47 protein-coding genes are annotated in these 49,618 nt (G+C 38.2%); 14 read left to right on the forward strand and 33 right to left on the reverse strand.

All coding sequences use genetic code 11. The features are described from left to right. Positions 1–139: 139 nt before the first annotated feature. From TP70_RS07575 to cidR, 9 genes are all read right to left on the reverse strand, one after another. A complete protein-coding gene (locus tag TP70_RS07575) occupies positions 140–1,054 on the reverse strand; it encodes a hypothetical protein (protein ID WP_240626947.1) in 915 nt (304 codons plus the stop codon). Positions 1,055–1,164: 110 nt separating this feature from the next. Further along, positions 1,165–2,205, reverse strand: a complete 1,041-nt coding sequence (locus TP70_RS07580) for a ferrated catecholamine ABC transporter substrate-binding lipoprotein SstD (RefSeq protein ID WP_044360727.1) — start codon at positions 2,203–2,205, stop codon at positions 1,165–1,167. Next, positions 2,205–3,026: an iron ABC transporter ATP-binding protein gene (locus TP70_RS07585; protein ID WP_044360728.1), complete on the reverse strand. Its 822-nt coding sequence runs from the start codon at positions 3,024–3,026 to the stop codon at positions 2,205–2,207. Before TP70_RS07585 ends, TP70_RS07580 begins: the two co-directional genes overlap by 1 nt. Then, on the reverse strand, positions 3,023–3,919 hold the full coding sequence (locus TP70_RS07590) for an iron chelate uptake ABC transporter family permease subunit (protein ID WP_411914113.1): 897 nt from the start codon (positions 3,917–3,919) through the stop codon (positions 3,023–3,025). The genes TP70_RS07585 and TP70_RS07590 overlap by 4 nt, the downstream gene beginning before the upstream one ends. Positions 3,920–3,971: 52 nt before the next feature. Further along, complete coding sequence (locus tag TP70_RS07595) at positions 3,972–4,940, reverse strand: ABC transporter permease (protein WP_044360732.1); 969 nt, start codon at positions 4,938–4,940, stop codon at positions 3,972–3,974. A 216-nt stretch (positions 4,941–5,156) separates the two neighbouring features. Next, positions 5,157–5,324: a hypothetical protein gene (locus tag TP70_RS12255; RefSeq protein WP_156962266.1), complete on the reverse strand. Its 168-nt coding sequence runs from the start codon at positions 5,322–5,324 to the stop codon at positions 5,157–5,159. 732 nt (positions 5,325–6,056) lie between these two features. Continuing rightward, positions 6,057–6,743 carry an LrgB family protein gene (locus TP70_RS07600; protein WP_044360734.1) on the reverse strand — a complete coding sequence of 229 codons (687 nt, stop codon included), beginning with the start codon at positions 6,741–6,743 and terminating at the stop codon, positions 6,057–6,059. Continuing rightward, positions 6,740–7,132 (reverse strand): CidA/LrgA family protein, encoded by a 393-nt coding sequence (locus tag TP70_RS07605; RefSeq protein WP_044360736.1) that lies wholly within the window; start codon positions 7,130–7,132, stop codon positions 6,740–6,742. The genes TP70_RS07600 and TP70_RS07605 overlap by 4 nt, the downstream gene beginning before the upstream one ends. Before the next feature lie 93 nt (positions 7,133–7,225). Next, entirely contained in the window at positions 7,226–8,140 is a 915-nt protein-coding gene (gene cidR, locus TP70_RS07610) for a cidABC operon transcriptional activator CidR (RefSeq protein ID WP_044360737.1), read from the reverse strand. An 89-nt stretch (positions 8,141–8,229) separates the two neighbouring features. Here cidR and TP70_RS12950 point away from each other — a divergent pair, with 89 nt between their 5' ends. Beyond that, positions 8,230–8,757 carry a DUF488 domain-containing protein gene (locus TP70_RS12950; RefSeq protein ID WP_142382263.1) on the forward strand — a complete coding sequence of 176 codons (528 nt, stop codon included), beginning with the start codon at positions 8,230–8,232 and terminating at the stop codon, positions 8,755–8,757. On the opposite strand, the gene TP70_RS07615 is transcribed toward TP70_RS12950, so the two are convergent. After that, on the reverse strand, positions 8,640–9,062 hold the full coding sequence (locus tag TP70_RS07615; protein ID WP_044360738.1) for a universal stress protein: 423 nt from the start codon (positions 9,060–9,062) through the stop codon (positions 8,640–8,642). The two genes, TP70_RS12950 and TP70_RS07615, sit on opposite strands and share 118 nt — an antisense overlap. A gap of 231 nt (positions 9,063–9,293) precedes the next feature. Here TP70_RS07615 and TP70_RS07620 point away from each other — a divergent pair, with 231 nt between their 5' ends. Beyond that, complete coding sequence (locus tag TP70_RS07620) at positions 9,294–10,538, forward strand: aminoacyltransferase (protein ID WP_044360739.1); 1,245 nt, start codon at positions 9,294–9,296, stop codon at positions 10,536–10,538. 59 nt (positions 10,539–10,597) lie between these two features. On the opposite strand, the gene TP70_RS07625 is transcribed toward TP70_RS07620, so the two are convergent. The 4 genes from TP70_RS07625 to TP70_RS07640 form a co-directional block, all read right to left on the reverse strand. Beyond that, entirely contained in the window at positions 10,598–11,542 is a 945-nt protein-coding gene (locus TP70_RS07625; protein ID WP_044360740.1) for a cation diffusion facilitator family transporter, read from the reverse strand. Between the two features lie 150 nt (positions 11,543–11,692). After that, positions 11,693–12,868 carry an ABC transporter permease gene (locus tag TP70_RS07630; protein WP_044360741.1) on the reverse strand — a complete coding sequence of 392 codons (1,176 nt, stop codon included), beginning with the start codon at positions 12,866–12,868 and terminating at the stop codon, positions 11,693–11,695. Then, positions 12,861–13,547, reverse strand: a complete 687-nt coding sequence (locus TP70_RS07635) for an ABC transporter ATP-binding protein (protein ID WP_044360742.1) — start codon at positions 13,545–13,547, stop codon at positions 12,861–12,863. The genes TP70_RS07630 and TP70_RS07635 overlap by 8 nt, the downstream gene beginning before the upstream one ends. Then, entirely contained in the window at positions 13,544–14,605 is a 1,062-nt protein-coding gene (locus TP70_RS07640) for an efflux RND transporter periplasmic adaptor subunit (RefSeq protein ID WP_044360744.1), read from the reverse strand. The genes TP70_RS07635 and TP70_RS07640 overlap by 4 nt, the downstream gene beginning before the upstream one ends. Positions 14,606–14,808: 203 nt before the next feature. Between TP70_RS07640 and TP70_RS07645 the strand changes: the two genes are divergently transcribed. Both TP70_RS07645 and TP70_RS07655 read left to right on the forward strand, forming a co-directional pair. Next, positions 14,809–15,420, forward strand: coding sequence for a YIP1 family protein (locus TP70_RS07645; RefSeq protein ID WP_044360746.1), 612 nt, complete (start codon positions 14,809–14,811; stop codon positions 15,418–15,420). Positions 15,421–16,078: 658 nt separating this feature from the next. Then, positions 16,079–16,810 (forward strand): M48 family metallopeptidase, encoded by a 732-nt coding sequence (locus TP70_RS07655; RefSeq protein WP_044360749.1) that lies wholly within the window; start codon positions 16,079–16,081, stop codon positions 16,808–16,810. 297 nt (positions 16,811–17,107) lie between these two features. On the opposite strand, the gene TP70_RS07660 is transcribed toward TP70_RS07655, so the two are convergent. Then, entirely contained in the window at positions 17,108–17,560 is a 453-nt protein-coding gene (locus TP70_RS07660; protein WP_052502893.1) for a DUF1648 domain-containing protein, read from the reverse strand. Next, entirely contained in the window at positions 17,547–18,410 is an 864-nt protein-coding gene (locus TP70_RS07665) for a fructosamine kinase family protein (RefSeq protein WP_044360750.1), read from the reverse strand. The genes TP70_RS07660 and TP70_RS07665 overlap by 14 nt, the downstream gene beginning before the upstream one ends. A 136-nt stretch (positions 18,411–18,546) precedes the next feature. Between TP70_RS07665 and TP70_RS07670 the strand changes: the two genes are divergently transcribed. Beyond that, a complete protein-coding gene (locus TP70_RS07670) occupies positions 18,547–19,209 on the forward strand; it encodes an NAD(P)H-dependent oxidoreductase (protein ID WP_044360752.1) in 663 nt (220 codons plus the stop codon). A 52-nt stretch (positions 19,210–19,261) separates the two neighbouring features. Here TP70_RS07670 and lip read toward each other — a convergent pair whose 3' ends face one another. Beyond that, the gene (gene lip / locus TP70_RS07675; RefSeq protein WP_044360754.1) at positions 19,262–20,986 is read right to left on the reverse strand and encodes a YSIRK-targeted triacylglycerol lipase; all 1,725 of its coding nucleotides are present in this window, start codon (positions 20,984–20,986) and stop codon (positions 19,262–19,264) included. 226 nt (positions 20,987–21,212) lie between these two features. Between lip and TP70_RS07680 the strand changes: the two genes are divergently transcribed. The 4 genes from TP70_RS07680 to TP70_RS07695 all read left to right on the forward strand — a co-directional run bounded on the left by TP70_RS07680 (position 21,213) and on the right by TP70_RS07695 (position 25,694). Further along, positions 21,213–21,398, forward strand: coding sequence for a VraH family peptide resistance protein (locus TP70_RS07680; RefSeq protein WP_044360755.1), 186 nt, complete (start codon positions 21,213–21,215; stop codon positions 21,396–21,398). Between the two features lie 176 nt (positions 21,399–21,574). Next, positions 21,575–23,032 (forward strand): N-acetylglucosamine-specific PTS transporter subunit IIBC, encoded by a 1,458-nt coding sequence (gene nagE, locus TP70_RS07685; protein ID WP_044360756.1) that lies wholly within the window; start codon positions 21,575–21,577, stop codon positions 23,030–23,032. A gap of 137 nt (positions 23,033–23,169) precedes the next feature. Continuing rightward, positions 23,170–24,033, forward strand: a complete 864-nt coding sequence (gene galU, locus TP70_RS07690) for a UTP--glucose-1-phosphate uridylyltransferase GalU (RefSeq protein ID WP_044360757.1) — start codon at positions 23,170–23,172, stop codon at positions 24,031–24,033. Between the two features lie 17 nt (positions 24,034–24,050). Further along, positions 24,051–25,694: a phospho-sugar mutase gene (locus TP70_RS07695; protein WP_044360758.1), complete on the forward strand. Its 1,644-nt coding sequence runs from the start codon at positions 24,051–24,053 to the stop codon at positions 25,692–25,694. Positions 25,695–25,719: 25 nt separating this feature from the next. Here TP70_RS07695 and TP70_RS12015 read toward each other — a convergent pair whose 3' ends face one another. The 4 genes from TP70_RS12015 to TP70_RS07715 form a co-directional block, all read right to left on the reverse strand. After that, positions 25,720–27,915 carry a bifunctional glycosyltransferase/CDP-glycerol:glycerophosphate glycerophosphotransferase gene (locus TP70_RS12015; RefSeq protein ID WP_084207676.1) on the reverse strand — a complete coding sequence of 732 codons (2,196 nt, stop codon included), beginning with the start codon at positions 27,913–27,915 and terminating at the stop codon, positions 25,720–25,722. 187 nt (positions 27,916–28,102) lie between these two features. Continuing rightward, a complete protein-coding gene (locus tag TP70_RS07705) occupies positions 28,103–30,607 on the reverse strand; it encodes a glycosyltransferase (RefSeq protein ID WP_044360759.1) in 2,505 nt (834 codons plus the stop codon). 27 nt (positions 30,608–30,634) lie between these two features. After that, the gene (locus tag TP70_RS07710; RefSeq protein WP_044360760.1) at positions 30,635–31,558 is read right to left on the reverse strand and encodes an NAD-dependent epimerase/dehydratase family protein; all 924 of its coding nucleotides are present in this window, start codon (positions 31,556–31,558) and stop codon (positions 30,635–30,637) included. A 383-nt stretch (positions 31,559–31,941) separates the two neighbouring features. Further along, entirely contained in the window at positions 31,942–32,580 is a 639-nt protein-coding gene (locus tag TP70_RS07715; RefSeq protein WP_044360762.1) for an NAD(P)-dependent oxidoreductase, read from the reverse strand. Between the two features lie 172 nt (positions 32,581–32,752). On the opposite strand from TP70_RS07715, the gene TP70_RS07720 reads away from it, so the two are divergent. Next, positions 32,753–33,196 carry an Rrf2 family transcriptional regulator gene (locus TP70_RS07720; RefSeq protein WP_044360764.1) on the forward strand — a complete coding sequence of 148 codons (444 nt, stop codon included), beginning with the start codon at positions 32,753–32,755 and terminating at the stop codon, positions 33,194–33,196. 56 nt (positions 33,197–33,252) lie between these two features. On the opposite strand, the gene TP70_RS07725 is transcribed toward TP70_RS07720, so the two are convergent. Both TP70_RS07725 and TP70_RS07730 read right to left on the reverse strand, forming a co-directional pair. Further along, positions 33,253–33,984 carry an epoxyqueuosine reductase QueH gene (locus TP70_RS07725; RefSeq protein WP_044360765.1) on the reverse strand — a complete coding sequence of 244 codons (732 nt, stop codon included), beginning with the start codon at positions 33,982–33,984 and terminating at the stop codon, positions 33,253–33,255. Positions 33,985–34,116: 132 nt separating this feature from the next. Further along, positions 34,117–34,335 carry a YozE family protein gene (locus tag TP70_RS07730; RefSeq protein WP_044360766.1) on the reverse strand — a complete coding sequence of 73 codons (219 nt, stop codon included), beginning with the start codon at positions 34,333–34,335 and terminating at the stop codon, positions 34,117–34,119. Positions 34,336–34,509: 174 nt separating this feature from the next. Here TP70_RS07730 and TP70_RS07735 point away from each other — a divergent pair, with 174 nt between their 5' ends. Beyond that, positions 34,510–35,025, forward strand: coding sequence for a hypothetical protein (locus TP70_RS07735; RefSeq protein ID WP_044360767.1), 516 nt, complete (start codon positions 34,510–34,512; stop codon positions 35,023–35,025). Positions 35,026–35,072: 47 nt separating this feature from the next. Here the strand turns inward: TP70_RS07735 and TP70_RS07740 are convergent, their stop codons facing one another. Next, positions 35,073–35,423 (reverse strand): DUF2200 domain-containing protein, encoded by a 351-nt coding sequence (locus tag TP70_RS07740; RefSeq protein ID WP_044360768.1) that lies wholly within the window; start codon positions 35,421–35,423, stop codon positions 35,073–35,075. A 104-nt stretch (positions 35,424–35,527) separates the two neighbouring features. Then, positions 35,528–38,548, reverse strand: coding sequence for a YhgE/Pip domain-containing protein (locus tag TP70_RS07745; protein WP_044360769.1), 3,021 nt, complete (start codon positions 38,546–38,548; stop codon positions 35,528–35,530). A gap of 256 nt (positions 38,549–38,804) precedes the next feature. Here TP70_RS07745 and TP70_RS07750 point away from each other — a divergent pair, with 256 nt between their 5' ends. Next, positions 38,805–40,829: an amidase domain-containing protein gene (locus TP70_RS07750; protein ID WP_044360770.1), complete on the forward strand. Its 2,025-nt coding sequence runs from the start codon at positions 38,805–38,807 to the stop codon at positions 40,827–40,829. 80 nt (positions 40,830–40,909) lie between these two features. On the opposite strand, the gene TP70_RS11825 is transcribed toward TP70_RS07750, so the two are convergent. The 4 genes from TP70_RS11825 to TP70_RS07770 all read right to left on the reverse strand — a co-directional run bounded on the left by TP70_RS11825 (position 40,910) and on the right by TP70_RS07770 (position 44,776). Then, positions 40,910–41,803, reverse strand: a complete 894-nt coding sequence (locus TP70_RS11825; protein WP_052502894.1) for a hypothetical protein — start codon at positions 41,801–41,803, stop codon at positions 40,910–40,912. A 130-nt stretch (positions 41,804–41,933) separates the two neighbouring features. Then, the gene (locus TP70_RS07760) at positions 41,934–42,653 is read right to left on the reverse strand and encodes a MerR family transcriptional regulator (protein ID WP_044360771.1); all 720 of its coding nucleotides are present in this window, start codon (positions 42,651–42,653) and stop codon (positions 41,934–41,936) included. Positions 42,654–42,682: 29 nt separating this feature from the next. Further along, positions 42,683–43,648 (reverse strand): alpha/beta fold hydrolase, encoded by a 966-nt coding sequence (locus TP70_RS07765; RefSeq protein ID WP_044360783.1) that lies wholly within the window; start codon positions 43,646–43,648, stop codon positions 42,683–42,685. A 201-nt stretch (positions 43,649–43,849) separates the two neighbouring features. Next, positions 43,850–44,776, reverse strand: a complete 927-nt coding sequence (locus tag TP70_RS07770; RefSeq protein ID WP_044360772.1) for an ABC transporter substrate-binding protein — start codon at positions 44,774–44,776, stop codon at positions 43,850–43,852. A gap of 243 nt (positions 44,777–45,019) precedes the next feature. Between TP70_RS07770 and TP70_RS07775 the strand changes: the two genes are divergently transcribed. Beyond that, on the forward strand, positions 45,020–45,370 hold the full coding sequence (locus TP70_RS07775) for a zinc ribbon domain-containing protein YjdM (protein ID WP_044360773.1): 351 nt from the start codon (positions 45,020–45,022) through the stop codon (positions 45,368–45,370). Positions 45,371–45,435: 65 nt separating this feature from the next. Here the strand turns inward: TP70_RS07775 and dhaM are convergent, their stop codons facing one another. The 3 genes from dhaM to dhaK are packed head-to-tail and all read right to left on the reverse strand — an operon-like array spanning position 45,436 to position 47,353. Then, on the reverse strand, positions 45,436–45,795 hold the full coding sequence (gene dhaM, locus TP70_RS07780; protein WP_044360774.1) for a dihydroxyacetone kinase phosphoryl donor subunit DhaM: 360 nt from the start codon (positions 45,793–45,795) through the stop codon (positions 45,436–45,438). Position 45,796: 1 nt separating this feature from the next. Further along, positions 45,797–46,372, reverse strand: coding sequence for a dihydroxyacetone kinase subunit DhaL (dhaL, locus tag TP70_RS07785; RefSeq protein WP_044360775.1), 576 nt, complete (start codon positions 46,370–46,372; stop codon positions 45,797–45,799). A 12-nt stretch (positions 46,373–46,384) separates the two neighbouring features. Next, the gene (gene dhaK / locus TP70_RS07790) at positions 46,385–47,353 is read right to left on the reverse strand and encodes a dihydroxyacetone kinase subunit DhaK (RefSeq protein WP_044360776.1); all 969 of its coding nucleotides are present in this window, start codon (positions 47,351–47,353) and stop codon (positions 46,385–46,387) included. Positions 47,354–47,851: 498 nt separating this feature from the next. Between dhaK and TP70_RS07800 the strand changes: the two genes are divergently transcribed. Further along, the gene (locus TP70_RS07800) at positions 47,852–48,634 is read left to right on the forward strand and encodes a YiiX/YebB-like N1pC/P60 family cysteine hydrolase (protein ID WP_240626984.1); all 783 of its coding nucleotides are present in this window, start codon (positions 47,852–47,854) and stop codon (positions 48,632–48,634) included. 121 nt (positions 48,635–48,755) lie between these two features. Here the strand turns inward: TP70_RS07800 and deoB are convergent. Further along, a partial coding sequence (deoB, locus tag TP70_RS07805) for a phosphopentomutase (RefSeq protein ID WP_044360778.1) occupies positions 48,756–49,618 on the reverse strand: 863 nt, incomplete at its 5' end.

Below are 49,618 nucleotides of genomic sequence, written 5' to 3' on the forward strand. Positions count from 1 at the left end.
GAGTACAGGCTCACATTGCCTTAACTCCTCCTATGACACCATCATAGTGGGAGTTAATTATTTAGTTAATGGTCTTTTTTTTAAGTGTCCTTGACATGGGGTCCACTTTACACTTAGTCTTAGTTTTCATGCTTTTTATTTAGAACTTTTCCCAATATTTACGGAACATATGTGAAACGGCAACATGTAAAGGTGCTTGTATCAGGCGATACATCCCCCATGGCATGCTCGGTACAAAGTCATGCAAACCAATCATACATTGTGTCGTATCTTTACCGAGTCGTCGTATTTCAAAACGTGGTTGGCGTGCACTTGCACCGACTAACAAGCCACCTGTAATATCCATAATCACACCTGTCGTACGTTCACTGTGCTTAGCATGTTGCATCTTAATCAATGGTATGTTGAACGGCTTTAATACAATGGTAAAGTATTCACCATCGTATACGCCATTAACAAGACGCCCGTGCAATGTTTTTAAAAAGCGACCATACAACGACAGTGCTCCTTCCATTGTAATGCCTTTAGGAATATTCAGCGATTGAATAGAACGTACAGAATGCACGTCTTGTGCCACGTGTGCTAACACATGTTTCCCACGTTGCCAACGCGTTGTTTGGCGTTTTTCATACGATACGGATATGCCATATGCGTTAAATGTTTCCATCAATATAGATGATGGTTTTGCTTGAATAACGAGCACCTGTGCAACATTTGATTGTTGAAGCGCCACGGCGATGTTTTCATATACTAATTGTGCACGATCATGTTCGTTTGCTTGTGTCAATGCCGTGTAAGAACGTATCGGCTCGCCAATAATCGCAACAAAGTCCATCTGTGCCATTGCTTGTTGCACATCTGCCAAGTCAAATAAGTCGATTGTTTGAGATATGCCTGTTGTCGTTTGTGTGACACCTGGTGCGACTTGAACATACACTTCATGTCCTTCTGCTATTAATGTCTCGACATAACGTTTCGTATAAGGTTGACCATCTGTTAAGATTAAAGCTTTTACCATTTGTCTCCCACTCTCATCTTCTTCAATTACCCACATTATAACAAATTTGACATCATTGCTCTCTTCATATACTTAACGCATATAAGATAGCCATCAAATGAATAACAAAAAGGCAAGAACAATGATGCTCTCGCCTTTTTTGAATCTTACTTATCTAATTTTAAACCTTTTTCAAGTTCGTCAATTTGTTTCATTGTTGTTGTTACAGAACCAGATGCAAAGTACCATAACTTCGGATCTACTTCTACAACTTCACCTTTTTTAATTGCATTAACGTCTTTAATTACATCGTTACCAAGTACTTGTTTCGCAGTTGATTTACCACCAATTGCTTGTCCGCGGTCCATCGCAAAGATAATATCTGGGTTTTTCTCACTCACATATTCATTTGTAACGTTTTGACCATGACCACTTGATTTTACGTTGTCATCAGCTGGTTTGAAGCCTAATGTATCGTATACAAAGCTACCGAAACGATCTCCAGCACCGTATGTTGATAATTCGCCTTCATTTACTAATAAGTACATTGCTTTTTTGTCTAAGTCTTTTGTTTTTGCTTTCATATCAGCAATTTTTTTGTCCATGTCTTCGTTAAGCTTTTTCACATCGTCAGCTTTGTCATAGATTTTACCAAGTGTTTCAGCGTTCATTTTCATTGAATCTACGTAGTTATCGTAGTTTGCACCCATGTATACAATAGCTGCTTTAGGGGCTGCTTTTTTCAATTCATCCATCACTTGTTGGTTAGCTGTACGTGCTGATAAATAAATGACATCTGGTTTTACTTTCGCAACAGCGTCGTAGTTTACTTCTTTCAAGCTACCTGTATTTTCATATTTGTCTGCTTTGTATTCTGATAAGAAATCAGGTAATGATGAACCATCTTCACCTTTAGGTAATGCTGCAACTTTGCTTTCTAAACCAAGTTCTTTCATTGTGTCTAATGTACCGTAGTCGAATACAACCGCTTTTTTAGGGTTCACTGGTACTTTAACTGTATCTTTGTATTCTTTGTCTTCGCTACCGTCTTTTGCTTCACCTGCAAGTGTAAAGTTGTTTTTCACTTCAACTGTTTTTGGTTCGCCGCTGTCTTTGCTTTCTGACTTTTTATCGCTGTCACTGCTGTTACCACAAGCTGCTAATACTAGCATCATTGCTAAAACGACTAATAATCCTAACTTTTTCATTATTTTCCTCCTGTTGCTCCAGTAAATGTTTTATTTTGAATCTGATGATACATACAAGGTATTTCATCAAAGTAAATACATATTTGTTGCCCACGAATCGTTTCGATTTTAACATCCATTTCATAAAGCTCTCTCAACACGGTCGAATTAATGACATCTCGTTTGTCTGACGCTTTGACGAGTTTACCGTCTTTCAACGCCACAATGTCATCTGAATAGACAGACGCAAAGTTAATATCATGTAACACCACGATAATCGTTTTGTTATGAAAAGCAGCTAACTCACGTAATGTTTGCATAATTTGAACGGAATGTTTCATATCCAAGTTATTCAACGGTTCATCGAGCAAAATATAATCCGTGTCTTGGGCAATCGTCATCGCAATATAAGCACGTTGGCGTTGACCACCAGACAATGTTTTTAAATAACGGTGACGAATATCGTCAAGCTTGAGCAGTGAAATCGCTTCATTGACTTTCTCTTTGTCTTCCTTTTTCAAATAGCCTTTAGAATAAGGGAAGCGTCCAAAGTTCACAAGTTGTTCTACTGTGATATTTAATTCTGTATGATTCGTTTGTTTCAAAATAGACAGTTGCTTCGCTAAGTCGCTACTATTGTAGTCTTCTATGCGTCGCCCTTCGATTTGAATATCGCCTGAATCATAATCGTTCAACCGACTAATTGCTGACAACAAGGTACTTTTCCCTGCGCCATTCGGTCCGATGAGTGAGGTAAGTCGTCCCTTTTGAACATCAACATTGATATCCGTCAAAATCTGTTTGTTATCAATTGATTGGTTTAACCCGCGAATACGGATCATGCTGTCGTCCTCCTTCTCATCAATAAGTAAATAAAGTAAATACCACCAATTAAGTTAATCAAGATACTCACTTGTGTCGTTGCTTCAAAGAGATTCTCTACGATCCACTGTGCTAAAAATAAACTGATCCAGCTAATACACATCGTTGCTGGCAACATATATTTGTGTTCAAATGTTTTCATCAACTCATGTGCCAAGTTCACCGTCAATAAACCTAAAAATGTAATCGGTCCAACTAACGACGTCGCAATGGCTACCATTAACGCAACAACAATCAGTAAAAAGCGCGTTAATTGATTGTAATGAATACCCAGGTTGATTGCTTGTGCACGACCTAGCAACAAGACATCCATATACGGCATCATCCATATTGTAATGACAAGTAAAATGACGAGTATCACACCACATATTGTGACTAATCGTGGGTTCGATGCGTCAAAGTTTGCAAACATTGCACTTTGTACAACTAAGAAATCTTCCGGATTAATCAGTAGTTCTAAAAAGCCTGTAAGACTTCTGAAAAACGTCCCGAGTATGACACCGATTAATAAGATAAAATACACCGAAAACTGACCAACTCTGAAAATCCCTTCAAATAGCAATAATGCAAAAACAATCATCGCCACGAGAGATATTGTAAAGTTTAAGTAAAAGTTTGTGATGAATATAGAACTTGTCCCAAATACAAACAATATCAACACTTTACTGAACAGATACACGGCATCTAAGCCCATAATGGATGGTGTTAATAAGCGGTTCACTGTAATCGCTTGGAATACGACAGTCGAAGCCGCAATCGCTGCCCCTACGAGTATGATTAATATGAACTTTCTTAATCGACTCATGATTTGATATTCAAAAATCTCAAAATCAATACCGATTAAAAGATACATCGCAGCTAAAATAATCGTTACGCCACCTAAGATGAGTAACTTTTGTAAAGGTTTATTGGACATAATGACGTCGCCCCCTTACTAGCATGACGATAAAGATTAATGTTCCGAAGACACCAATCGTTAAGCCAATATTAATCTCGTATGGATACACAATTACACGTCCTAAAATATCTGAGAACATCACGAAAATCGCACCGAGTAACGCTGTATGTGGCAACGCATGTTTCAAGTGATCACCACGGAAAATGGACACGATGTTAGGCACAATTAAACCTAAGAACGGCAATGTCCCAACCGTTACGACAACAAGCGCTGTAATCGTCGCTGTAATAAACAAGCCAATGTTCATAATCAGTTCGTAGTTCAGACCTAAGTTTTTACTAAAGTCTCGTCCCATGCCGGCAATGGTAAATTGATTGGCAAAAATGTATGTCAATATCAAAAGCGGAACACTTAAATACAAAATCTCGTAACGTCCACTTGTGATAATGGCAAAGTTACCATTTAACCAGTTGCCTAAACTTTGAACAGCGTTCGTACGTAATGCAAGAAACGTTGAGAAGCTTGAAACAATGCCACCCAACATAATCCCGATTAATGGTACGAAAATCACGTCTTTGAACTTGATACGCTGAATCATTTGAACAAACAGAAATGTTCCAGCAAGACTACAAGCAACTGCAAAAACAAGTTTTACAAGGATGTGCTGTGATGGGAAGAAGAGCAATGAGATAAGAATCCCAAGTTTCGCCCATTCCATCGTCCCAGCTGTTGTCGGGCTGACGAACTTGTTTTGCATCATTTGTTGCATAATCAAACCTGCAAGTGCTAACGTACTTCCCGATATTAAAATGCTGACCGTCCTTGGTATACGACTTGCGAACAAAATATTAAGCTGATGCTCATCGAGTGAAAAGAGTGCATGAATTGGCACACTACTCACACCAATAAACAAAGAACACACAGTCAGAACACAGAGTACTGCAAACAACACATAACCATTCATTAAATAACGCATCACTCTGTCTCCTTTTTAAAAAAGCAATGATAACGACAATGCAATTGAAAATCATTATCAATAAAATTTTAGCACCTTTAGTTGCAATTATCAATTGAATTTTATATATATTTTTTGAAAAATATCGTTTACTTTTAACATAGAAAAAGCGTGACATTAGACATATTGATGCATAACATCATTGTGTCCCATCTCACGCTTTACACTCGTATGGTATTAGCCTCGTCCTAAAAATAGCAGCATTACAAATAATGTCGTTAACACGGCAGCTACAATCATCGTGTTCGTTGCTTTATTGCCTTGCTGTTCTTTAATTAGTGTACGAATGGCAATTACCCAACTGACTACTACTGCAATCGCCAATAGAATCATCCACACACTCATATTGACAACACACCTCCGTTAGCGTCATTTTGCACGCTTATCTTACCATAAAACTGCATAAAGCGGTGTAACAAATACCTAGATATAAGTAAGTTAAAAAATAAAGATAGCTTGAATACAATGCGTTCACGATGAATAATATAACCCCAAGTTAGTACCTCTACTTAATTAATCTGTTTATGAAATTCCAAATTTTTCCATGTACTATATTTAACAAAATTCATTACATACAATATGTTATGCTGTTTACAAATAGGGCTTTACGAGAATGACTAAATGACTGCTACAACTTCTATGTTAACAGTACTTTTTACATAGCTTTGCAGAAAATATATCTAACGGTATCACTGCATATTTAGAACAAAATGAATTGAATCATCAAGTAGCTGATATTATAGCAAGCGTATTTATTGGGGGCTTTAATTCATGAAACGAAAAAGAAAGGTTTACTTAATACTATTAATCGTTACTGCACTATGTTATTTTATTTTGCCAGAAATAACAGGTAATTATCATATTGCCACTAGAACATTCGGCATAATTCCTTTTACTTTCTTTGTCTTATTTATATTAAGTTCCGATAAAGAAGATTGAATTTTACCATTCAGAAAGAGGGTCGTAGAGAGGGACAAAAAGTTTTCGTCGTCCCGCTCTCTTCATTTTTCACAAAACAAAAACGCCACGGCAACTTGGGGGATTGCCATGACGTTGATACTTGGGTTGGTTATAGGGTTAATAAAATAACATCAATAATACTGGAAGCATGATGGAACTCAATACAGCTGATAAAATCATACCAATCGAGCTAAATGCGCCTGACTCTAAATCCATCTCTAGGGCTCGGGCAGTCCCAAAGGCATGAGAGGCGTTACCAAAAGTCATACCACGCGCAATGGCTGACTCGAAACGCGTCATACGGATTAATAAGGCACCTAGCATACTTCCTAGTAATCCTGTTGCGATGATAAACATGATCGTCATCGTGTCTTCACCGCCAAGTTGATGTGATACTTGGACACCGACTGCCGCTGTAATAGAGCGGGGTAACAATGTCACAATTTCATCACGGTGATAACCGAGCAGTTTAAGAGAGAAGAAAATCAGGGAAAAATTCAACACAACTGCTGTTATCACACTCATAAAGATAATTTTAAAGTTTTTAACAATCTTATGTCTGTTTACATACAATGGATATGCCAGGCATACCACGGTAGAGCTCAGCAAATGATTAATCCATTTACCGCCAACCATGTAGGTATGATAGTCTATATGGAATAGAAGGAGTATTGCTATCACACCGAGAGACGCTACCAATGCGGGGTTCAATATTGGCGTTTTGAACTTGTTGTATAGCTGTTTCGCAATGATATACATTACAATAGTGAGCGCAATCATTGTAATGGTCTGCAAAGTTGTCATATATGTCTATGTGATCCTTTATGGAATACTTTGCCCATCACCATTTTTTCAGCCACTAATCCTGAAGTTAATGCGACGAGCAATGTACCAACGACAACTAATGCGAAAAAGACAACAAAGTTCATATCTATCTCGGTAATGACATCCATCACACCTATCACAGATGGAACGAAGAAAAAGACCATTGTTGCGAGTAGGAAGTTTGCACCATCTTTGACCCATGTTACACGAACAATTTTAAGTTGCAATAACGTATAGAACAAAATCAGTCCTACAATGCTACCTGCTAACGGAACATGGAAAAATGATTGAATCCAGCTACCTAAGCGCGTGATACCGTAAATCAGGGAAATTTGCCATATCACATTTAAGTACTTCATCGCTGTCATCCTACTCACCTCTCTTCGTTTCGATAGCTATATTATAGCTTCTATCGACTCATTATAAAAATACAGCTTTTTCATATAACCTATTACTTTTAGTTATAGGTCGTCTGTATTTGTGGCTTTTGTTAAAGGTAGATGAATATTGACATAGTCTAAAAACGTCTCCGTCGCATGATTAAGCGGCGTATCTTTCTTCCAGATTACCCCCATCTCCCAATGCAATGTTTCATCTTGCAATTCAATCACACGAATATCCTCATTTTGGCGAATAATACGACCAATCGTCTCCGGCAAAATGCTAATCCCCATCTTCGCCGTCAGTAAATGTTCAATAAAATGCCATTGTGAAATACGTGACACAATATTTGGTACAAAACCGGCTTTGCGTGACGCTTCAATAATGCGGTCATTCAAGTAAAAATCTTCATTGAATAAAATAAAGTCCTCATTTTGCAATTCTAATAGCGAGATTTTCTCTTTATGTGCCAAGCGATGTGAGTGATGCATAATGACTTCAAAGCGCTCATCATACAGCGGAAATGCATCAAAGCGTGTGCTATCCACCGGTAACGACGTCACACCTAAGTTAATGTCACCATTATGTATTTGTGCTTCGATCGTCTTGCCCCCATTTTCAATCAAACTGAACGTCACATTTGGGTATTGCTGATGAAAAAGGCCTAAAACTTTCGTAAAACGTGCCATATCCATAATCGCCGATAAGCCAATCGTAATATGTCCCGTTTCAACACCGACGATGCTTTGTATCTCATTCGGTAAATTGCGATACAGCAATAAAATTTCTGCTGCCTTATCATAAAAGACGCGCCCAACGTCAGTTAAGCTCAATTGCCGTTTCGTACGATCAAAAAGCGGTTCACCCAACTCGGCTTCTAGTTCTTTAATTGCTTTACTAATCGTTGGTTGTGCAATATATAGCGTCTGTGCAGCACGCGTCATACCGCCTTGTTTTACAACTTCTACAAAATATGTCATTTGTTTAATATCCATCTCGTCCACCTCACTTGAGACTATTGTATATCAATTATCCTATAATAAAAGTATGATACACATTATTTTTTAGATATGGAGGCTTTTAAATGGCACTAAAACTTGCGCGTATTTATGATAAACAGCAACCAGATGGCTTACGTATTCTAGTCGATCGTGTATGGCCGCGCGGGGTGTCCAAAGCTGATGCGCAGCTGAATATATGGCTGAAAGAAGTGGGACCCACAACCGCATTGCGAAAATGGTTTCATCATGAGCCACAAAGATTTGAGACATTTAAAGAGGCGTACATCGCAGAATTACAACAGAATACGACACAGCATGCAGCGTATCAACAACTGGCACACATTGTACAAACAGCTGAACAAGACGTTATTCTTCTTTATGCAGCAAAAGATACAACATATAACCATGTTGTTATTTTACGGCTGTTTAGAAAAAGACATGATAAAAGCGCAGTAATCCCTTCAACGACGAAGGTCTTACTGCGCTTTCTTGATTATTTAACGATTAATACTGGAATATTAACGCGTTTTGCAATTTTATGTGTCACGTGTCCAAGCACGTGCTTAATGTCCATTTCAGAACGTTTGTTACTCATAACAACCACATCATAGCCGCCTTCTTCAATTTCAGCGACGATTTCTTTTGTTGCTGAGCCAGTCGCAAATTTCACTTCATAAGATAAGTTCAATTCATCTAGCTTATCTAAGAATGGTTGCAGTTCTTCTTCTTTTTCTTTCACAACGTCATCAAAATGTTTACCTTGATAACGCACATAGTTTGCAAGCTCTGTTTCAGAAACGACGTTAAAAACGACAATTTCACTTTTTTCGTCCGCTTGTGATAGCTTAACAAGTTGTTCTGGTACATTGTTAAAGCTGTTGCCGAAATCATATGGTACGAGAATTTTATTATACATAGCAATGCCTCCTCAATTGTTACGTGCTCTATATGATGGCGCTAACCATTGAATCTTATTGCCTATCTCTATCACCTATATTTTAACATTTTTGAAACGCTTTCACAAATTTACCTATTTCATAAATATATTTAAAATTATGCCTCACAACCTATTCAACGCCTTAAAAATACTTTACAATATAATAGTAATTCAATGATTTAACGTTTTATTTTCAAAGGGGTGTATAAATTGTATTTTACCGAACTGAGCGAACAAGAATATGTTGATTTTATTCAACAACACTTTGTTCACTTTACACAAGACATCGAACATTACCGTTATCGTCAACAGCACGGAAATAGAGGTTACCTGCTTGGTGTCAAAGATGACAATGAACAAGTAATTGCGGCGGGATTATTCTCCAGTGCGTCTGTTTTCCGTTTTTTTAATTATGTTTACAGCCATAGAGGACCTGTCATGGATTATCAGAATGTAGCACTTGTTAAATATTTTTTCGAATCGTTAACACGTTATTTTCGCCGTCGCCGTTGTATTTTTATTCAAGTCGATCCCTATATCCAATTAACTGATCGTGATCATAGCGGGAAGGTCATCAAAACATATGACCAGAACGATTGGATTGCCCAAATGGAAAACTTAGGCTATAAACTTCAGCACTATCAACAAGGCGTGAGTTCTTACAGTCAAGCTCGCTGGTTATCAGTACTCCCGCTATCAGGTAAAACCGAACATGATTTGTTAAAGGCGATGGATTACAACACATCTCGTAGTATTAAAAAATCACAAGAGATGGGTGTGAAAGTTCGTGACTTGACACGCGATGAAATGGATCACTTCTATGCTTTATACCAAATGGCAGAAGTAAAGCACAACTTTTCAATGTTTGACAAATCCTATATGTATCAATATTTAGATATGTATCCTTCGACAAGCATGATGAAGTTAGCATACATTGATTTAGAAGAACACATGGCAGGGTTACAAGTCGAGTTAGAAGAAGCTGAACAACGTCGCGCTACTTTACAACAAGGGGTAGATGAAGCACCGAAGTCTAAAAAGCGTCGTAATCTCCTTAAAGATCAAGAAGTTATTTGTGAGAGTATTAAAAAGCGTCTTGCAGAAGCACAAGCATTACAAGCTAAACACGGCAATATGCTAGATCTCGCAAGTGCGATCTTTCTTGAGAATCAAAATGAGCTTGTCTATATGTTTAGTGGTTCAAACCCTGAGTTTAACCGTTACATGGGCAACTATACATTGCAGTGGGAAATGATTCGCCACGCATTGAATAATGGCTTGTCACGCTATAATTTTTACGGCGTTTCAGGCGTATTTACACGTGATGCACAAGACTATGGCGTGCTTGATTTCAAAAAAGGATTCGGCGGTTACGTTGAAGAATTAGTGGGTGACTTTATTAAACCCGTATACCCACTACTTTATCGCTTATTCAAACTAAAAACTGGTAGATAGCACACAAAAGGCAGGGACCGGAAAACCGATAAAACGGTGTCCCAATTCCTGCCTTTTTTCTATTGTGTTGCTCTTACATGCTCAAAATATTGTGCATCTAAATGATTCACATCAAGATGTTCAATTTGTAATGTCGTATGCGATAAGTGATACTTTTCTTTTAATAGCCGCTCAAGTCGATTGATCGTTTGATACGCCACTTCACTATCTCGACTTTCTAACACAACATGCGCACTGAGTGAATGATGCTCTGTTGTAATCGACCATAAATGAAACTCGTGGACGTCTAATACACCATCAACCGATGTCATCGCTTCGATAATTTCATCAATATCCATTCCTTCAGGTACAGCTTCCATTAGAATACGCCATGTATTGCGCATAATTTTGTAGCCGCCACGCATGATGACGACCGCAATAATCATACTTAAAATGGGGTCAATCAACTGAATATCCGTTAAATGAATTAAAATCACGGCAACAATGACACCTACTGAGTTTAATAAGTCTCCCATAAAATGCCACAATGCACTTTGAATGTTAATATTATTTTCCGTTTTGAGTGAACGCACAAGAATGATGGTCAGTACGATATTTACGATTAAGCCAATGGTTGCCACCCCGAGCATTAAACCACTATCAATGTCTTTCGGGTAAATAATGCGTAAAATCGCCTCGTAAAAAATCCATAACGAAATGAGTACGAGTGCTAAACCGTTGAGAAAGGCGGCCAATATTTCTAGACGCAAAAATCCAAACGTATAGCGTGCTGTTGGTGGGCGACTCGCAAAGTAAATTGCAATCATCGACAAGCCGAGTGCGGCGACATCACTCAACATGTGAAAGGAATCTGACAGTAGCGCTAAGGAATTCGATACGAGTCCTCCAACAAACTCTACAATCGTAAATATGAGCGTCAGTATTAATGAGAGCCATAATGTCGATTTCGAGTGTGTCTGCTGCTTGCGATGCTCCACATGATGAAAATATTCATGCCTTGCCATATCATCATCTCCTCTATTATTTTCAACTATACTACAATCGTCATCAAAAGGGAGATGTGATGCGTACAATTATGTGTCAAAGTGCTTTATCAAAAGAAAAGAGTGAACAGATATATGACGTATGACATCCTGTTCACTCTTACACTCATTTTATTTAATAATATCAATTAATTCTTTCTTAGATGCGGCACGGGCTGGAATCCACCCGAATACGACACCGATAAAGGTTGAAACCCCAACAGCGAGTAAAATAGAGCCTATGCTGACGGCACTTGTAATGTATTTTGGTGTGAGCGCGTCTACTAATGATGCAATTAAAATACCGAGAATAAGTCCGATGATTCCACCGATAAGACAGAGAATGACACTTTCGATAAGGAACTGAAACTCGATGTGACGACTCTTCGCACCGAAAGCTCGACGAATCGCAATTTCTTCTGTACGTTCTGCTACGGAGATGTACATCACGTTCATTACACCGATACCTGCGATAAAGAGTGAGATACCTGCGACAGCTGCAACGAAGTATGTGATTGAATCAAAAATTTGACCGACACTCTTCATTAACGCTTCTAAGTCCGTATATTGATATTCACCAAATCCTACTGCTGAACCATTTTTATTCAGTTTATCCGCAACATCATTGGCAATTTTCTTTTTATTTTGCTTTTCATCAAATAAAATTTCTAATTTCGGCGCACTTGGTTTCAAATGTGGCAAGTAATGTTCGACCGTTTTTGAAGGAATGTTGACGACATTTTGAATTTGTGCGTTATTTGCAATTCCTACCACTTCAAATCCCATGCCATCAATATAGATTGTTTTACCGATTGGATCGCCTTTAAATAACTCATCCGCAACGGTTTTTGATACCGTCGCAACACGGCTTTCCATTGTATTGTCATCTTCTGTAAAACCGCCCCCTTGCTCAGGACTTTCTAAAGATTTCTTTTTCACAACGGAAATTTCTGTTTCTTTTTTCTGTGTACTTGCTTTAGAAGACAAACCAAATGTATCGTCTTCCTTTATACGTGCATCTTTTACGCCCTTCACTTGGCGTGCAAGCTCAATATCGCCATCTGTAAAAGGATCTCTGTTCGGTGCATTCGCATCTTTTGCATAAAAATCAATAAGTGCTGCCCCTTTTGATGCACCGGCATTGCTGAATTCATCATTCGCTGTCTTTTTGAAACCATTACCAAGTGACATAATCGTGATAACCGCTGCAATACCGATAATAATCCCAATCATCGTAAAAATATTGCGTCGTTTATTTTTCATAATCGATAAAAGTGAGACATGAATGATATTCGCAAAGTTATTCATGTTGGTTCACCTCTTCTCGTTGAATCCGACCGTCTAAAATATGAATAACACGGTCTGCTTGTGCCGCCACTTTTGGATCGTGTGTGACGACAATCATCGTTGTGCCTCGTTCTTTGTTCAGTTGTAAAAATAAGTCCATAATATCTTGAGACGTTTTAGAGTCCAACGCACCCGTAGGCTCATCGGCAATGATAAACTTCGGTTTGTTTACAATTGCACGCGCAATCGCCACACGTTGCTGTTGCCCCCCAGACAATTTGTTCGGAACGAGACTTTCTTTGTCATAAAGTCCGACTTGATGCAAAATATCGATTACACGTTGCTTACGCTCACGTACACCGAGTCCTGCATATAAAAGTGGAATACTTACATTCTCCATAATCGTATTGTTTTGAATGAGTTTAAAGTTCTGAAATACGAACCCAACTGTTTCATTCCGAATTTCCGCCAACGCATTGTCTGATTTCGTCTTGTAGTTCGCACCGCCGAAAAAATAGTCGCCATCGTAACCTCTGTCGATAAATCCTAGAATATTAATTAACGTACTTTTACCTGAACCAGACGGTCCCATAATCGCAACAAATTCTCCCGCTTCAATGCGCAAGTTAATATCCTTCAATATATGATTGGTTTCGTTACCGTTTTTAAAGTGACGATTGACATCTACAAGTTCTATCATTCAGACACCTCAACTTTTTGACCATCTTTCACTTTATTATCTGGCTTTTTGATGAGTTTATCGCCTTTTTTCACACCTGTTTTCACAATAAGTGTGCCGTCCATTTCATCATATGTGACTTTCACTTTATGTGCTTTTCCTTTGTTGTCTACTACATAAACGTGGTCATCTTTCGTTAAAACATCTTTCGGCAATTTCAATGTATCTTGTGGAATTTCCGCTTCTACTGAATAACCATTGCGTACTTTGAAATCTAAGTTTCCGACCATCACTTCATATTTAGACGTTTCATTTGCATTGCCACCTGATGGACTGTTCTGAATCGGGTTACTTGTTGTTAATGATGTGTTGCCTTCTTCACCTGAGGCACCACCTAATTGCGCACCCACACCACCTGCACTACTTGCTTGTGACATCTCATTTTGTTCGTAACTTGTCGGCAATTGGCTAATTTTAATGATTTTACCAGTGCCTTTCTTACCTGTACTGTTGACTTTAACATTCACTTTATCGCCAACTTTAATTTTCTCTAAGTCATATTCAGATACAGTCGTTTTAATTTCTGGCTCATCTGAAATCAATTGTAAAATCGGTTCGCCATCGCCGACATTTGTTGTGTTTTTAAGCGATACTGTACCCGGGAATGTTGCATACACACTGTTGTTCACTTGCCCATCGTAACGATTCAACTGTTGCCATGCTTTATTAATCTCATTTTGATTACCATTCGCTTGTGCTTGATTCACTTGATCAACCAATGACTGACGTTGTGTGCCATCAATCGCGTAGTTAATGAGCGGTGTTCCTTGTTGCACGTATTGCCCATCTTCTACTTGCACACTGACAAAGTCGCCAAGTTGCGTATTATTTTGATATGTTTTAATCGTTTGCGGTGAGACCTTTCCAGACACCTGGATAGCTTTGTCTGCCTTAACTTCATATGTATCATATCCATCCTTCTGCGGTTTGTCGTCACTGAATGCTTTCACCGCCAAAGCAATGCCTAATAACAGCACAATGCCGACAACCGATAAAATAATAAGCGTACGCTTTTTCAACTGAATAACCTCCTAATAATTGTTTCAAACTTTTATTACTATTGTTCCAAAAACCCCAACATATAAATAGGTACCTCCCAAACAATAGACACTTTCCCTCTATTTAGTTATAACGTACATTTGTATACGATTACAAATAGTTTCAGAAAAAATTTTCGAGTAATGCTATAATAAAATTATTCTTTTAAAGGAGTGTATAATTAATGGAATATTCTAAACCGCTACATATTGAGAGTTTTGCGCAACAACGCTTTGAACCTAAAATAGGCTTAAAAATGCTTATTTTCTTAGTACTCGTAATAGCAACTTTGTTTGTTACTTCTATGGCGACTGACTTTTCAGCGTTAATCGAAGAAAGTGATGCAATTCAAGGCGCAGATGCGGAACAAATTGCTACTTTTACAAAATATGGCATGATAATTGGGGTCTTTTTCGGCGCACTCATTTCAGTAGGCTTTACGTTTCTCTTACTTTTTGTTATTGATAAAATTTTCAAGTCAGAAACACGTCCAAAGAGTATTTTTGCTGCTACCTTATTACGCGCAATTGTAATCTATGCAATTGGTCTCGTCGTAGCAATCATACAATGGATTGTTGGACTTGATCCAACACAAGTGAGTATTACGTCACTGAATATATTCGATACTGGTAATGACACACTTGCTATCATTGATATTACAAAATTCATCTCAGCATGGTTATTAGGTGTGACACTTCACTCAACTATGCACCTTAACAAGCGTTGGTCATGGATTTTTACAGCGATTTACCTTGTACTATTTGTCGTACTTCCATTGATTTTTTCACTTATTTAACCAAATCAGCCCTAAGACATGTTTTCGAATCGTCTTAGGGCATTTTTGTTACTTGCGTGCACGAATCAATCACTTTACAAACAGTGTAATAATACGATATTAGATCACAACATATTACATACAGAAACTTATTGTAATATCACACTTCTCACTGCGTATCTTAACACCTAGGCACTGAAACTAAACAGTTAGGCAATATTGATAACAACCCTTTAGCCATTTGATAACATGAATTTGTACTTAAATCGTTTATATAAAGAGTGACACTCTGAATTGTTTTATATTTTTGAAAAAGGGCATTTAAAAGAAAGCTCTTTCATTAGCAGGAGAAACGATTCTAGAAGTTAAAGGTCTTATTTATAATCAGAATGTTGTTATATAGTTGGAAATACCAATAAAAAAGAGGTGGATTTATTATGATGATACACCTAAGTAGCATTTTAGCTGGTATAAGTGTTTTTATTTCTGTTCTTTCTAGCTCGCTTATTGTAAAAAATTCGAATCTTAGTATTGCATGGAAGATAGTGGTATCTTCGGTGCTTACTGTAGTATTATTTTTAACAATAAATGGAATATTAAGTTTTATATTCCTTGATTAATTTAAAGAGCTGGGACATAATTCCTAGCTCTTTTTTACGAAGAAGGAGGTAGTTTATTTATGAGAGTTTTATTAGCTGTTATAGTCTACATTCTAGTCATTTTCATCAGAATAAATATCATAAAGACGCCCTATATAGACGAAAATACTAAAAGTTTAATATTTATTTTTGCTACTTTATTAATCCCGACTTTTATAATTCGTCCGATTTTTAATAGCAATGTTAAGGACTTAGAACCGCTGAACTATAAAGAACTAGAAGATACAATAAAACTTCCAAAAGGTACCACTCTATATACTAAAAAATCGTTATTTAACAATGGTATATATGTAAAAGGAAATCTAACTAAAAATAGTATAGTGATTGATCCCGTATTAATAGATAAATTGAAAATTGAAGAACTACGCTTTTTAATTTATCATGAGCTTGCGCATATCAAAAACAATGATATAACTAAGAACCAATTTTTATTTGCTTTGAGCTATGGGGTAACCCCTATTATTTTAATTCTAATCTCAAGATTTATTGATTTTAAAACGATGAGCCACTTAATAGCATATATAATCATCTCTGTAGTGATTTATTTAATTGTTATACTCTTGTATTTTCTTCATAAAAGAAAGAGAGAACTCGCATGTGATCGCTATGGCAGCTCTTATACAAGCAGTGAAGCCGGCACTCATGCCCTCATCGCTTTACAACAACTGGAGATATTGAAAGATACCAAATTAGTTTTGTTTTCTGATCATCCAAATTTGCATAAAAGAATTGAAAACCTTCAAAATGAATAAGGTCCTAGAAGACATTGATAGGAGCGTGCATATATGTTTTTAGTCGAGTTGAAATGTAATAATTACAATAAGAAATTGACGAAGCAAGATGAGATAATGATTAAAACCAAAGTATCTGAGTTAAAAGGTATCACGAATTTACAAAGCTGGGCAACCTTGCAAAAAATTTATTGTAAAGACTGTGCTACCACTAAATAAAATCATTTTTCTACTCACCACATCAATCTTTAAACACTAAAATGAGCAGTGCAAAAATCTAAGCAATAGATCGTTTCACTGCTAATTTTTCCTTTTTCATTACTTGCGTGCAAATATAATACGTTTCACAAGTAGTCCAAGTATATAGATGAGTAGCACAACTAACACACCTATCATGAGTTTTGGCGGGATATATGATTTGCCTTGTGCTAAATAGTAAATATTTGTGATAAGCAATAGCCAAGCGCCGACTTGAACAAGTATCATCGTCATTGCCAGTTCATTCGCATGTGCTTTAGTAGATAGGTCATTTTTGCCTTTTATGTTGCGTTCAAGTTGGGGGATATAATGTATCACTAACGTAATCAGCCCCCAAATGAGCATAAATATGAGTGGCAAACACCATAAGAAAGACTTCGCACCGTACTGGTCTGGTATCCCTTGATAGTCATAATGCGTGCCTACTTGATTCGGTATTTGACCGTAAACAGTCATTAAATAAATAACCATGCCGAGCCACAAAATAGGTATGAATAAGTTAAGTTTTTTCATTTATAATATCTCCCATCTTTTCTCTCACTGATGCTAAATAGACGGTTCCAAACTTTACAAGATGGACGAGTAACAAATACAACTCATAAAATTGAATGCGGTAAAATGCACCTGCTTGGAGGGGATATGTTTGATGATACGCTTCATAAAAATCGGCTGAGAACCCTCCAAATACTTTTGTTGCACCGAGGTCGAACTCACGATCGCCATACAATGGTGCGGGATCGAAAAGTGCAGGCGTCCCATCTATTAAAAACATATAATTTCCTGCCCATAAATCACCATGCAATAGCGATGGTTCACTATTATGTTGACGCAAAGTGACATCCATTCGCTTATACACTTGTTCAAATTGTTTAGCATCATGTTCTGCCCACAACCCTTCTGCTTCAATACGCTGAACAAGCGGCTTGATACGTTGATTCAGAAATAAATCACGCCATGACGTCTGCCATTGATTATCGAAAGACATTGTACTGCCTTGATAAGGTATTTCAAATCCAAACTGACCAATCGGACTCATCACTTGATGTAATTGTGCTACGAGTTGGCCTAACGCTCGCTGACTTCCTGATCCCCCTTCTTCTAAATAACTTAAAAGTAAGTAGGCGTCTCCTGCAATACAACCATTCGCAATCACGCTCGGTGCCGTAATACCTGCTTGCTCGAATGCTTGTAAACCTGCTATTTCCGCTTTATAAAAATCTGCTGGACGCTGTGGCTGTACGAGTAAAAAATATGTTTCTTCTGCCGTCTCAACGCGAAATGCCTGATTTACGTCTCCACCACGCACAGGTGTGACTGTTGTAATCCCCTCAATTGGCAATTGTTCATACCATTGTTGTTTCATAGTATCCTCCCCTTTAGACTTGTCTCTTTACTCTCATACCCTCATCTATCTCCACCAATCAGATTGGTTTTAAAGTATAATGTGATTCGCTATACTAATGATATTACAAGATTATCAAGTAAAGGAGTGCTCCATGATGACTGACAAACGTCAACAATTATTAGACACGTTCAACTATCGCTTCGCTTCAAAACGTTTTGATCCGAACAAAAAAATTGATGACAAAGACTTTGAGACAATTTTAGAAACAGGTCGTTTATCACCAAGTTCACTCGGCTTAGAACCTTGGAAATTCCTCGTTGTACAAGATACTGAATTGCGCCAAGCACTTAAACCTATTAGCTGGGGCGCACAAGGGCAGCTTGATACAGCAAGTCACTTTGTGATTCTTTTGGCGCGTAAAAATGTGCGTCCAGAATCTCCTTATTTCCAATACCATATTCGTGAAATCCGACATATGTCAGACGAAATGGTGTCTGCGATGATTGAAAAAACAACAAACTTCCAACGTGACAACCTTAAAGTTTACGAAGACGATCGCGCTTTGTGGGATTGGGCAAGTAAACAAACCTATATCCCACTCGGTAACATGATGACTGCCGCAGCTTTTTTAGGCATTGATTCTTGTCCGATTGAAGGCTTCCAATATGAAAACGTGGCTAAGGTGCTTGCCGATAAAGGTTACCTTGATACAGACGAATTCTGGCCATCTGTCATGGTTGCATTCGGCTATCGTGACGCAGAACCGACACGTGAAAAAACACGCCGTCCTGCTGAAGACGTTGTTCAATGGATTTAAACTCAAACACCCATTCACACTGGTACACGCCAGTCTGTGAATGGGTGTTGTCTTATTTTTCTGCTTCAATACGCATTAAATAGTCGATGAGTTCATCATAAAAATCAGTTAACTGCTCTGCATTATGAGTCGCGTCTAACGTATCATTACCGATAAAGTCGCTATGATCCCATCCGGTCATCGTCGGCATCACTTGCCATACGCCTTTTTGGAGCGGCGTGTCGGCTGTTACATCTACATGTGCTTCACCTGTCGGATATTGTGCGGATACAACAGATACTAAACCGTCATTTGGACGCCATATTTCATCCATCACACCACCAATTAAATTTCCAGTTAGCACATGCGCAAATGCCATACCAAAATCTATCATATGCTTACCACTCAATGTTTTATGCGTCGCTTGTCCATTGAATGTTTTGTAATAAATATTTGGATTCACAGACGTTTGTGCGTTAAATTTTTCTGCACCTGTCGTCGTTAGGTCATACAATGCGGTATCTTCAGAATCCCACAATTGGCTTTGTGCGACACGTTTGCCGTAATCAATCAGTGACTCCCCTTCTCGCTGTTTGAATCCCCAATGATGCATGCCTAAATCTAATGTACCGAGATGATTTCCGAACGTACGTGTTAAGCCATACAACAAATGACGGATAAATGGTGTATTACCGAGTTGGTCTGCCGCATGTGTCCCATTATGTGGCGTCGCAATCGTTGTAATCGACGTAATCATGCCATCTTGTCCACCTTGATATAGCGGACTCAACGTCCCACCGTGCTGTTGTTGATATAGACGTTCTTCATCATTCCCGTTGCGTAAATAATGTTCCAATAAGCGAATCGTTTGTCCGCCCATACTATGTCCAATCAAGTGAATCGGTTTCCCTGGTTGCCAGTCAGGATAAATGCCTTTATATGTCTTACCATAACGTTCATGTCCATACTTTTCTGCATGTGCTGCGCCATAATCCGCACGCCCACCGACAATGTAATGATACAAATCTACAACACGTTCATGGTTGCTTGCGATTGCGCTCACACTTGCCTCGTACATCTCGTACCCTTTATTACGTATATAGTCCTGTAAATTCGCCTTAGTACCGCCCCAATAGTTCATACCTTTCGGCGCCACATCTCCAACCATGCCCATAAATCCATGCACAAACACAAACGGATGTTGGTTGAGTGGTTGTTCTGGATTCGCTGTTTCAACAGGATTATCCGCTTTTCGTAAAGTATGTGCCGTTACCGACTCTTTATCGCCTGTTTCTGCATTAGGCGCATCCGTCACAACAGGTGCCGCTTCCTTACCATGTGTCACTGGTACAACCGTTGTTTTGTCCGTCGGTGCAAGAACTGGCGTAGGCTTAACATCCGTTACCTTGACGCTTTCCTCTGGCGTAACAATTGGGTGCCTATTATCATTTTGTATAGCGCTATCCTTTTCAACTTCTAACGACCTTTCTTTTGGTTTAGCTTGTTGTTGATTCGCTTCAAGCACATCATCATTCACGCTTGCATGCTGATCCACTACTATCTGCTTCTGCGCTTCTTCTAACGTAGCACGATTATCTACTTGTGATGCTGTTTCATTGAATGCCTTAGCTTGTTCAACACTGTCTGCTACTTCTGTTTGTTGAATTGCATGCTCAGACTGTACCATGTCTGCTTCTGCATCACCCGTTCCCAACATAAAGAAACATGTTGCAACAACAACCGACGTTGCACCGTATAAAGACTTACGAATAGAAAATACTTGCCTATGATTTGTCATCTGATCATCTCCTAACCAATATGTAAAAACGCTTACAAAAAATATAGCAAATTTCAACGTCCAACGTATCTATTTTTCCTAACTGTCGTGTTTCAATGCCTAACTGTTTGATGTTTAGACAAGCTATTCATTGACAGTATCCACCGCAAGACGGATGACTTATTGCATATTGTTATCTATACTTAAGTTAAAGCATTACCATTCTCATTAATAAGGAGTGATTACAATGCGTGTAAAAGATGTCATCATAGGTGCTTATAACGACCTATTAAACATGAAAATCAACTTGAAGAACGTTGCCATTACGGCAATCATCACTTTCTTCGCCAGTTCGATTATGACGCCATTTCTTGGTATTCCAGTCGGTCTACTCTTCTCAGGATGGCTTATTGAAAATAAACTCAATGACTAATACAATAAAACCTACATCAGCAGGATTTTTAAATATCGTGATGATGTAGGTTTTATTTAATGTTATAAATTTTGGAAACACTTCCAAATTCATATTCAATCGTGCAAAACATTATTATATAATAGTACACGCAACGATGTCCTTCATAAAATTTTTTATAAAGAGAGGTAATTTGTATGCTCAATTATTTACAACGCATTGGTCGCTCATTAATGCTACCAGTTGCCGTGTTACCAGCTGCTGCGATCCTTGTCGCAATTGCGAATATTATCGCTGCCACAGCAGGACAAAATGCCGCTTATACATTTTTCTTTAGTGCAGGTATGGGCGTCCTAGAAAATCTTGGCTTGTTGTTTGCCATTGGTGTCGCTATCGGTATGGCAAAGAAAAATGACGGCGCAACAGCACTTGCCGCAATTGTCGGCTTTTTAGTCGTTGATAAGTTGCTAGACCCAGAAAATGTGGCTGTCTACTTAGGCATTTCCGAAAAAGCGGTTAACGCTGGCTTTACTAATATCGGCTTTGGGAATGTCTTCGTTGGTATCGCAGTCGGCTTAATTGCCGCCTCTTGCTACAACAAGTTCTCATCTGTAGAACTACCAGACGCTTTTGCCTTTTTCAGTGGTAAACGTCTTGTACCAATCATGACTGCTTTATTCTCAGTGATTTTTGCTTTTATTCTGTTGTTTATTTGGCCTTTCGTCTACAGCGCACTTGTTATGTTCGGTAAAAGTATTATCGACTTAGGCGCAATCGGTGCAGGTATTTACGGTGTTGCCAACCGTTTGTTGATTCCACTCGGCTTACACCATGCATTAAACGCCGTATTCTGGTTTGATATTGCGGGTATCAATGACGTCGCAAACTTCCAATCACAGACAGGTACAAAAGGTATTACTGGCCGCTATATGGCAGGGTTCTTCCCAATTATGATGTTCGGTATTCCCGCTGCTGCACTTGCGATGTACCATACTGCACAAACAAAATACCAAAAACAAGTTGGCAGTATTATGTTTGCCGGTGCTATCTCAGCGTTTATCGTAGGTATTACAGAGCCTATCGAATTCGTTTTTATGTTTGTTGCGCCATTATTGTATGTTGTGCACGCCATTTTGACAGGATTGTCACTGTTCATTGCAGCGCTTTTCCATTGGACAGCCGGCTTTGCATTCAGCGCTGGCCTTATTGATTTCGTATTATCATTGATTAATCCATTCGCGAATCATCCATTAATGTTGATTGTTCAAGGACTTGTGTTCTTCGTGCTATACTACAGCATTTTCCGTTTTCTGATCGTTAAGTTTAACTTGAACACGCCGGGTCGTGGTAGTAACATTCCAACAGCACAAACAACTGATTCAGACTCTAATGCAGCGCCATCAACAAGCAAATATACACAAACAGCTGCTACGATTATTGAAGGACTTGGCGGTAAAGACAACATTACTTCACTTACAAACTGTGCAACACGCTTACGTCTAGAACTTGTTGACAACACGAAAATGGACGAAGCAAAAATCAAATCTGCAGGTGCTGCTGGTGCACTTAAAAGTGGGCAACACGCTGCACAAATTATTATTGGTACGCACGTGCAACAAGTTGCTGACGAAATGGAACGTCAGTTGGAAGCATAACTTATAGACCCTTCTTATTTTGGTACAATAACAATAAACAATATGATGTGGTATGATATACATGATGAACAGCAATGATTATATAGACAATCATACGAATCATTCATTAAGAAAGTTTTAAAAGAAAGGTGAACAAAGTGACTATACGAAAAGCAATTATCCCTGCAGCAGGTTTAGGTACACGTTTTTTACCTGCCACGAAAGCGATGCCTAAAGAAATGTTGCCAATATTAGACAAACCGACAATTCAATATATTGTCGAAGAAGCTGCAAGAGCAGGCATCGAAGACATTATTATTGTGACAGGTAAACATAAACGTGCGATTGAAGATCACTTCGATACACAAAAAGAATTAGAAACAACATTATTTGAAAAAGGCAAGTTAGAGTTGCTCGATAAAGTCCAATATCCAACAGACCTTGCAAATATTTTTTATGTCAGACAGAAAGAACAAAATGGACTTGGCGATGCGATTTATACAGCAAAACAATTCATCGGTAATGAACCTTTTGCCGTGCTTCTCGGCGATGATATTGTCGAATCGGACACACCCGCAATTCAACAATTAATGACACAATATGAAAAAACTGGAAAATCTGTCATTGGTGTACAAACCGTACCAGAATCTGAAACACATCGTTACGGTATTATTGCGCCACAATCTCAAGATGACCGCTTATATGACGTTGAAAAATTCGTTGAAAAACCTGCACAAGGTACAGCGCCATCAAACCTTGCTATTATGGGCAGATATGTGCTATCGCCAAAAATCTTTGACTATTTAGCAACACAAACAGAAGGTAGCGGTGGCGAAATTCAATTGACGGATGCGATTGAACGTTTAAATCAAGACGACAAAGTGTACGCATATGACTTTGAAGGCAAGCGTTACGATGTCGGCGAAAAAATTGGTTTCGTGAAAACAACGATAGAATATGCTTTAAAAAATGAAGAAATGCAAGACGAAATTAAACGTTACATTCAATCACTGAATTTATAAGTAAGGAGGTGGCGATTTTGAGAGCCCAATGGGAAGCAAAACTCACGGAAAGTCTCGTTGAACCTTTTTATCGCAAGCAAACTGAATCAGAAATTGAAGAAGGCTTTTCAGACGTCTTAGCTTTTGGTACAGCTGGCATTCGTAGTACATTTGGTATCGGACCCGGTCGTTTGAATAAATTTACGATTCAAAAATTTGCGTTAGGCTTTGCACACTACTTGAAACAACTGACTGCAAACCCTACCGTCGTGATTCACTTTGACACACGTCATTTATCTCAAGACTTCGCGCGTGAAATTGCCAAAGTACTCGGCACTAATGGCGTAAAAGTGATATTGCCAGACACATTCAAATCAACACCTGAACTTTCATTTGCAGTGCGTCATTTACAAACAACTGCTGGCATTATGATTACAGCAAGTCATAACCCTAAAAACTATAACGGCATTAAAGTATATGATTCAGACGGCGGGCAACTATTAACAGCACCCTCTCTGACTTTAAGTAACTATATAGATGTTGTGCAAGATCCATTAAACATCCAAACGGAAACACTCGAAACGTTGCAACAACAAAAGATGATTCAACCGTTAGACCAAGCAACAGCACTGGCATATCAACATGCCGTTAAAACACTCGTCGGTAAGATTGATACCGCATCAACTAAGACCGTACTCACAAGTTTACATGGGACAAGCTTACCTTTACTATCTAACATTCTGACTGACCTTGCTTATACGAACTACGTGATTGAACAAGCGCAGTCAACACCCGATGGCGATTTCCCAACAGTGGCAATTGCTAACCCGGAAATGCCTGATGTTTTTGACCGCAGCAAACAACTTGCTGACAAAGAGGATGCACAATTAATTATCGCAACTGATCCGGACGCTGATAGATTAGGTATTGTCGAAAGATATGATGATGGTACAACACGCTATTTTAACGGTAATGAAATTGGCTTGCTGTTACTCAAATTACGATATGATGAACAATCAACTAAACAGCAGCCTTATATGATTAAATCTGTCGTTACTGGTGCATTGAGTGAAAAGATTGCACAATCACTTAATATTAAAGTGATCAACGTGTTAACAGGCTTTAAATACATTTCAGATCAACTGAAACAAATGGCGACACAAGACGAGCAACTCGTATTAGCATATGAAGAAAGCCATGGCTACTTAGTGGAAGACTTCTCTCGAGACAAAGACGCAATACAAATTGCAGCCTTGATGATTAAGTACAAAGAACAACTCGCTCAAGAGAACAAAACATTGAAAGACGTATTAATAGACATTTATCAAACATATGGCCATTATCAAGATCGCACCCTCTCACCAACATTTGTAGGTGCAGAAGGACGACATAAAATCAATCAAATGATGGACCATTTTATGCAACTCACATCTATTGAAGTTGCCAATTTAACGCCTATATCAATTGAAAACTATGAACGTCAAGAAGTGTTACACATTCAAAGTGGCGAAAAAGAAAAAATCAACTTACCACAAACTGCACTCATTAAATTTATTTTTGAAGAAGGCTTTATTGCTGTTAGACCATCAGGCACTGAACCTAAAATGAAATTGTATTTTTCTTTAAATGTGGATGACTTAGATAATGTCATTAACGCATTTTGTACACAATTTGATTTATAACGACAAAAATACCGATCCCAACATTTTACTGTTGCGATCGGTATTTTTTTGCCTTCTGTTGAACTTTTTGATGAATCAATTCACCAATATATTCAGACGCCTTCCCATTGTCTATTGAACAAAAACGTTGATAAAAAGCTTCTATTTTATCCTCATAATCGCGCGCGATCGTATCTAAATTTTGTAATCCTTTTAATAAGTCATCAGACGTTTCATAAACTGGGCCTGGCAAATCTTGATGATAATCAATATAAAAGCCGCGTAAATCTTTGTCATACTTCTCAATATCATATGCATAAAAAAGCTGTGGTCGTTTCAACACACCAAAATCAAACATTACTGATGAATAGTCTGTCACTAACACATCACTGATTAAGTACAACTCTGATACATCTTTATAATTTGATACATCATACACAAAACCGTCCATTCCAGACAAGTCCATTGGATCATCAATAAAATAATGCATGCGTAATAAAACAACATAGTCATCGCCTAACATCTGCTTAAACTTCTTCAAATCAAGTTGCAAGTCAAATTGATTCACCTCTGTTTCAATGAATTCATCATCACGCCACGTCGGTGCATATAAAATCACTTTTTTATGTTGAGGGATACCTATTTGTTGTCGGATAGCGTCGTGAAAACCTTGGTCATCTTGGCGTGTCACTAAAATATCATTTCTCGGGTAACCAATTTCCAATATTTGATCTGGATTCATCCAAAATGCAGATTGAAAAATCTCTGTAGAATACGGATTAGGTGATACAAGGTAATCCCATCGGCGTGTTGCCCAATAAAAATGATACTTATAATCTGCAGTCGTCGTATTTGGGATACGTACCTTTTGCATGTCATTTGCTAATCGTTTCAACGGTGTACCATGCCACGTTTGAATATAGCATTGATTCTTTTTTTTCTTCATATATATAGGTAAACGTGCATTTGACACCCAGATATGTGCTTGTTTAAAAATATCAAAATAAGCAGGACTTCCCTTTTTTATTTTATGGCAATCGTCAGGTAACGTCGGATCATTTACATCTTGGAAAATCCAATAATATTCATACTGCGGATAACGTGCTTTCATATACTCATAAATATATTTCGGGCTATCATTGTAAGTTTTACCGCCAAATGATTCAAAGACAATTTTTTTATTATCGACCGCACGTTCAGAATTAAACAACATATATTTCGCATATGGGCGTCTTGAGCGATTAAATATAAAATCTTTAATAAATCGCATACGATAGCGTGCTTTATTAACTAAACGTGCTGCTGATACGCTTTTTTTATTAAGTAAGGCTATTTCAAGTTTAATGAAAAGGTTCTTCTCATGTTTCATCACTGGTTTGAGATAACGTGTCACTGCACTTAACCGACTACCATATTGATGATAACGTTGATCAATATCATACAATCCCGGTTCAAACGCTTGACGCACAAATGCTTGCATCACTTTTAAAACATACTGATACATTTGTGGATGATTTTTTGTGCGCGCACGTGCATCATCGAATGCTTTCACATAGTCATTGAAATGTACGTCTAGAGACTGCTTGGTAAGTTGTGTTGCCTTGAAAGGGTCATAGACTTCTCCACGATAATAAAACGGAACACCTGACAATGCGACAAAGCTTGTACTATGTAACGAATAGTCTATAAGCAAAGACAGGTCGGCATAGACATTTAAATCTGTATTTAATGTTAAATCGTTATCCCGAATCGTCGATGTTTTAAATACAATATTACATACACTTTGCTGCTCTAAAAGTATCGTTGGTCTTTGAGATAGTTTCCCCTGACGCACGCCCAACGCGCCTGAATCATAAGATGTTTGAGGCTCTGTTGAAAAGTCATGTATAGGTGCAATGAGTGCATCTTGATCACCTAAATGTGCTAAATAAACATCCACTGCATAAGGTGTCAATGTATCATCCGCATCTAAAAACATAAAGTATGGTGTCTGAACGTGTTCCATTCCTACATTACGTGCATAACTATGCCCATGATTTACATCTAAATCAATGCATTGATACGTTCTTTGATGCTGTGCTAAAAGTGTCGTTATCATCGTTTTAGATGTATCCGTTGAACCATCATTCACGAGTAACAACTCAAAGTTTTGATTTGTTTGTTGAATCACTGACATGATACATGCTTCAATATGACTTACCATATTATAAAAAGGTATCACAATGGTTAGTTGATTTTTCATACATAAACCTCTCTCTGAAATAACGCACAAATAATCCAGTAAAATGATGACATTTTAACAGTGTCACGCATCATTATACGTCCGTTCTAATTATATTTAATACACTTAAAATTATAGAGATATACGCCGTTTTTGTATACTAAAAAGGCGGAACGGCATGTGCCATCCCACCTAGATAGAGATTGATTTACTGTAACAATCGATAAAATTGTTTTAATGCTTGTTCATTGTGCTGATGTACATCAAACTTTTGATAGCTTGGCGCTTCACCATTCATAAACTGTAAAATACCTGCGCCTACACGTTCAGGTGTGTTGTTTACTAACATACCGTATTTACCTGAATCTAACACATAACGGTTAGCAGGAATATCTGATGCCAGTACATTCGTTCCAATCGTCAATGCTTCTAACAATACCATTGATTGGCCTTCATAGTGTGATGACAGTACAAATAAGTCACATTGTTTCATAATGTTAAATGGATTGCCTTTTTGGCCTACGAGATAGACATTATTCTCCAAATGCAATGATTTAATTAAATTTTGCAGCTCTTTTCTCAACGGCCCTTCTCCTAAGATGTATAGCTTAGCTTCTGGGTTTTGTTGTACAACAGCTTTAAAGCCAGTAATTAAAATATCAAACCCTTTTTCTGGAGATAGACGCCCCATTGCCATCACTTTGAAGTCTTTATCATTAAATTCGATGCCTTTAATTTGATCATTCTTTAAAATAGTCAACATTTTTGTATCATGTTCGATAAAGAAATCACTTTCATCATCTATTAGTGTTTCAATACGTTTTATATTGATCGTATTCATAACGGAAACAAACTTTTTTCGCGTAGTAGGCGTGCTTAAATTGCGCATGTTTAATCTACATGTTTCCTCAGAGACACTGACAAGGTAATCGAACTTCGGATACATTGTCATGACACCTTTTAAGTTAAGATAATGTGGCTTTTTTCCATTCACTGTTCGATTCATATCGCTTTGAATATCACTATGCAATAAGATTAATTTCTTCTTAGAGACTGTACCAAGTAATATCTTGGGCCAAAACATAGCATAACCACTAAAATCAACGACATAGTCAAATACTGCATTGCCAAATATTTTCCTAAATTCTCTCTCAAACATTAATTTTGGATATAAAAACTTTTCTAATTTAGGTTGAATGCCTCGATTCCCAATAAATGTATTCTGATATATTTCTGTTGTAGTTGCTAACAAAGGATCGTTTCTCAAAATAATTCTTATATTTTTATTCAGTTGCTGTAACTTGCCCAAGACGTCGGCATTTATTATTCGTCGATCCAACACAATTGTAACGTCATATTTATCATAATCTAAGTTTTCTAATAAATTAACCACTGATGTTGTAATGCCATTATTTTTCATACCGCCAGGATGAATAAGTATACGTTCTTTCGTCTTCGGTTCTTCAATCTTTTGAGAATGAAACATCGCTTGAACAACCTTCTCTGTCACATGACCATCCTCATGTGCAACATATGCCTTTTTGAACGTTTCATAATTTTTGTGATACGCAAGCGCATTATTCTCAGCTTTTTTAACTTGTACGATTAAATCCTCTAAATCATCAGCAGATGGCCCTGGTAACGCATCAAAATCAATGTAAAGACCTCTATTGCTTTTATATGCTTCATAATCCGGTGCATAAAAGATAATTGGATTATCCGTCACTAAATAATCAAAGAAAATACTTGAGTAATCGGTTACTAATAAATCGACAACACTTAATAATTCGTTCGTATCAAATGTATCCGGAATTAAGTAAGGTAATATTTTTTGATGTTCTAAAGCAAGCTCATACACAAACGGATGTACCTTCACTAATACTTGATAGTTTGTGTGCGCTTTAAGTTCCATAATCATTTGATAGATGCTTTCGATACTATCTTCCGGTTGGTGCACGTCTTGTCCACGCCAAGTTGGTGCAAACAAGAGCACTTTTTGATCTCCAATATGAATACCTTGAGATTTTAAGTCTTTTAAAACCGTCTCACGTTGACTATTAATCGTTAAATCAATACGTGGATAACCGATTTCCATTAACTGTCCATTATAAAGACCTTCTAGCGCAAAAGCTTTTTTAAAGATAGATGTCGTATGCGCATTCGGACTCACTAAAATATCTGAACTCAAAAAGTTTTTGATAACGTTTTGAGAGCCTAATAAATTATCTTCAACATCCAATCCCATCGCTTTAATCGGTGTCCCATGCCATGTGTTGACATAAATCTGATCTTCTTTTTTCGTGAAATATTCAGGAAATGTTGCATTATTCAAGAGGTATTTAGCTGTCGTTAAAACATGTAAATATTCATCGCTTTCTTTGACAATAAATCGCACGTTATCATGCTGCCCGTATTGATTTTCAAATACCATTTTCATTTTTTCAGATTCCACAACCCAAAAATGTGTAAAATCTTGATATTGTACATGATTTATGAGATATAAAAACACTGCATACGGACTATCAGCCAAACTTTTCCCATCGTATGATTGATATAAAATATATGTTGGTACGGTAGGATTTTTTTTATAATAGGCTGCATATTTTGTAACTTTATTTACATAAGCACTTCTCAATCTTGCTTTTAAGGGTCCTGAAACAAAATTGTATTTTCTTTTAACTTGATTCAATAAAACCTTAGCTATTTTTTTCAATCAGGACACCTCATTTTTACATATTCTTTAACTATTTAAGTATTCTTCTAAACCACTATTAATCGTATATTGTGGTTTGTAACCAATATTCTCAAGTTGCGTAATATCAGCAACAGAGTGTTTCACATCACCTTTTCTTGCTTCATCAAATTGATATTCAATCGTCTTATGATAGCTCGTTTCAAAAGCATGGAAAATATCTTTCAATGACGTTTGGTGCCCTGTTCCAACATTCAAGACTTCACCGTTTGTCTCATCGCTTTCGACCACGCGTGAAATCGCATTAACAAGGTCTTTAACATAAACAAAATCTCGTGTTTGCGTGCCATCACCAAAAAATGTAAACGTCTCATCATTTTCAAATTTGCGTTTCATAATTGAGATAACACCTGAGTATTGTGAATTTGGATCTTGTTTTGGTCCATACACATTAAAAAAGCGTAATGCAGTTGTCGGTAAATGATAGAGATGATGATACATCTTCGTATATTGTTCTCCTGCATATTTTTGCACCGCATATGGCGATTCCGGCTGCACCATACTATCCGTTGTTTTTGGCAATTGTGGATCGTTCCCATAAACAGCCGCAGAAGACGCAAAGATAAACTTTTTCAAACTTGAATTATGCTTGCGATTCACTTCTAATAAGTTAACTGTTGCATCAATGTTCACTTCGTTTGAACGGATAGGATTATTCACAGTATCGACAACACTTACCACTGCTGCAAGATGTACAACAATGTCAAACTGATATGCTTTTATAAGCGATTCAACCTTATCCACATGACAAACATCTACATTAAAAAAATGGTCATCATCTATAAATGGAATATTTTCTCTATAACCACTCGCTAAGTTATCTAGAACAAACACTTCATGACCATTTTTATCATAATAATTTGCAATGTGTGAGCCAATAAAACCTGCTCCACCAGTTATTAATAGTTTCATACGATTTCAATCCTTTAAATATATATTTTAAAATAACGTACAATAGTATAGTAATGATAGTAATATCATATCACTCAATGAAATGCGATACAATTAGTTTCACCCCAAGACTGTCAAGCACAGAGACCATTTGAACCGCTATAATTAATACTGTTTTTATCATTTACTATCCTTAATATAATCACGTTAAACACATTCAATTCAGAAACGCTATATATTTTTTGTAGAGCCCAAAAATTTATTAAAACGTATTTTACTTCAAACATCTGCTACCATTTCTATTTACTTGAAACAACGCCTTATTTCCTCGCACACAAAAAAGCCACTTATGTGCTATCTTCAAATAGTACATAAGCAGCCAATATATAATTTATGCGTATCTTTTACTCAGCTTCTCCAACAACTGTAAATCTTGTATTCACAAACTGACCTTGTTCCGCTTCATCAACAATCGCAATCGCATAGTCTGCATAACTGATGTAGCTGTCACCTTTTGCATTCACAATCACATGATCTTTACCGAGTTGGTAAGTACCTGTGCGTTTACCTTCTGCATTAAAATCAGCAGCAGGGCTTACGAATGTCCATGTCACATCTGTTGTAGCTTCCAATGCTTCTAAGTTACGTGTTTGACCATTTGCAGTTGGTTTGAACAAGTCTGGGAAATCTGGTGTATCAACTAAGCGTGTTGTTTTCGCTTCGTCTACGTACAAGCTACCTGCACCACCGACTACAATAATTCTTACATCTGTGCCTTTAACCGCATCAATCAATGCGTTTCCCGCATCAACGTGCGCTTGCTCTTCCCCCATCGGTGCACCAAATGCATTGATCACAACGTCAAAACCTTTCAAGTCATCTTGTGTTAAGTCTAAAACGTTTTTCTCAATCACTGCGACATTTGAATTTGTGACTTTCGCTTTATCACGTACAATTGCTGTCACTTCATGTCCTCTTTCTAAAGCTTCTGTCATCACTAATTGACCGACTTTGCCACTTGCACCAATAATACCAATTTTCATTTGAATTGCCTCCTTAAAATTTAACCTGTAATCGTTTTGTTAACATGTAATTATTATAGTTACAGGTCGTAAGTTTGTCAACAACAAAAGTATTTATTCTTTATCTTTTTTGCGTTATACTGTGCTTGTAACTAAAAAGATTACATGTATCACATATAAAAGGAGGGCTGTCATGTCTATTAGTAGTAGGTTTTCTATCGGCATTCATATTTTGACTTTAATCGAAACGACGAAAGATGAAGTAAGTTCATCAGAATATATCGCAGGAAGTGTAAATGCCAATCCAGCGATGATACGCAAAATAATGGGGATGTTAAAAAAAGCAGGTCTGATTGATGTACGTCCCGGTGTGGCTGGTGCGCAACTAGCCAAAGACCTAACAGAAATCACTTTGTTGGATGTCTACAAAGCAGTGCATGCAGTGAAAGATGATGCGTTGTTTAACATGCATGACAATCCAAATCCTGATTGCAACGTAGGCCGCAACATTCAAGCAACAATTGAACCAATTTTTCATATGGCACAACATGCTTTAGAACAAGTATTAGCCAATGTCACGATTGACGCGATTGTTAAAGATGTTGAAGCGCGCACAGCTGCAGAAAAAATAGGATAATAACAAAAGAGAGAGACACTACCTTTTCCACATTTTGAAAAAGCAGTGTCTCTCTTTTATTTTGCTTGTTCAGCAAGTGCATCTAAAAATGCTTTTGCTTGCTGATTTACTTCTTTAAAGTCAATACCTTGTTGTTGTGCTGCAAACACACAGCCACAGTAACATTGACGGAAAATATTATAATCATTACACATCGTAATCGAACGTTCATAGCCTTTATTCTTTTTAAAGTCACTCGGCAAATAGTTCACATCGTAAAGTTGTTGCACATCAAGACCAATCTCATTAATCAACTGTGCATTTTTCTTCGGAGATAATGTAATCGCACTACCGAAGTAATCATAACCGAGTTCTACTGCCGCTTCTGCCACCATCTCTAAACGCATACCAAAACATGCAGAGCAACGTTCGCCACCTTCTGGCGCATCGGTCAAACCACGTGTTTTTGCCATTTTCATAAATTCATGTGGCTTATACGGTGCTTCAATATATTTCACATGAGCCCCTGTACGTTCATTGAAGTCTTTCACAAACTGTTCTTGCACACGCGCACGTCGTAAGTATTCATTTTTCGGATGAATATTCGGATTGGCAAAATAGATAGCTACATCGGCATGCTCCGTTAAAAACTCTAAAGTATAGGTACTGCAAGGTGCACAACAACTATGTAATAAAATGCTCGGACGCTCCTCATTGCGTGTCCAGTTCACAATCATTTTGCGTAGCACTTTATCGTAGTTAATTTTTTGGTTTTTCATTTTCTCTAATATAACGTCTGCTTGAATCATTTTATCCCTACCTAATGATGATTTCTATACACTATTACGGGAATAGCTATAAATACGACGCCTCCCAACTTGAGTAGTAGGAGACGCCTTGTACAGGTGACACACGTTCACTAATGTGATTATGCTGGGTCGTCACTTAGCGCCACCAAATTGCATATAGATTGCAATCGCTCGTTTAATGACTGCTAAATTCAATTGACCATGACGAGAGCCTTCACGAAACCACGCTAATATTTCATCGGACGTATGAAGCTCCTTAGGAAATTTAGAATCTACATGAATGCGTCTCGCCAAATCACCTAATGGGGTATCATCACCAATGTAAATTTGCATATATTCATAAAAGCTCAAGTTAATCTTCACCTCTTTTACGAGCTATTCATATTATATCATAATCTACAAATGCGCCTCGTCTCTTTTTTGACACATCCCAAACGTTATCTGAACGGTCGTACGAGTTATGCTTGTATTTCACCGACAAGACGCTATACTATGAGTAAACGACACGATAAAGAGGTATACAACATGCAAAAATTAATCAACATCCTAGTCATTCTCTTCATTATTATCGGCATGGTCTTTTTCGGTGCGAAAGCTATCAGCAGTGATCATCATGCACCACAAGAAACACAATCTAAAAACGATGCTAACAAAGAAAAAAGTGACAAAGAGAAAAAAGAAAAGAAGCAAACTGCGAAAAAGAAAAAAGCTGAATCTGAAAATAAAGAGGCACCTGTTTATGATGAAAGTCTTTCACAAGAAGCAACATTGCCAACGGAACAGACTGAAATTATAGAAGCTGAGGAAACGCCGGTTGAAAATGTCCAACAACCAGACACAACTTATACACCACCTGTTCAACAGGCACCTGCTTATACACCACCGCAAAGCTATGTTCCACAACAAGCGCCAAGTAACCAGCAGATAAATTCATCAGAGCAATCTAACAATGCTTCTAACAATCAATATGGACAACAGTCCAATGATGCATCAGCACAATCATTACAAAATGGCGACCAAACAAATAATTTCAACCAATAATTCAAAAACCCTATCGGACGTATTTGCGCCAATAGGGTTTTGTTATGTTAATCATTACGGAATATTTTCTCCAGTGTCTTACCTTTTGCTAGTTCGTCAATCATCTTATCTAAATAACGAATTTCTTGCATAAGTGGTGCTTCAATTTCTTCTACACGTACACCACAAATAACACCTTTAATTTTTTGACGGTTCGGATTCATCTCGGGTGCGTGATCAAAGAAATCTTGAAATGTCGTTTGTGCTTCTAAATGTTCTGTTATCTGTTCTGCTGTATAACCTGTCAGCCATTGAATGATGGCGTCTACTTCTTCTTGTGTACGCCCTTTCTTCTCCGCTTTCTTAACATAGTGCGGATAAACACTCGCTAAAGGCATCGTATAAATTTTATGTGTCATGCTCAATACCTCCCAAACGCAGTATATCATTTTATATGTAATAGTAGAAAACGCCACCTACTAAGGAAATAGTAGATAGCGTCAACATTTTTATATCATCCGATTTACTCAAAGATATTACTTTTTTCTGCTCTTTCAGCAAGTCGATGTACGATTGGGTTTAAATATGGCTTGCCGAGAATACCAATTAAGAAAAAGATAACACCAAATAAACCGAGCATGGATAGTTTGTGTATTAAAATTTCTGGTACAGGTCCACCAACCGCTTCACGTAAGGCATCGATACTGTATGAGAACGGTAAAAACGGGTGTAACTTTTGGAAAAACTGTGGTGTTACTTCAATTGGGAATGTCCCACCACCGCCGGCAATTTGAAGCACTAGTATAATAATGGCAAGTGCTTTACCCGGGTTTCCTAATACAGATACGAGTGTATAAACGATAATCGTGAAAATCATCGCCGAGAAAAGACTAATGGCAATAAACAACGGTACAGATTCAACCGATGCTTTCAAAATCACAATATCGCCGACTGATACGATAAATGACTGAATCAAACTCATCATCATGAAGATCCCCATTTTTCCTAAATATGTTTCTCGAATTGTTAGGTAAGGTTTTAAATCTTCATGTTTATTGTGTACGCTAAGCAAACTAACGAGTAACAATGTCCCTACCCAAATTGCTAGCGCTGTATAGAACGGCGTACTGGCTGAACCGTAGTCTTTCACAGGGAAAATGTTATGCTGATCAATCTCAATCGGTTTCGCAATAACTCCTGCTTGTTTTCTCAGATCATTACGTAACAAGTCGATAATATCTTCTATCGTGTTATCCTCATCTAATTGATTAAAAACCTTCTCTGCTTTGACTAAATCTTGCTCAACTTTTGGCAAGTCATTACGTGCAAAGTCCGCTAAGTTGCTTAATGCACGTTTGGCTTTTGGCTGATTCTCATCTAGCAGCGCATTTAACGTATCATACTTCTCAAATGCTTCTGGTAACTTCGCATTGACAGTATTCGTCGCTTTCGCAATATTCGCTTCTAATTCTGGTAAGTCATTGCGTACAAAATCAGCAGCACGTGCAACACTACGCTTAAACTCTGGATAATACGTCTGCGCAATAGACATCGCATGATTGTATTTCGCCTCAATCGTCGGTAAAACATCTCGCAACTGCGTTAAGCGTTCGTTCGCATCCGACAAAATCACTTGCCCATTACGCACGATATCTTTTGTCGTCTGCAATTTGTCTTGCACCGTGTCAATCGTTGCAGCACCATTGTCCAACGCTGCACCAACGCGTTTTGAAACATCCAACAGTGCATTCGCAATGTCGTTTTTCACCGTTGTGCTTGTACCCTTCAAACGTTGTTGTAACGCGTCCAATGCGTCAATCACATCTTGTGCTTCCGCTTTACCTGTGTTGCCAGATGCTATCGCGTCCTGCAAAGCATTCAATCGCTTCGTCATCGCTTTAATCTCTGCTTGTGTCTGTTTAAGTTGTTCTTGTTGTGCCGTTAAGTCGACACCTTCCGATTGCTCAATCTCAGCTAACCAGTCACGATAATCACGTAATGTCTTACTCGTATGATTCATACGTGCAATCAAATGTGACAACGGTTGTGTAAACGTATCAGGTTGGTTACTGCTCAAAATACCAAAACTGATATTCTTCGCCGCATCCAAATCCTGCTGTGTCCCCTCAAGCTGTGATGCCATCATGTCATTCACGCCTTGTAGTGCATTGCCATAGTCTTTACCCATCGTTGTCGCTTCATCTGCTGTGATGACTTGGCCGTCTGGTAAAGGCGTCATATTACTATCCATCTGTGTACTCAATGGTACAACTTTATATTGTAATCCTTGTGTACTTTGAGGCGTCACTTGTACGTTACTTTGATTTTGATTTAATCCATTTTGTAACGCTTGATTAACCCCTTGTTGTGCCTGATTTTGAACGTTGTTTTGATTTGCATTACCATTCAATTGTGGCACATTCGCCCCATTTATAAGGTTACCATTTTGACTTAAATTCGGTTGTGTCGGCTGAGATGGTTGTGTATTCGCTTGATCTTGATATTGCGTTAAGTTATCCGCAAAACCTTGATTGATGTCTTGTGCTTGTTGAATGCCTTGTTCATAAATATTGATGCGTTGCTCAATCGTTGGTATCACTTGACTTGCTGTATCAAGTGTTTGGAGCCCTTTTTCTGTGCCTGCAATTGCTGTATCGACCCCTTGATTAATTTGTGGAAAATGATCCGGCACGCCACTCGCCACTTGTAATGCACGCTCAATTTCCGGCATATAGTCATTCAGTTTCAATATGAGTTTCGCGCGTTCATTAATAGCAGGAATACTTGCATTCAACTGATTAAGTTTCTCTGCAGCAGTCACCGCTTCATCTTTGTAACTACCTAAATGACGAAATCTATCGGCATAATTATCAATCGTTCCTTGGTTTTCATCAATATAAATAATTGCTTTGCGGAATTTTTCAATTTTCGGTAAAGCTTTGTAAGCTGCATCAACACCATCACGTATTTTATTATACGTCGGCAATTGTTTTTCAATTTCAATACCTAAGCGATTGGCCTCTTCTAACAATACTTTCGTGACAGCTTTATCAAAACTTTCATTCGCCTTTTTCACAATTTCACTTGTACCCGCATCCGTCATCTTAGGTGCTATCGCATTAAGCTTTTGGTTCACTTTGTACGTAACTTTTGCTTGTTGTGGATCTTTTCTCAATGTACCTGTAATTTGATGCGAAAACTGCTTAGGAATATACATCGCTGCATAATACTTTCCTTTATATAACCCTTTGTCCGCTTTTTCTCGGCTCACGAACTGCCAATCGAAATGATCATCTTTGTGTAACGTCTCTTCTATTTTATTTCCAACATTAATCTTTTTGTCACGCACCATATCCCCTTCATCTTCATTCACAACGGCAATTTTAATATTACCTGTGTTGGAATAAGGGTCCCATGTTGCTTCAAGGTTGAACCATGCGTAAAATGAAGGCAAAATAGCAAGACCTGCTAACAGTATGAGTGCGCCCGGTGCTTTACCTATCCTTTTGAGATCTGTTAAAAAAAGCTTAAACGCCTGTTTCATTTTTTCCACCTCAATCTATAAAACCTTTACAATATATCCTTCAACTTTATTAGTTATTTTTGGTTGACACATATCAACTAACTATGTAACCTAACTAGTATACAATTTCACATCCAATTTGTACACTCGGAGCCATTCTTTATTGTACATAGATTAATTACCCCAAATGCATAAGGGGCGAGGCTAACGAAAGTTATTGAGAAAAGGCACTTTCTGCCCGCTCCCACATTTTCGAAATAAATCAGGAGGCACAAACATGAAAGGAAAAGTAATACTCACTGGCTTATTGACGACAGCACTTGTTGCATCTCCTACAACAAGTACTTTTGCCGAAGCTGCCAGTCAAAAAGCACAAACAGCACTCGAACAAGACTTAACAACACAATCAGACGATGCACGTATAGATGACGCTTCAAACATCACATCAACAGAAGATGACACGGCGACGGACAACGAGAAACCCGTATCGAAACAACGCGATAAACAAAAAAAGCACACATCTCACAAAACAACACATTCTAAAATGGAAAATCAAAAAGACATTGATTCACCATTGATTATGGATGCATTTGACCGTTGGCTTTACAGCACTGCAACAGGTAACGTCAATACGTTCAACGATGCGCCGTCTTCAGCATTACCTCAAAGTGACACGCCACAAGATGCAACGTTGGGGACACAAAGTACATCACAGTCAAATGTTGAACCCACGCCAGCACCAAGTTTATCTACAGATGAACGTGACTTTTTCGACAATCTAAACGCCATTTTGAACGAAGAAACACCGTTTGATGAAATGATAGCATCTGACGAACTGACAACAGAAGATGAAACGGTGGAAGATACAGAAAACGTTGATCAAGCGGCACAAACGGATGATGTTGAGACACAAACAGACGAAGATACGCCTTCAAAAACGACGTCAGACGAGGAAACTGAGACGGATAAAACACAAGATGAGACTGACACAGATGTGTCTCAAGATGATATAACAGAGACAGACGAACAGACGGATAACACAGACGACACGACGACAGATGACACACCAACTGATGACACGAATGCAGCAACTCAGGAAGGCGAGACATCTGTCAAAGATGATGTGATGATCGAAGCTTTGTTAGATGAATATAGCGACAAAGCTGAGAAGACAAAGACGCAACACCAAAAAGCGCAAAGCGCGAAACGTACGTCTGACAATCCGCAAATCCCGGCAAGTCATACGTACAATGGCTCACGACAACAAGCACCCGCCCAAACATTTGATGACTTGCCGAAAGACGCACCAATGCGTCAGACGACATGGTTCCAAGAACGTCCGTCTGCGCATAACGGGGACGATACTGGTGCGGTCGCTGATATACGTGTCACACCGAACCAGTCGACACGTGCGTTTATCAATGAGATTGCACGTGACGCACATCGCATTGGACAAGAAGAGGATCTATATGCGTCCGTCATGATTGCACAGGCGATTTTAGAATCTGATTCAGGGCGCAGTGCTTTGGCACAGTCACCGAACTACAATTTATTCGGCATGAAAGGTGCTTATCAAGGTCAAAAAGTTGGGTTCAATACACTTGAATCAAACGGAAAAAATATGTATCAAATTCAAGCAAATTTCCGAAAATATCCAGACAAAAAAGCCTCTCTTGAAGACTATGCAAAATTAATTAAAGACGGCATTGATGGCAACCCTACGATTTATAAAGGTGTTTGGAAAAGCGAAAGCAGCAGCTATCGTACGGCCGTTACAGAACTCGTCGGCACATATGCGACAGACCCTAACTACGATACAAAGCTGAAACAACTCATTCAAACATATGACTTAACACGCTTTGACCAGAAAAAAATGCCAAAATTATTAGAGGCAGATATTGTATCCAATGGAGAAGACATCAGCGGCAACGGCTTTAAAGCTTTCCGTACAACAGGCAGCTCACCATACCCACAAGGACAATGTACGTGGTACGTCTACCATCGTATGGCACAATTTGGAAAATCTATTGCCGGAAATATGGGAAATGCTGGAGAATGGACAAGCTCAGCACATCAAAAAGGCTACAAAGTGACAGATCGTCCAACAAAACATAGTGCAGTCGTCTTCCAACCTGGGCAACTTGGTGCTGACAACTACTACGGTCATGTTGCCTTTGTCGAACAGGTACGTAGCGATGGCTCCATCGTTATTTCAGAGTCCAACGTTAAAGGCTTAGGCGTTATTTCATACCGTACGATTGATGCAACAAGTGCACAAAATTTAGACTATATCGTCCGTTAATACACACATTGAAAATACAACTTCATACACATCAATTAAGGGTTGGGCATTCGCGTCCAACCCTTTTTATTTGATTTAGGCTATTGTGCTGGCTTAATTTGTTGACCGCGTGGATCTAATTTAACGATTTTTCCGTCTTTCACTGTATAATATCCCGCGACGTCGCCTGTCTTTTTATCACGGAATGTCACGGTCCATCCTTTTTCATCAATTTGTAACGTTGGATCCCAGTCATAATGGTCTGTATCGAGTGGTTGTCCTTCAAATTCAGCAATTTTTTCATAAACTTGCGTGCGATAACGTGCATGGGTTACTGCTTTCTCGCCTTGTTCGCTGTAATTATCTAGTTCGAACTTTAGCTGCTCGACTACTTTTTGATAGTCTTCGCTGTTTTGATACGTATCATACAGTGGTGCCAAATCAAATTCTACAGAAGTCTCGGCTAACTCTTTATAGTCCATTAACGCCCCTTGTGTACCACCTACCATACCACGTGTATCTGATACACCCATCACTGTGGCAAAATTACTTTTAGGTGTCGTCAACGTATAAAATTTCATGCCAGACGGTGCATTGTTCATATCAAATGCCGGTTTAATCGTTACTTTCTCTAAAGGACGCGTTTCTTTCTGATATCCTTCATATTGATACTGCTCGTTCACAATATCTTGCGCTGTAATAGATTTATCCGCAATATCGTCTGCAAAAAATAACAATGCGACACGCTCTCGCTCAGTAAGTTGTTCAAAATTGGGTGCCTGTTTAGACGTTTGTTCATTTTTCTGTTCTTTGTCTTGTACATCATCATGTTCTTTTTTGTCGCTATTTTTCGTTGTTTCAGCCTTTTTCTTCTGCTCGGTTTTCTCTACTGGCTTATTCGAATTCCCTTTTTCTGCTTGCTTCTCCATTTGTGAACCACAAGCTGTCAAAAATAGTACTACCATCCCAGTGACAAGTATCTTGAAGTTTTTCATATGGATGCCCCCTTGTTTCTTTTCACTCTTTTTCCCTAATTTAATGGCTATAATCAAAAAAGATGTAGCAACCAACACGTCTTTACAACAAACGTTTGTGATACTACATCTTACAATAAATCTTATTCATTTAATGTGGCTCGTATACTTCAACACAATACCCAGTAAATTCACATGAGGGGCATGTTAAATGGCGTGTTGAAGGTGTATGACGTGCTAAAATAAATTGACGCATCGTTGGTACAAAGACATGTTGACAGTTTGGACACATATACTTCACCTGATGATAATAATCATGCGTCAAATAATAGGCAATGCCGACACTTGTCCCTAATCCTAGCAATGGATACGTAGGTGTTCCTAGTTTTGTCCCTACCCATATACCTGACCACAAGCTTAACGTTCCAATACTCGCCAACCCTAATGATTTAACTCTTAACGGTTTCAGATGTTCATTTTTCATAAGCATACGATCCATTTCTTGTAATTTAGTAATAGATGATTGCGACGTTTCATTTATCATGCGTTGCATCGCTTGAATTTGTTGATACTGCGCTTGTTGTTTCTGAATCGTTTGTTCTAACGCTTTACTTTTTTGATCCAATAGTAAGCGGACCGTATCAAGCGTGCCTTCCGCTGTGAGCAGTGCTTGAATTTCTTTCAACTGCATACCGAGTGTTTTCATCAATACAATTAGTTGTAGCTTCTCCACCTCGTGTTCAGTATATACACGATAATTGTTATGATCGACATAAGCGGGTGGGAGCACCCCTTTTTCATCATAATACTGTAATGTTCTCGTTGAAATATCGAACATTTTCGCTATATCACCTATCGCATATGTTGTCATGGACCTTCACCTCCTACTTCCGTTATAGACTATGACGTCGCGTGACAGTCAACAATTTCATGCATCATTTTTAAAAATTTATCACGCTCATCCATAAAAGGTGCGTGTGCACTATGTTCGAAAAAGTAATAATGCTTCTCTTTAGATTTTACTGCTTCAAATAATTCTCGGCTATCGACATCCGTTGTTTGTAAATCATACGCACCTTGTATTAAATAAAATGGCACCGTTATTTCCCGGGCAATTGTCATCAAGTTCGTCTCAACCATCTCCGTCGTCAAATGTTCAAATGCTGACAAACTGCCTCTTACAATATTGACACGCTCTCTTAACGTATAATAGGGCGTCGACATCATTGCACGAAACATCTTAAACACGGAATAGCCATGGATTGAAAAGCCACCTTTATAACGCTCTGTATAGCGCGCCCTTACCTTGTCATAATATTTATCTTTATTAAAGTAACGCCCAAGATTGACACGTTGTAACGCAGACACAGCTTGCTGATTATCTTCCTTTTTCGCAAACTTTAATAAACGTTGCAAGATGACACGCTCGTTGTGATACACATCCCCCAGCTGTCCAACACCAATATATGCCGCAATCCACTCAGGTCGTCTATGTGCAAGAATGGCACCGATGATCGTCCCAAAAGAATGACACATTAAAAAAACTTGTTTTCTATGATAATGATGACATAAATATTGAATCAGCCATTCCGCATCTTGTATCACTTCTGCCATTTTGACAGGCTTTTTCGTATAAGACATCCCTGTCCCTCGCTGATCCCAAAAGACGACCGTATAATGTGATGTTAAATCAATATCATGCGCACGAAAGAATGGATATAACGGAAACCCTGGCCCACCATGTACGACTAACAAAATGGGATTCGCAAAATTGCGTGTCTCAATAATCACACCTTGCTTTACACCGTTAATCGTTAAATATTGTTTTAAAATCCGCTTGCCATTCTGTTCATAATAGCGTTTCATACGGTCACCCCATTCCTGTCGCTGCGTGAGCGCTTTATATGCATTCTGCCTTTCAAGCCCTAAACGCACATCTCACACCTTCTTATTACATATAGTATAAAACATATTGGTGCAAAACAGGAATGGCGTGCATCTTAATTTATGGCAATGCATAAAAAAATGGACACATGCGTAATGCCACATGTGCCCGACGTTATAGTCTTATTTCATTTCTTTCAATGCTTTATAGAAAATATCGCGTTGTTTTTCAAGAGAAATTGGATCATTGTACTGTGTATCTAAAACATCTAATGTAATGACACGATTATTTTTCACAGCATCTAGGTTTTGCCAGTAATTCGTATTTTGGAATTCTGGTGTTGTGTCACCTTGTTGTGCAACGACGGCAATGTCACCGATGTAATCGCCAAATGTTTCTTGGCTAATTGGCGTTGCAAAGTTATCTTTCGTTTTTTCTTTCAACATTTCCGGTTGTTTTAAGCCGTATCCACCGTAAATGATTTCAGTGCCACGACCGTAATGATCACTGAATGCCATAATGCCTTTTGGTGTCTGTTGAACAACAGAAGCCGTTTTACCTTTCAATAATGGCACTAGTTCTTTTTTATCTTTCGCCATTTGTTTATCCCAATCTTTCAACCATTGTTCTGCTTTTTCTTCTTCACCAACAAGTTTCCCTAACTGTTTAGTTGTTTCACGGTACTGAGATTTATTTGAGTCAAAGAAGACAGTCGGTGCAATTTTTTGAAGTTTTTTCGCATTCTTATCTTCCACTGTTGCGATAATTAAATCAGGTTTTTGTTTTGCCACTTGTTCAATACTTGTGCCATCAATACGTTCAATGCCTTTTGTCGCATCATCTAACACCTTATTTTGTTCAACATATTGAGACACTGCCACTGGCTTGTGACCGAACTTCACTAACGCACCAACATAAGTTGGATGTAACACGGCAATACGTTTTGGATTTGTCGGTACTTTTACTTTCTCGCCATTGTCAGAAGTAAATGTCTGCTCTGTCGCTTCTTTGTTACTCGCTTTCTTATCATTTTTTGCGCCTTGTTCGTTTGACCCACAAGCTGCCAAAAGTAATAACATACACACGCATAAAACCAATAACCTTTTCATCTATTTTCTCCTCCATCATTTTAATTGATAATGATTATCAATTATATCATGAAAACGCCATCTTACAATTACTTTCGAGATAAAATAAAGTTTATGCTATTTTTCTATAAAATGGATATTTTCTTTGCTAATACAACTTTTTCAGCATAGTGCATCGCAAATTCATGCAACCTGCACTAGTGATTTTTAACGCAGTATGCTAGATTAGTAGTATCAAATTAAGAAAGTAGGTCTCAATATATTATGACGACAGCCTTACCAAATTGCCCAAGTTGCGGATCTGAGTATACATACGAAGATGGCGCTTTATACGTATGCCCAATGTGTGCACATGAATGGACTGCTGAATCTGTTGCTGAAGCAGAAGAAGCTGCGATTGTGCGTGACGCTAATGGTAACATCCTTCAAGATGGCGATACTGTAACAGTTATCCGTGATTTAAAAGTAAAAGGAAGTTCTAATGCGATTAAACAAGGGACAAAAGTGAAAAACATCCGCCTTGTTGATCCAGAAGACGGCCATGATATCGACTGTAAAATCCCTGGTTTTGGTCAAATTGGCTTAAAATCAGAAGTGGTTAAAAAAATTAACTAATATGATGCATAATAATAGCCATTGGCTTAGTCTTATGACTACACGCCAATGGCTTTTTCACTTATTTAAAATTCGTCATTCACTGCACCTATGACCGCATCAATGTCGTTACCTGTTGAGATTGCAACTGCCGCAATAAAGCTACCTTCTACAATCGGTGCTGTGACTTTTTCAACACGCTGACTGCCGGCATACATTTCAAGTGCCATATCCAAGTTCATTTCTGATGAGCCAATGTCAAAGAAACATACCGCATCATCTTCCAAACTTTCAATTGCCGCAAATATCGTGTCGAAAGATGTCCCAATTTCTCCATTATGACCGCCTACTGCAATTACTGAAACACCCGGCGCCATTTGTTCAAGGAGTTGTTGTGTTCCGAGTGCAATATTTTCACTGTGACTTACAAGTACAATACTTGTCATCCTACTCATCTCCAATCAAAGCATTCAAAATATACACGCTACTTTGTGCACCTGGGTCCATATGCCCAATTGACTCTTCCTTGAAGTATGCAGCACGGCCTTTTGTTGCTTCTAACGCTTTCGTATCTTCCGCATAACCTTGCAATACATCTAACGTTACCGTTTCGCCATTTTGAACAGCCTCACGCGCACGATCAATAACGTCAAACATCGTTTTCTCGCCACGTGTGACTTTACCACGTTGCGCAATCGCTTCTGCAAAGGCATTTAACAACACACCCAATTGTTCACGATTCATCTCATCTTGTGCTACTTGTGACATCTTCACAAAACTAAAGCCATATAATGGACCTGATGCGCCACCTACATTTGACATTAACGTCATACCAGTAGACTTCAATAAGTTTGCCATTGAACTATCGTCCAGTTTATCTGTCAACGCTTCAAAACCACGTAACATGTTGACACCGTGGTCACCATCGCCAATGGCACGGTCTAACTCTGTTAATGTTTCTTCTTCCGCTTTAAATGTTTCTGTTAATGCAAGCAAACGTGCTTTTAAAGTTGCTGTATTCATCACAATCTCTCCTTAATTATTGAAATAACGACTTTCTGTTGATGCTTTCAATGCAGTTAATAAGGTCGCATCATGAGGTGCTAATGTAATTGAAAAACCTTGCATATCCAGCGCTGTCATATAGTCACCTACAAGCCAATGCGTCACTTTTTTACCTTGCGCAATCAACTGTTCTGACACATATTTTGTCATAATTTGCAATTCAGAAAGTGGTGTGCCGCCCATACCATTCAACATCACAATCACTTCTGTTGCGTCCACTTCTGCAACGAGACGTGTAACAAGGCGTTGTGCAATGTTTTCCGCACTTTCAACTGTTGTACGTGTAATCCCACGTTCACCGTGAATGCCAATACCGATTTCCATTTCGTCGTCTTCAATATCAAAGCCATATTTACCCGTCGTTGGGACTAATGGTGGTGTCAAAGCCATACCGATTGAACGGACACCAGACAATAATGCTTCTACTTTTTCTTTTATCTCAGACAATGCGACACCTTGTTCAGATAAGTAACCTGCATATTTATGTACAAGCACTGTTCCCGCAACACCGCGACGCTTCTCAACATCTTCAATCGCAATATCATCTGCCACAACAACCATTTCTACGGCGATATCCTCCATTTGCGCAAGCTCTTGTGCCATTTCAAAGTTCATGACATCTCCCGCATAGTTTTTCACAATTAAAAGTACGCCATCGCCATTATCGACTGCTTTGATTGCTGCTAAAACTTTATCTGGTGTTGGCGATGTGAAGACTTCCCCACAGACTGCCGCATCCAACATACCTTGTGCCACATAGCCTGCGTGTGCCGGTTCATGACCACTGCCACCACCCGATACAAGTGCCACGCCTTTTTGTTTTTTCTCTGTGCGAACAACGACCGTGTCTTCTACAACATCGACGTCTGGGTTCGTCAATTTCAAACCTTCAAGCATATCTTTCAAAAAATGTGTTTTATCTTGAATTAACTTTTTCATGTACGTCACCCTTTCTTTTTACAACAATAGTATAACGCTTTCTTTTGAATTTGAATAATATTTCACAAGCATTGTTTGTAAATTTAAAAAGTAATAGAAACATGCTAATTTTCGCTAATAACTGGAATTTACACATCATTTATTTCTTGGTGATATACCATAAATAACTAAATAGAAAACAGCAATCATAACAAAGTTTATTAATCCTAAAATCAAAGAGAAAATAGTAGTTGAAAAAGGTTTAAAATAATTTGAACTGTTATAGATATCCATAAATAAATGGGCACACATCAATGATAATAAAATACCTATCACTCTAGTGACTAATATCAAATAACTACTTTTAAATTTGTATTTAAACAAAATAAGACTGACAACAATAGAAATGAATACGTAGGGAATATAACCTAACAATGACCTAAAAGTATAATCAATATACATACCTATAAATTCTATTGGCAACAAAACAATCAATAAATAGATGGCTCTAAATTTCATTTGTATAACTCTTTCTTTCGATATTTATCTTTTAATTCTAAAGTATATATCGTAATATTAAAAGTAATATTAAAATCAAATAATGGGAGATTTTATAAAAAAATAACAATTATTTTTCTCACTTTATTTTTAACACTTGCATATGTGCTGCCTTATTTTTCTAACTCTGTATTAGCTAATGAAGAAACCAATGACTATCAAAAATTGCAACAAGAAGGTATCTTAGATAACTCTATTACCGAAAATCACTGGACTCAATTCATGCAGGAAAGCAAGCTCGCAGAACAATCTTTGGAAAGTGAGCCTGATGGCATCTCTGTTAGATCGGCCTTCCACTTAAAACCTGGAGATGTACTAATTTCTAATGCAACTAGTTCCAGAGGACTAACAGGACATGCTGCAATCGCTATAAGTAACAATGATGTTTTACACATACATAGTGTTGGGCATCATCCTAGTGTCCATAAATTTTCTTGGTTCAAACAAAGATACTCTGGAAAAGGTAAGTGGCTAAAAATTTATCGTTCTAAAAACACTAAAGCTGGAGCTAAGGCTGCGGCGTGGGCAAAGAGGAATTATGTGGGCAAAAAATACAACTATGGTATTAACACAAAGTTAGCCTCTAAAAACCCTACGTATTGTTCCAAAATTGTTTATCAAGCCTATAAATATGGTGTTAGTAAAAATTCTATATTTGATCCCGGATCACATATAATTGCCCCTTATGCTTTACCAAATATCTCATCAAATGCTTATAAATTAGTAAGGGTTAAAACTTATTAATTTTCTTCCTAATTCCAAAAACACTTCAAAATATATGTGGTTTCTTAAATAGAACGCATGATGGCACAATTAAGACTATAACATCATAATTGTGCCATCCATTCAACATTTCATATTTATATTACTTCAATTCATTTAAATAGCTACGGCCAAATTCCGGCAACGTTACGCCAAAGTTTTCAGCGATTGTGGCGCCGATAGAACTGAATGTTGTATCGCCGTCTAATGCTTTACCACCGTTAAATTTCGGACTGTAGAACAACACTGGAATGTATTCACGTGTGTGATCCGTGCCGTCTGCTGTCGGGTCATTCCCATGGTCCGCTGTGATAATCAACAAGTCGTCCTCACGCATGTTGTCGAACAGTTCTGGTAAACGTTCGTCGAAATCTTTCAACGCTTGTGCGTATCCCGGCTTGTCTCGACGATGTCCGTATAACGCATCAAAGTCTACCAAGTTCAAGAAGCTTAAGCCCTTGAAATCTTTCTTCACAACGTTCATCAGCTGATCCATGCCGTCCATATTACTTTTCGTACGAATCGCTTCCGTCACACCTTCACCATCATAGATGTCGTTGATTTTACCGATCGCAATAACGTCATAATCAGCATCTTTCAATGTATTCATCACAGTGCGACCGAATGGTTTCAATGCGTAGTCATGACGGTTGCTTGTACGTGTGAAGTTGCCCGGTTCACCCACATATGGACGTGCAATAATACGGCCAATCAAGTACTTTGGATCTTTCGTCAATTCACGTACTTTTTCACAAATGTCATACAGTTCTTCAAGTGGAATGATGTCTTCATGTGCTGCGATTTGTAACACAGGGTCTGCTGATGTGTAGACAATCAAGTCGCCCGTTTCCATTTGATGTGCGCCCCACTCGTCAATAATTTGTGTGCCTGACGCTGGACGGTTCGCCACAACTTTGCGTCCTGTTAAACGTTCAATTTCTGCGACTAACTCGTCTGGGAACCCGT

The sequence above is a fragment of the Staphylococcus microti genome, from assembly GCF_000934465.1.
GTDB lineage: Bacteria > Bacillota > Bacilli > Staphylococcales > Staphylococcaceae > Staphylococcus > Staphylococcus microti.

What these genes read in the sequence shown, in the direction of transcription:
- TP70_RS07590 (WP_411914113.1), bottom strand. Translation starts at nt 3,919, where the DNA reads ATGTATCTTTTAATCGGTATTGATTTTGAGATTTTTGAATATCAAATC.
- TP70_RS07740 (WP_044360768.1), bottom strand. Translation starts at nt 35,423, where the DNA reads ATGACACATAAAATTTATACGATGCCTTTAGCGAGTGTTTATCCGCAC.
- nagE (WP_044360756.1), top strand. Translation starts at nt 21,575, where the DNA reads ATGCTCAATTATTTACAACGCATTGGTCGCTCATTAATGCTACCAGTT.
- TP70_RS07770 (WP_044360772.1), bottom strand. Translation starts at nt 44,776, where the DNA reads ATGAAAAGGTTATTGGTTTTATGCGTGTGTATGTTATTACTTTTGGCA.
- TP70_RS07605 (WP_044360736.1), bottom strand. Translation starts at nt 7,132, where the DNA reads ATGACAGCGATGAAGTACTTAAATGTGATATGGCAAATTTCCCTGATT.
- TP70_RS07600 (WP_044360734.1), bottom strand. Translation starts at nt 6,743, where the DNA reads ATGACAACTTTGCAGACCATTACAATGATTGCGCTCACTATTGTAATG.
- TP70_RS07630 (WP_044360741.1), bottom strand. Translation starts at nt 12,868, where the DNA reads ATGAATAACTTTGCGAATATCATTCATGTCTCACTTTTATCGATTATG.
- TP70_RS07745 (WP_044360769.1), bottom strand. Translation starts at nt 38,548, where the DNA reads ATGAAACAGGCGTTTAAGCTTTTTTTAACAGATCTCAAAAGGATAGGT.
- dhaL (WP_044360775.1), bottom strand. Translation starts at nt 46,372, where the DNA reads ATGAATACAGCAACTTTAAAAGCACGTTTGCTTGCATTAACAGAAACA.
- TP70_RS07635 (WP_044360742.1), bottom strand. Translation starts at nt 13,547, where the DNA reads ATGATAGAACTTGTAGATGTCAATCGTCACTTTAAAAACGGTAACGAA.
- TP70_RS07775 (WP_044360773.1), top strand. Translation starts at nt 45,020, where the DNA reads ATGACGACAGCCTTACCAAATTGCCCAAGTTGCGGATCTGAGTATACA.
- TP70_RS07625 (WP_044360740.1), bottom strand. Translation starts at nt 11,542, where the DNA reads ATGGCAAGGCATGAATATTTTCATCATGTGGAGCATCGCAAGCAGCAG.
- TP70_RS07585 (WP_044360728.1), bottom strand. Translation starts at nt 3,026, where the DNA reads ATGATCCGTATTCGCGGGTTAAACCAATCAATTGATAACAAACAGATT.
- TP70_RS07575 (WP_240626947.1), bottom strand. Translation starts at nt 1,054, where the DNA reads ATGTGGGTAATTGAAGAAGATGAGAGTGGGAGACAAATGGTAAAAGCT.
- lip (WP_044360754.1), bottom strand. Translation starts at nt 20,986, where the DNA reads ATGACAAATCATAGGCAAGTATTTTCTATTCGTAAGTCTTTATACGGT.
- TP70_RS07595 (WP_044360732.1), bottom strand. Translation starts at nt 4,940, where the DNA reads ATGCGTTATTTAATGAATGGTTATGTGTTGTTTGCAGTACTCTGTGTT.
- TP70_RS07750 (WP_044360770.1), top strand. Translation starts at nt 38,805, where the DNA reads ATGAAAGGAAAAGTAATACTCACTGGCTTATTGACGACAGCACTTGTT.
- TP70_RS07660 (WP_052502893.1), bottom strand. Translation starts at nt 17,560, where the DNA reads ATGAAAAAACTTAACTTATTCATACCTATTTTGTGGCTCGGCATGGTT.
- cidR (WP_044360737.1), bottom strand. Translation starts at nt 8,140, where the DNA reads ATGGATATTAAACAAATGACATATTTTGTAGAAGTTGTAAAACAAGGC.
- TP70_RS07765 (WP_044360783.1), bottom strand. Translation starts at nt 43,648, where the DNA reads ATGAAACGCTATTATGAACAGAATGGCAAGCGGATTTTAAAACAATAT.
- TP70_RS12950 (WP_142382263.1), top strand. Translation starts at nt 8,230, where the DNA reads ATGGCACTAAAACTTGCGCGTATTTATGATAAACAGCAACCAGATGGC.
- TP70_RS07735 (WP_044360767.1), top strand. Translation starts at nt 34,510, where the DNA reads ATGCAAAAATTAATCAACATCCTAGTCATTCTCTTCATTATTATCGGC.
- TP70_RS07715 (WP_044360762.1), bottom strand. Translation starts at nt 32,580, where the DNA reads ATGAAAATTGGTATTATTGGTGCAAGTGGCAAAGTCGGTCAATTAGTG.
- TP70_RS07665 (WP_044360750.1), bottom strand. Translation starts at nt 18,410, where the DNA reads ATGAAACAACAATGGTATGAACAATTGCCAATTGAGGGGATTACAACA.
- TP70_RS12255 (WP_156962266.1), bottom strand. Translation starts at nt 5,324, where the DNA reads ATGAGTGTGTGGATGATTCTATTGGCGATTGCAGTAGTAGTCAGTTGG.
- TP70_RS11825 (WP_052502894.1), bottom strand. Translation starts at nt 41,803, where the DNA reads ATGAAAAACTTCAAGATACTTGTCACTGGGATGGTAGTACTATTTTTG.
- TP70_RS07615 (WP_044360738.1), bottom strand. Translation starts at nt 9,062, where the DNA reads ATGTATAATAAAATTCTCGTACCATATGATTTCGGCAACAGCTTTAAC.
- TP70_RS07760 (WP_044360771.1), bottom strand. Translation starts at nt 42,653, where the DNA reads ATGACAACATATGCGATAGGTGATATAGCGAAAATGTTCGATATTTCA.
- TP70_RS07710 (WP_044360760.1), bottom strand. Translation starts at nt 31,558, where the DNA reads ATGAAACTATTAATAACTGGTGGAGCAGGTTTTATTGGCTCACACATT.
- TP70_RS07655 (WP_044360749.1), top strand. Translation starts at nt 16,079, where the DNA reads ATGAGAGTTTTATTAGCTGTTATAGTCTACATTCTAGTCATTTTCATC.
- TP70_RS07670 (WP_044360752.1), top strand. Translation starts at nt 18,547, where the DNA reads ATGACTGACAAACGTCAACAATTATTAGACACGTTCAACTATCGCTTC.
- dhaM (WP_044360774.1), bottom strand. Translation starts at nt 45,795, where the DNA reads ATGACAAGTATTGTACTTGTAAGTCACAGTGAAAATATTGCACTCGGA.
- TP70_RS07725 (WP_044360765.1), bottom strand. Translation starts at nt 33,984, where the DNA reads ATGATTCAAGCAGACGTTATATTAGAGAAAATGAAAAACCAAAAAATT.
- TP70_RS07680 (WP_044360755.1), top strand. Translation starts at nt 21,213, where the DNA reads ATGCGTGTAAAAGATGTCATCATAGGTGCTTATAACGACCTATTAAAC.
- TP70_RS07720 (WP_044360764.1), top strand. Translation starts at nt 32,753, where the DNA reads ATGTCTATTAGTAGTAGGTTTTCTATCGGCATTCATATTTTGACTTTA.
- TP70_RS12015 (WP_084207676.1), bottom strand. Translation starts at nt 27,915, where the DNA reads ATGAAAAATCAACTAACCATTGTGATACCTTTTTATAATATGGTAAGT.
- TP70_RS07645 (WP_044360746.1), top strand. Translation starts at nt 14,809, where the DNA reads ATGGAATATTCTAAACCGCTACATATTGAGAGTTTTGCGCAACAACGC.
- dhaK (WP_044360776.1), bottom strand. Translation starts at nt 47,353, where the DNA reads ATGAAAAAGTTAATTCAAGATAAAACACATTTTTTGAAAGATATGCTT.
- TP70_RS07580 (WP_044360727.1), bottom strand. Translation starts at nt 2,205, where the DNA reads ATGAAAAAGTTAGGATTATTAGTCGTTTTAGCAATGATGCTAGTATTA.